51 protein-coding genes and 1 pseudogene are annotated in these 56,839 nt (G+C 68.2%); 33 read left to right on the top strand and 19 right to left on the bottom strand.

The window, feature by feature from the left end; translation table 11 throughout:
* Positions 1 to 173: 173 nt before the first annotated feature.
* On the top strand, positions 174 to 950 hold the full coding sequence (locus ACWEKS_RS04775; RefSeq protein WP_452338824.1) for a GntR family transcriptional regulator: 777 nt from the start codon (positions 174 to 176) through the stop codon (positions 948 to 950).
* A gap of 79 nt (positions 951 to 1,029) precedes the next feature.
* On the opposite strand, the pseudogene ACWEKS_RS04770 reads toward ACWEKS_RS04775, so the two are convergent.
* Positions 1,030 to 1,323, bottom strand: a pseudogene (locus tag ACWEKS_RS04770) (hypothetical protein).
* Between the two features lie 135 nt (positions 1,324 to 1,458).
* On the bottom strand, positions 1,459 to 1,650 hold the full coding sequence (locus ACWEKS_RS04765) for a hypothetical protein (RefSeq protein WP_452338823.1): 192 nt from the start codon (positions 1,648 to 1,650) through the stop codon (positions 1,459 to 1,461).
* Positions 1,651 to 2,146: 496 nt separating this feature from the next.
* Between ACWEKS_RS04765 and ACWEKS_RS04760 the strand changes: the two genes are divergently transcribed.
* Entirely contained in the window at positions 2,147 to 2,377 is a 231-nt protein-coding gene (locus tag ACWEKS_RS04760) for a DUF397 domain-containing protein (RefSeq protein ID WP_357002634.1), read from the top strand.
* 86 nt (positions 2,378 to 2,463) lie between these two features.
* Positions 2,464 to 3,351: a helix-turn-helix domain-containing protein gene (locus tag ACWEKS_RS04755; protein WP_452338822.1), complete on the top strand. Its 888-nt coding sequence runs from the start codon at positions 2,464 to 2,466 to the stop codon at positions 3,349 to 3,351.
* A gap of 123 nt (positions 3,352 to 3,474) precedes the next feature.
* Here the strand turns inward: ACWEKS_RS04755 and ACWEKS_RS04750 are convergent, their stop codons facing one another.
* The 3 genes from ACWEKS_RS04750 to ACWEKS_RS04740 form a co-directional block, all read right to left on the bottom strand.
* Positions 3,475 to 3,723 carry a hypothetical protein gene (locus tag ACWEKS_RS04750; protein ID WP_354849849.1) on the bottom strand — a complete coding sequence of 83 codons (249 nt, stop codon included), beginning with the start codon at positions 3,721 to 3,723 and terminating at the stop codon, positions 3,475 to 3,477.
* 333 nt (positions 3,724 to 4,056) lie between these two features.
* Positions 4,057 to 4,302 carry a hypothetical protein gene (locus ACWEKS_RS04745; protein WP_452338821.1) on the bottom strand — a complete coding sequence of 82 codons (246 nt, stop codon included), beginning with the start codon at positions 4,300 to 4,302 and terminating at the stop codon, positions 4,057 to 4,059.
* 70 nt (positions 4,303 to 4,372) lie between these two features.
* The gene (locus ACWEKS_RS04740; protein ID WP_452338820.1) at positions 4,373 to 4,960 is read right to left on the bottom strand and encodes a hypothetical protein; all 588 of its coding nucleotides are present in this window, start codon (positions 4,958 to 4,960) and stop codon (positions 4,373 to 4,375) included.
* 145 nt (positions 4,961 to 5,105) lie between these two features.
* Between ACWEKS_RS04740 and ACWEKS_RS04735 the strand changes: the two genes are divergently transcribed.
* Together ACWEKS_RS04735 and ACWEKS_RS04730 are read left to right on the top strand one after the other, a co-directional pair.
* Positions 5,106 to 5,939, top strand: coding sequence for an acyl-CoA thioesterase domain-containing protein (locus ACWEKS_RS04735; protein WP_354849857.1), 834 nt, complete (start codon positions 5,106 to 5,108; stop codon positions 5,937 to 5,939).
* A 182-nt stretch (positions 5,940 to 6,121) separates the two neighbouring features.
* Positions 6,122 to 7,501, top strand: coding sequence for a lipase family protein (locus tag ACWEKS_RS04730; protein WP_452339031.1), 1,380 nt, complete (start codon positions 6,122 to 6,124; stop codon positions 7,499 to 7,501).
* 16 nt (positions 7,502 to 7,517) lie between these two features.
* Here ACWEKS_RS04730 and ACWEKS_RS04725 read toward each other — a convergent pair whose 3' ends face one another.
* Positions 7,518 to 9,068, bottom strand: a complete 1,551-nt coding sequence (locus tag ACWEKS_RS04725) for an acyl-CoA carboxylase subunit beta (RefSeq protein WP_452338819.1) — start codon at positions 9,066 to 9,068, stop codon at positions 7,518 to 7,520.
* A 182-nt stretch (positions 9,069 to 9,250) separates the two neighbouring features.
* Between ACWEKS_RS04725 and ACWEKS_RS04720 the strand changes: the two genes are divergently transcribed.
* The 4 genes from ACWEKS_RS04720 (at position 9,251) to ACWEKS_RS04705 (ending at position 12,515) form a co-directional block, all read left to right on the top strand.
* Positions 9,251 to 10,618, top strand: a complete 1,368-nt coding sequence (locus tag ACWEKS_RS04720) for an ABC1 kinase family protein (RefSeq protein WP_452339030.1) — start codon at positions 9,251 to 9,253, stop codon at positions 10,616 to 10,618.
* 114 nt (positions 10,619 to 10,732) lie between these two features.
* Positions 10,733 to 10,990 carry a hypothetical protein gene (locus ACWEKS_RS04715; protein ID WP_452338818.1) on the top strand — a complete coding sequence of 86 codons (258 nt, stop codon included), beginning with the start codon at positions 10,733 to 10,735 and terminating at the stop codon, positions 10,988 to 10,990.
* 91 nt (positions 10,991 to 11,081) lie between these two features.
* Entirely contained in the window at positions 11,082 to 11,432 is a 351-nt protein-coding gene (locus tag ACWEKS_RS04710) for a hypothetical protein (RefSeq protein WP_379384847.1), read from the top strand.
* Positions 11,433 to 12,083: 651 nt separating this feature from the next.
* On the top strand, positions 12,084 to 12,515 hold the full coding sequence (locus tag ACWEKS_RS04705) for a hypothetical protein (protein ID WP_452338817.1): 432 nt from the start codon (positions 12,084 to 12,086) through the stop codon (positions 12,513 to 12,515).
* Between the two features lie 54 nt (positions 12,516 to 12,569).
* On the opposite strand, the gene ACWEKS_RS04700 is transcribed toward ACWEKS_RS04705, so the two are convergent.
* The 5 genes from ACWEKS_RS04700 to ACWEKS_RS04680 all read right to left on the bottom strand — a co-directional run bounded on the left by ACWEKS_RS04700 (position 12,570) and on the right by ACWEKS_RS04680 (position 22,220).
* Entirely contained in the window at positions 12,570 to 15,581 is a 3,012-nt protein-coding gene (locus tag ACWEKS_RS04700; protein WP_452338816.1) for an alpha-mannosidase, read from the bottom strand.
* Between the two features lie 110 nt (positions 15,582 to 15,691).
* Positions 15,692 to 16,573: a DUF4231 domain-containing protein gene (locus ACWEKS_RS04695; RefSeq protein ID WP_452338815.1), complete on the bottom strand. Its 882-nt coding sequence runs from the start codon at positions 16,571 to 16,573 to the stop codon at positions 15,692 to 15,694.
* Complete coding sequence (locus ACWEKS_RS04690) at positions 16,570 to 20,859, bottom strand: nSTAND1 domain-containing NTPase (RefSeq protein ID WP_452338814.1); 4,290 nt, start codon at positions 20,857 to 20,859, stop codon at positions 16,570 to 16,572. The genes ACWEKS_RS04695 and ACWEKS_RS04690 overlap by 4 nt, the downstream gene beginning before the upstream one ends.
* 103 nt (positions 20,860 to 20,962) lie before the next feature.
* Positions 20,963 to 21,628, bottom strand: coding sequence for a respiratory nitrate reductase subunit gamma (locus tag ACWEKS_RS04685; protein ID WP_452338813.1), 666 nt, complete (start codon positions 21,626 to 21,628; stop codon positions 20,963 to 20,965).
* A 112-nt stretch (positions 21,629 to 21,740) separates the two neighbouring features.
* Complete coding sequence (locus ACWEKS_RS04680; protein WP_452338812.1) at positions 21,741 to 22,220, bottom strand: pyridoxamine 5'-phosphate oxidase family protein; 480 nt, start codon at positions 22,218 to 22,220, stop codon at positions 21,741 to 21,743.
* 124 nt (positions 22,221 to 22,344) lie between these two features.
* Here ACWEKS_RS04680 and ACWEKS_RS04675 point away from each other — a divergent pair, with 124 nt between their 5' ends.
* Positions 22,345 to 24,294 (top strand): GMC family oxidoreductase N-terminal domain-containing protein, encoded by a 1,950-nt coding sequence (locus ACWEKS_RS04675; RefSeq protein WP_452338811.1) that lies wholly within the window; start codon positions 22,345 to 22,347, stop codon positions 24,292 to 24,294.
* 46 nt (positions 24,295 to 24,340) lie between these two features.
* On the opposite strand, the gene ACWEKS_RS04670 is transcribed toward ACWEKS_RS04675, so the two are convergent.
* Complete coding sequence (locus tag ACWEKS_RS04670; RefSeq protein WP_452338810.1) at positions 24,341 to 24,949, bottom strand: TetR family transcriptional regulator; 609 nt, start codon at positions 24,947 to 24,949, stop codon at positions 24,341 to 24,343.
* A 108-nt stretch (positions 24,950 to 25,057) separates the two neighbouring features.
* Between ACWEKS_RS04670 and ACWEKS_RS04665 the strand changes: the two genes are divergently transcribed.
* The 17 genes from ACWEKS_RS04665 (at position 25,058) to ACWEKS_RS04585 (ending at position 39,513) form a co-directional block, all read left to right on the top strand.
* The gene (locus tag ACWEKS_RS04665; protein WP_452338809.1) at positions 25,058 to 26,296 is read left to right on the top strand and encodes an alkane 1-monooxygenase; all 1,239 of its coding nucleotides are present in this window, start codon (positions 25,058 to 25,060) and stop codon (positions 26,294 to 26,296) included.
* Positions 26,296 to 26,481, top strand: a complete 186-nt coding sequence (locus ACWEKS_RS04660; RefSeq protein ID WP_452338808.1) for a rubredoxin — start codon at positions 26,296 to 26,298, stop codon at positions 26,479 to 26,481. Before ACWEKS_RS04665 ends, ACWEKS_RS04660 begins: the two co-directional genes overlap by 1 nt.
* Positions 26,478 to 26,660, top strand: a complete 183-nt coding sequence (locus ACWEKS_RS04655; RefSeq protein WP_452338807.1) for a rubredoxin — start codon at positions 26,478 to 26,480, stop codon at positions 26,658 to 26,660. The genes ACWEKS_RS04660 and ACWEKS_RS04655 overlap by 4 nt, the downstream gene beginning before the upstream one ends.
* Positions 26,657 to 27,946 (top strand): NAD(P)/FAD-dependent oxidoreductase, encoded by a 1,290-nt coding sequence (locus ACWEKS_RS04650; RefSeq protein ID WP_452338806.1) that lies wholly within the window; start codon positions 26,657 to 26,659, stop codon positions 27,944 to 27,946. Before ACWEKS_RS04655 ends, ACWEKS_RS04650 begins: the two co-directional genes overlap by 4 nt.
* Positions 27,947 to 28,245: 299 nt before the next feature.
* Positions 28,246 to 29,076: an MlaE family ABC transporter permease gene (locus tag ACWEKS_RS04645; protein WP_452338805.1), complete on the top strand. Its 831-nt coding sequence runs from the start codon at positions 28,246 to 28,248 to the stop codon at positions 29,074 to 29,076.
* A complete protein-coding gene (locus ACWEKS_RS04640; RefSeq protein ID WP_379384822.1) occupies positions 29,076 to 29,945 on the top strand; it encodes an MlaE family ABC transporter permease in 870 nt (289 codons plus the stop codon). Before ACWEKS_RS04645 ends, ACWEKS_RS04640 begins: the two co-directional genes overlap by 1 nt.
* A gap of 3 nt (positions 29,946 to 29,948) precedes the next feature.
* Positions 29,949 to 30,977 carry an MlaD family protein gene (locus ACWEKS_RS04635; RefSeq protein WP_452338804.1) on the top strand — a complete coding sequence of 343 codons (1,029 nt, stop codon included), beginning with the start codon at positions 29,949 to 29,951 and terminating at the stop codon, positions 30,975 to 30,977.
* Positions 30,974 to 31,981: an MCE family protein gene (locus ACWEKS_RS04630; protein WP_452338803.1), complete on the top strand. Its 1,008-nt coding sequence runs from the start codon at positions 30,974 to 30,976 to the stop codon at positions 31,979 to 31,981. The genes ACWEKS_RS04635 and ACWEKS_RS04630 overlap by 4 nt, the downstream gene beginning before the upstream one ends.
* The gene (locus ACWEKS_RS04625; protein ID WP_452338802.1) at positions 31,981 to 32,994 is read left to right on the top strand and encodes an MlaD family protein; all 1,014 of its coding nucleotides are present in this window, start codon (positions 31,981 to 31,983) and stop codon (positions 32,992 to 32,994) included. The genes ACWEKS_RS04630 and ACWEKS_RS04625 overlap by 1 nt, the downstream gene beginning before the upstream one ends.
* Entirely contained in the window at positions 32,995 to 33,924 is a 930-nt protein-coding gene (locus ACWEKS_RS04620) for an MCE family protein (protein WP_452338801.1), read from the top strand.
* Complete coding sequence (locus tag ACWEKS_RS04615) at positions 33,921 to 34,946, top strand: MlaD family protein (protein ID WP_452338800.1); 1,026 nt, start codon at positions 33,921 to 33,923, stop codon at positions 34,944 to 34,946. Before ACWEKS_RS04620 ends, ACWEKS_RS04615 begins: the two co-directional genes overlap by 4 nt.
* Entirely contained in the window at positions 34,947 to 35,897 is a 951-nt protein-coding gene (locus ACWEKS_RS04610; protein WP_452338799.1) for an MlaD family protein, read from the top strand.
* Between the two features lie 14 nt (positions 35,898 to 35,911).
* On the top strand, positions 35,912 to 36,637 hold the full coding sequence (locus ACWEKS_RS04605; RefSeq protein WP_452338798.1) for a hypothetical protein: 726 nt from the start codon (positions 35,912 to 35,914) through the stop codon (positions 36,635 to 36,637).
* A complete protein-coding gene (locus tag ACWEKS_RS04600; RefSeq protein WP_452339029.1) occupies positions 36,577 to 37,281 on the top strand; it encodes a TetR/AcrR family transcriptional regulator in 705 nt (234 codons plus the stop codon). Before ACWEKS_RS04605 ends, ACWEKS_RS04600 begins: the two co-directional genes overlap by 61 nt.
* Positions 37,278 to 37,916: a TetR/AcrR family transcriptional regulator gene (locus ACWEKS_RS04595; RefSeq protein WP_452338797.1), complete on the top strand. Its 639-nt coding sequence runs from the start codon at positions 37,278 to 37,280 to the stop codon at positions 37,914 to 37,916. Before ACWEKS_RS04600 ends, ACWEKS_RS04595 begins: the two co-directional genes overlap by 4 nt.
* A 118-nt stretch (positions 37,917 to 38,034) precedes the next feature.
* Entirely contained in the window at positions 38,035 to 38,649 is a 615-nt protein-coding gene (locus ACWEKS_RS04590; protein ID WP_452338796.1) for a methyltransferase domain-containing protein, read from the top strand.
* A gap of 111 nt (positions 38,650 to 38,760) precedes the next feature.
* A complete protein-coding gene (locus ACWEKS_RS04585; protein ID WP_452338795.1) occupies positions 38,761 to 39,513 on the top strand; it encodes an SDR family NAD(P)-dependent oxidoreductase in 753 nt (250 codons plus the stop codon).
* A gap of 102 nt (positions 39,514 to 39,615) precedes the next feature.
* Here ACWEKS_RS04585 and ACWEKS_RS04580 read toward each other — a convergent pair whose 3' ends face one another.
* A complete protein-coding gene (locus tag ACWEKS_RS04580) occupies positions 39,616 to 41,202 on the bottom strand; it encodes an ArnT family glycosyltransferase (protein ID WP_452338794.1) in 1,587 nt (528 codons plus the stop codon).
* A 265-nt stretch (positions 41,203 to 41,467) separates the two neighbouring features.
* On the opposite strand from ACWEKS_RS04580, the gene ACWEKS_RS04575 reads away from it, so the two are divergent.
* A complete protein-coding gene (locus tag ACWEKS_RS04575) occupies positions 41,468 to 42,481 on the top strand; it encodes a zinc-binding alcohol dehydrogenase family protein (RefSeq protein ID WP_452339028.1) in 1,014 nt (337 codons plus the stop codon).
* Here ACWEKS_RS04575 and ACWEKS_RS04570 read toward each other — a convergent pair.
* On the bottom strand, positions 42,465 to 43,322 hold the full coding sequence (locus ACWEKS_RS04570; RefSeq protein ID WP_379385373.1) for a cyclopropane mycolic acid synthase family methyltransferase: 858 nt from the start codon (positions 43,320 to 43,322) through the stop codon (positions 42,465 to 42,467). The two genes, ACWEKS_RS04575 and ACWEKS_RS04570, sit on opposite strands and share 17 nt — an antisense overlap.
* Positions 43,323 to 43,543: 221 nt before the next feature.
* Here ACWEKS_RS04570 and ACWEKS_RS04565 point away from each other — a divergent pair, with 221 nt between their 5' ends.
* Together ACWEKS_RS04565 and ACWEKS_RS04560 are read left to right on the top strand one after the other, a co-directional pair.
* Positions 43,544 to 44,449: an expansin EXLX1 family cellulose-binding protein gene (locus ACWEKS_RS04565; protein WP_452338793.1), complete on the top strand. Its 906-nt coding sequence runs from the start codon at positions 43,544 to 43,546 to the stop codon at positions 44,447 to 44,449.
* Positions 44,450 to 44,533: 84 nt separating this feature from the next.
* Positions 44,534 to 45,457 carry an alpha/beta fold hydrolase gene (locus tag ACWEKS_RS04560; protein WP_452338792.1) on the top strand — a complete coding sequence of 308 codons (924 nt, stop codon included), beginning with the start codon at positions 44,534 to 44,536 and terminating at the stop codon, positions 45,455 to 45,457.
* A 16-nt stretch (positions 45,458 to 45,473) separates the two neighbouring features.
* Here the strand turns inward: ACWEKS_RS04560 and ACWEKS_RS04555 are convergent, their stop codons facing one another.
* A complete protein-coding gene (locus ACWEKS_RS04555) occupies positions 45,474 to 46,874 on the bottom strand; it encodes a WS/DGAT/MGAT family O-acyltransferase (RefSeq protein WP_452338791.1) in 1,401 nt (466 codons plus the stop codon).
* Between the two features lie 268 nt (positions 46,875 to 47,142).
* Between ACWEKS_RS04555 and ACWEKS_RS04550 the strand changes: the two genes are divergently transcribed.
* Positions 47,143 to 47,793 carry a cutinase family protein gene (locus ACWEKS_RS04550; protein ID WP_452338790.1) on the top strand — a complete coding sequence of 217 codons (651 nt, stop codon included), beginning with the start codon at positions 47,143 to 47,145 and terminating at the stop codon, positions 47,791 to 47,793.
* Between the two features lie 209 nt (positions 47,794 to 48,002).
* Here ACWEKS_RS04550 and ACWEKS_RS04545 read toward each other — a convergent pair whose 3' ends face one another.
* Positions 48,003 to 50,072: an SDR family oxidoreductase gene (locus ACWEKS_RS04545; protein ID WP_452338789.1), complete on the bottom strand. Its 2,070-nt coding sequence runs from the start codon at positions 50,070 to 50,072 to the stop codon at positions 48,003 to 48,005.
* Positions 50,073 to 50,632: 560 nt separating this feature from the next.
* Here ACWEKS_RS04545 and ACWEKS_RS04540 point away from each other — a divergent pair.
* Together ACWEKS_RS04540 and ACWEKS_RS04535 are read left to right on the top strand one after the other, a co-directional pair.
* Positions 50,633 to 53,362, top strand: coding sequence for a LuxR C-terminal-related transcriptional regulator (locus tag ACWEKS_RS04540; protein ID WP_452338788.1), 2,730 nt, complete (start codon positions 50,633 to 50,635; stop codon positions 53,360 to 53,362).
* A gap of 267 nt (positions 53,363 to 53,629) precedes the next feature.
* Positions 53,630 to 54,226, top strand: coding sequence for an alpha/beta fold hydrolase (locus ACWEKS_RS04535; RefSeq protein ID WP_452338787.1), 597 nt, complete (start codon positions 53,630 to 53,632; stop codon positions 54,224 to 54,226).
* Positions 54,227 to 54,291: 65 nt separating this feature from the next.
* Here the strand turns inward: ACWEKS_RS04535 and ACWEKS_RS04530 are convergent, their stop codons facing one another.
* From ACWEKS_RS04530 to ACWEKS_RS04520, 3 genes are all read right to left on the bottom strand, one after another.
* A complete protein-coding gene (locus ACWEKS_RS04530; RefSeq protein WP_452338786.1) occupies positions 54,292 to 54,549 on the bottom strand; it encodes a hypothetical protein in 258 nt (85 codons plus the stop codon).
* Positions 54,550 to 54,966: 417 nt separating this feature from the next.
* Complete coding sequence (locus ACWEKS_RS04525; RefSeq protein ID WP_452338785.1) at positions 54,967 to 55,881, bottom strand: ADP-ribosylglycohydrolase family protein; 915 nt, start codon at positions 55,879 to 55,881, stop codon at positions 54,967 to 54,969.
* A 116-nt stretch (positions 55,882 to 55,997) separates the two neighbouring features.
* A partial coding sequence (locus ACWEKS_RS04520) for a DNA-directed RNA polymerase subunit beta (RefSeq protein ID WP_452338784.1) occupies positions 55,998 to 56,839 on the bottom strand: 842 nt, incomplete at its 5' end.

Raw genomic sequence — 56,839 nt, 5'->3', positions numbered from 1 at the left:
CTCGGAGCCTAGGGCGGAAAACCGCATGAATCGGAACCCCATGCCGTATGGATTTCGTAAAGATACTGAACGGTCCGGTGCTTTCTCTTGCGAGTCTCGAGACTTGTGCAGTTGATCGAACAACCACCTAGACTGTCTGGGACGTAGTCCAGGATTTATGGAGAGGTGACACGATGGGAGACCGGACGGTCGTCGCCGACGTTGCCGACGAGTTGGCACGCCGCGTGGCATCCGGGGAGTACGAGCCCGGTGGTCTGATGCCGTCCGTCCGCCAGGTCGCCGACGAATTCGACCTGAATCGTGCGACGGCGCAATTGATTCTGGGCCGCCTCGAATCCTACGGATTCGTGGACGCCTACCGCGGCAAGGGGTTCGTCATCCGGGATGTGCGCGCCGAGGGCGGCGTCGACGTGTACCGCCGGCTGTTCCGACTGTCCATGCCGGATCCGGAGATCGCGGCCGACATGTTCGGCAATATCGTCGACGAGGAACGCGGCATCGCGCTCGAGGTGCTGCTCGCCTACACCGGCGGCGAGCGCGCCCTCGATCCGGCGGTCCTCAAGGACGAGATCGACGAACTGGAAACCCTTGCGCGCGGCGCGGACCCGGATCCGCACCGCATGCTGAGCATCGAGCTCGGGCTGCTGCGCCGGCTGCTCACCGCGCTCGGGCACACGGTGCAGCGCGCGGTGCTCAACTCCATCGGCGAGATGGTGCTGGAGGTGCCGGAGGCGGTCGAAGCCTACTTCGCGGTCTCGCCGGATCTACACGTGCTGGTGTGGCGGGCGCTGGTCGCGGTGTGGGAGTCCGACAGCGGGCCGAGTCAGGCGCAGCTGGCGCTGTTCGAGGATCTGTTCGGCATGTACCACCGGAAGGTGGTGGCGCGCTTCGAGGAACTGGTCGGCGCGGCCGGGGCCGAGTCGGCCGGCGAGGTGGCCGCGACGGCCTGAAGGGGCTGGACCGACCCGATCGTGCCCTTTTCAAATCCGACGGGTCGGTTTCGTCTCAGACAACCCCGCTTGGCAGAAATTATTGCCCGATCACGGCGTTCATGATGGTGCCCGCGCTCGTCGCGACAATGCCGCCGATGAGCGCGCCCGCGACCTGCTTGGGCGCCTGCACCCCGCCGCCGCTCCACTTCTCCCAGGCGAAGCGGCCACCCGCTTAGGTGATGGCCAGCACCCTGGAGAGCAGCACGAACCAGGTGAAATACCGGACCAGGCGCAGCAGCTTGTCGGCCACCGGCGGCGTCTCGGGAGTCGGATCGAAGATCTGCGCGTGCTGAAGCTGCGTCAGCAACTCGTGGGCGGCAGTAAGAAACATCGCGGCGCTCTTCCACGTGATGGCATGTCCATCTCCGGGGTACTCGCCGGAGACGGTGCCGCGCAAGGGAAGTCGCGCTCTGATCGGTCATCGGGCATAGACGCGCGAATGCAATAGTGCGGGCGCCCGGCGCACTCAGTCCACGTCGTTGTCCGCGGACAGATACGCTATGGCCGCCAGATACTGCCGGCACGCGAAGTGCTGATCGTGCGCGCGCAGAATAGTGCGGGCCTGACGATAGGTGAGGGTGCGTGGTTCGACCGCACAATCACCGGGACTCTCGTTGCGAGCTGCGACCTCGGTGGAACGGGCGAGCATCTGCGTCATGGGATGCCTCTGGCCGATTAGGGGGTTGATCCACCGAGTTTAGGAGCACGGATCGTGCAGATGCAAGCACATCTGCACGCTCGAATCCGGTGTCTCCCTGGGTGCGACCCGGTTTCCCCGCGGATGCGACCCGGTATCTCTGCGGGTGCGAGCCGATGTCGCCACGGGTCTCGAATCCGCTGCCCCCGCAGGATAATCCACTGCCCTCGCAGAATGTCCGCGTCACGTGACTTTTCGGACCCATGGTTCCCGGAGTAATCGGACGAACGGGACCAACTAGCCGGGATTGTCTGAAATCCTTCGCAACTTCGCTTGGCTTTTCGGTGAACCAAGATCAAACCTGTTGTGTTGCAAAGGATGTGCCGCTCCGAGCCATCGATAGCGAGCAATCTGCGTGCTATCGTCGTGCTTGCGGTTGCAACTGTAAGTACACCTGACCGAACATTTGCAAGTACTGGGACCACCGTCTGCGGGCGGTACTGGCAAGGAGTCTGAAATGACGGACATCTCGGCAACCCCGATCGATCGCTCGAACCTGTTGTGGCGCAAGAGCACCTTCAGCAATCCCAGTGGAAACTGCGTGGAGATGGCTCCGATGGCCGATGGGCAAGTGGCCGTGCGCAACTCCCGAGACCCCGAGGGCTCGCTGATCGTGTACACGCGGCCCGAGATCGACGCGTTCCTGCGCGGCGCGAAGAGTGGAGAATTCGACGACCTCGCGCGCTGAGCGGTAGCATTGGCAATCGGCGCGGTGGTTCGCGACAAGCGGTTGTGAGTCCACTGCCGGCAAACCCGAGCATCGGAGTGGACCCCATGATCGCAGAACCCGTTGCCCACGATCGGGCGGATTCCGCTGTCGCCGAACGTGGCCCGACTGCACTGCGTATCGCGGTCGGCAGCCAGCTACGGAAGCTGAGGGAACTCAGCGGTATTACGCGCGAGGCCGCGGGTGACCATATCCGCGGTTCACACGCGAAGATCAGTCGTCTGGAACTGGGGCGGACCGGATTCAAGGAGCGCGATATCCGAGATCTGTTGGCGCTGTACGGCGTTGACGATCCCGGTGAGCGCGAGCAGTTCCTCGAGCTGGTTCGCAAGGCCAATCAGCCGGGATGGTGGCATCGCTACAGCGACCTGCTTCCGCCCTGGTTCGAAACCTATCTCGGCCTCGAGCACGCGGCGAAATCCATTCGTACCTATGAGGGTCAGCTGGTCCCGGGTCTGCTGCAGACCCCGGACTACGCTCGCTCGATCGTCGCCCTCGGACACGATGCGGATGGAGAGCGCCGCGTCTCGCTGCGCCGGCGCCGCCAGGAGCTACTCACCCGCGACGGCGCGCCGAGTTTCTGGGCCGTGCTGGACGAGGCGGTGCTGCACCGCCCGGTCGGCGGTCCCGGCGTGCTGCGCGGCCAGATCGAGCACCTCATCGAGATGTCCCAATTGCCCAATGTGACCATCCAGGTGCTGCCCTACGCGGCGGGTGGCCATGCGGCTGCCGGAAGTTCGTTCACCATGCTCCGCTTCGCCGAGACCGAACTCCCCGACATCGTCTATCTCGAGCAGTTGACCAGCGCGCTGTACCTGGATCGCCGCCAGGATCTGGAGCTCTACCGTCAGGTCATGGATCAGCTCAGCGTGCAGGCGGAGCCGCCGGAGCGCTCCCGCAAAGAGCTGGCGCGGATTGCTGCGGAGCTCGACTGAGCTCCGGGCTGGTCCCCAGCCGCGGACGGAAGGTCCGTACACATGGATAAGGGGCCCCTCGCGGGGCCCCTATCAGCGTGCCGTGGACCTGACGAGTCGGCCTGCGGCACGGCCGGATTCGGATTACTGCCTGATGAAACTGGAGGCGATGCGCCAGAACGCCTCTGGTTGCATGCAGTGCAGATCCCAATCGTTCACCATGGCGTGCGCCGTGGTGACGATCCGCTCGATGTCGAAATCATACCGAGTGGCCGCTCCAGTGGATTCGACCTGGCGGATGACGAAAGCGGTTGCCGTCTCACGTGAATAGGTTTGCTCCGGCTGACTTCTGTCGGCAAACCCGAGTCGGCTGAGGTTGATTGGCTGATTCATTCGAACGCCCCTGACGCCAGGCCGACGGCTAACGGTGGGCGAAGAATCGCCGGTGATTCACCGCTCGGCTCTCTGGTTGTCCCCTTATTGGTGCCTTGCACGATGAGTCTATGACCGTGCATTGCGCAGATGCAAGTACATCTGCAACATCGAATTTGCAGCGCCAGAGTAGTTTTCGGTGTGCTATGAGTTTGCGAAACGAGGGTTGGCAAAAGGTTGCAATCGGCCCCGAGCAGGGCTTTTCCAGTACTTCCGATCGAAAGTTCCGGCGAGAATGGACTGTTCCGATTTATCCAGGAATTAGCGGAAGATCAAACTCGGCCCTCGAGGTGCTCAAACTCTTCCCGGACGGGCGGAGTCTCGCCGCATCGCGGCTTTGAGCCGGCGATGTTCGATGATCATCAGGCCGATTCCGAAACGCAGACACACCGCGCCGGCGAGCCCGCACAGCGCGCTCCAGGTGAGTGCGCCGTAGCCGGCAGTCGTCAAAGTCAAAGCGATCGCGACGATTCCGGCCGCGGCCAGAATCGGTCCCGGGAGATTATGGGTGTCGTCGTAGGCGGGCGGAGTGACAGGCATCAACACTGTCCTTTCTCCGGGGGTATTGCAGAACCGATAACAACCGGATACCCGAGCAGGCTCGGGCGAATCACACCGCTGTAGACCCGTGTTCACACCGGCCGTCGGTGATGCCCAGATCGTCCAGCAGGCCGAGGAACGCGCGCGCATAGGGCGAGGCCGCGGTTTCGGCCCGCACCCGCCCCCAATCGACCTGGGCGCGCAATTCCCGCGCGATGTGCAGCAGCCGGGTGAAATCCAGCCGCTGTGGATCGGACACGGTGAGCTCGTCCACCAGGAAGTCCGCGACGGTCACCACGGGCACGGCGATCGGCCCGATGGGCAGCCGCTCCGCCCGGGCCAGCAGTTCATCGGTGACGGGACGGTAGTTGGGGCGGAACACCAGATCGACGCGAATATCGCGGTCGTACAGCGTGGTCCGCTCGGCGTCCGGGGCCGGCAGCGGCGGCCGCAGTCCCGCGGCGGCCAGCAGACGCTGCCCGCGGGCCGCGTCCGCGGGCAGCAGCAGCACATCGACCTCGGAGTGCGGGCCGGTGACCGGCCCGCCGCGCGCGTAGACCGCGCAGTCGCCGGTGAGCGCACAGGGAATGTCGTTGTCCTGCAGGACCTGCACGGTGAGCGTCAGGGTGCCGAGCAGCCGGTCGATGGTGCGGACCATAGCGATGGCGTACCCGTGGTCGGGCGGGCTAATCCGGAACCGCCGCCGGCCCGGCCAGCGGGCCCTGAATTGATACGGGTTTCACACGTGTGTTAGGTCTGAAAAGAAGTGGATCGATCAACCTGAGTGGACGGGAGCCGGTGCCGTGGTGGATGTGCCCGCGTATTTCGACGAGGTGGACGGCGGTTTCTTCCCGACGCCGTTCGCGGCCAGCCAGTGGTCCTCGGCGCAGGTGGTCGGCCCGGCCCTCACCGGCCTGCTGGCCCGCGAGCTCGAACGCGCGCACGCCACCGACGGGTTCGTGCCGGTGCGGCTGACCGTGGACCTGTTCAGCGCGGCGCGCTTCGAGCACACCACCACCCCGACCGTGCGGGTGCGCGACGGCCGCCGGATCCGGGTCGCGGATGTGAGCGTGGTGCAGGGCGGCACGGTGGCCGCGCGCGCCACCGCGGTGCTGCTGCAGCCCGCCGAGCAGCCGCCGGGGGAGCTGTGGCACCGGGAGCGGGAGCCGCAGCCGCCGTCACTGGAGATCGCGCCGCCCTCGCCGCTGCCGCAGACCCCGCTGTTCAACAGCGGGGAGGACTCGCCGGTGTGGAGCTCGATGCCCACCGAGCACGAGAACAACCTCCGGAAACGCACCTGGCAGAACCCGATCCGGGTGGTGACCGGCGAGGAGCTGACCCCGTTCGTGCGGGTCGGGGTGGTGGCCGAGGCCACCAGCATGATGACCAACTGGGGCGACAAGGGCATCGGGTTCATCAATACCGATATGACGCTGGGCCTTTCCCGCCAGCCCGAGGGCACCGAGATCGGCGTGCAGGCCGACAGCCATTTCAGCGAGCGCGGCCTGGCGGTCGGCGTCGCGACGCTGTTCGACCGGATCGGCTCCTTCGGCAGCTGCATGGTCACCTCGGTGTCCAATGCCGGTCGCCAGATCAGCAATGCGCAGCTGGACATGGTGATGCGCCGGAGGATGTGAAACACGACCCTCCGGGCACGGGCCGGTCTCGATGTGGCGTCGAACCGACAAGTCCGGAGTGCGGATCAGACTGTCCCCGTAGGCTCGGGCGCGCGAGAGACCCGGGGCCGACCCGTTCGAAGACAGTTCTGATCCGTGGGGGTGTTGTGCTGCGTCGCCTGCGAAATATCGCCGGTGCCTTGATGATCGGATGGTGCACGATCGTCGCTTACGGTGCCGCACCGGGATTCGCGCAAACACCCGACACCGGAGCACCCGCGATCCCACCCGCTCCGCCCGGAATCCCCCTGCCCGCACTGCCCGACATCCAGCACTGGATCGACGAGGTGATCCCCGCGCCGCCCCTGGCACCGGCCCCGGCGGACTCGCCGCTGGTCGACACCGCCCAGCTGCCACCGGATTTGGCGGCGTTGCGGGCCGCGGCCATGCCCGCCGCCATCGGTGACTCCTTCGTCGACGACTGGCCCGACGGGCTCGACGGCGCCGACCCGGGCGGCATCGTCGCGGTCCGCGACGTAACCGCCACGGCCGCACCCACACTGATCGTGCCCGTGCGGCAGGTGCTGCAGCTGAAGTACCGCACCAACGACTCTCACGACGAGCCCTCCTACGGCATCGCCAGTCTGGTGCTGCCGGTGGGCGATTGGACCGGGCCGGGGGAGCGGCCGGTGGTGGTCAACAACCTGCCCATCGACGCGCTGGGCCGCGACTGCAACCCCAGTTACACGCTCGCACACGGCTTCTCCCGGGCCTCCAACTTCACCGGGTACATCCTGCCCACCACCCAGCTGGCGCTGCTGCGCGGCTACGCGGTGCTGATCACCGACCACGAGGGCCCGCGCATGGCCTACGCCGAGCCCATCGTGGCCGGGCATGCCATCCTCGACGCCATTCGCGCGGTCCGCAATCAGCTGCCGGATGAGCTGGGCGACAGCAGGTTCGGCATGATCGGCTACTCCGGCGGGGCCATCGCCACCAATGGCGCGGTGAAGCTCATGTCCGAGTACGCGCCCGAGCTGGCCGACGTGGTGGTCGGCGCGGCCCTGGGCGGGGTGCCCGCGGACTTCAGCCTGCTGGCCCACTCCATGAACGCCAATCTGGCCTCGGGGGTGTTCCTGAGCGCGGTCTTCGGGATCGGCCGCGAGCGGCCCGAAATCCTGGCCCGCATGAACCATCTGGGGCAGTGGGCGGCGGTGTCGGCGCTCAACAGCCAGTGCAGTGAGGTCTTCGCGGTGCCGGGCGTGCTGCAGCTGCCCATCGACGTCGCGGCGAACATCCCGGACCCGCTGGACAGCGATCTGGCGCACGAGATCTACAGCATCACCCGCATGGACGGTAGGAAATCCCCTGTGCCGCTGTTCATCTACAACGGCGAGCAGGAGTTCTGGGTACCCGCCGTGGGCGCGAAGAACCTCTACCAGGAACAGTGCGCACTCGGCGTGCCGGCGGTCTACCGCAGCGTTTTCGGCGAACACTTCATCGCCGCGGCCACCGGCTATCCGGAATCGCTGAACTGGCTGGACCAGCGCCTGCAGGGTGTGCCCGCGCCCAACGAATGTTGACCGCGGGCAACGGTTCTCAGATCGGGAACAGGTTGTGCTTGCGCGGGTTGTGCTTGCGGACGGTGTCCTTCTCGCGCAGCAGGCGCAGCGCCTTGCGGATCTCGAGGCGGGTGGCCGACGGCTCGATGACCGCGTCGATGTAACCGCGCTCGGCCGCCACCCACGGGTTGTCGATGAGCGCGTTGTAGAAGTCCACCATCTGCCGGCGCACGGTCTCGCGCTGCTCGGGCGGGGTGGCGGCGAGGGTTTTCTTACCGGTGACGGTGACCATGCCGTCCGCGCCGATGACCGCGATGCGGGCGGTCGGCCACGCCAGGTTGATGTCGACGCCGAGCTGCTTGCAGCCCATGACCGCGTACCCGCCGCCGTACGCCTTGCGGGTCACGATGGTGACGATCGGCACCGTGGCCTCGATGAGCGCGCGGAACATACGGCCGCCACGCTTGATGACGCCGTTGCGCTCCTCCTCGAGACCCGGCAGCACGCCGGGGGTGTCGACCACATAGACCAGCGGGATGTTGAAGGCATCGCACAGCCGGATGAAGTACGCGCCCTTGTCCGAGCATGCCGCGTCCAGTGCACCGCCCAGCACCATCGGCTGATTGGCGATGACACCGACCGGCCGCCCGTCCACGCGGGCGAATCCGGTGATGAGGTTCTGCGCGGCGGCCTCGCCGATCTCGAGGAACCCGCCGTCGTCGAAGATGCGCAGCAGCACCTCGTGCATGTCGTAGCCCTGGCGATCCGAATCCGGGATGATCCGGTCCAGTTCGCGATCGGAGTCGGTGAGCTCGGGCTCCAGGCCGGGGTTGATGATCGGCGGCTGCTCGAGGCAGCTGCTCGGCAGGTAGCTCAGGTATTCGCGCGCCCACTGCAGGGCGTCGGCCTCGGTCTTCGCCACGTGGTGCAGCAGTCCGTTGCGGGCCTGGACGGCCGCGCCGCCCAGCTCCTCGGCGGAGATCTCCTCGCCGGTGATGCCCTTGATGACCTCGGGCCCGGTCACGAACATGTACGAGTCGTCGGTGGCGACCAGCACGTCCATGTTCACCGGCCCGTACACCGAACCGGCCGCGCACTTGCCGAACATGACCGCGACCATCGGCACGTAGCCGGACAGGTCCTCCTGCAGCCGGCACATGGTGGCATACCAGGCGAGTGCGGTGACGCCCTCCTGGATGCGCGCGCCGCCGGAGTCGTTGATCACGACCACCGGGCAGGCGTTGTTGTACGCGAATTCCATGGCGAGCCGGACGCGGCGGCCGAAGGTCTCGCCGACCGAGCCGCCCTGTACTCCGGAGTCGTGGGAGATCACCACGACCGGGCGTCCGTCGACGGTGCCGCGGCCGGTGACCACGCCGTCGCCGTAGAGGGCATTGGGCTGGCCGGGCGAGCGCATGAGCGCGCCCATTTCGACGAAGCTGCCCGGGTCCAGCAGCATCGTGACGCGTTCTCGGGCGCTGGCGACGCCTTTGGCAAGACGCTTCTGGATGCCCTTCTCGCCGGTGGGTTCTTCGGCGATCTCCAGGAGCTTGCGCAGTTCTGCCAGCTTTTCCGCTGTACCCGTCATTACCTCTGTCTTGCCTTTCCGCCAACAGTCAGAGTGGGCCCGATCGCGCCCGTGTCGAGCCGGATCGCGACTCGACCGACTACGGTACCGTGCGGTGTGGACCCGAAACTACTGAACGTGTCGGTAACGTGTGCCGCGGTGTTAGCAATGTCAGCGATACACTGCGGCGCGTGAGTTCACCTATGACTGTGCGAGCCGGGATGCCCGAGGTGATCCGGCCCGACCTCGACACCTTCGGGTTCTCGGAATGGCGGCGAACCGCCGTGGTCGGTGTGGTACTGGGCGGCTCGGTCGTGGGCAGCGTGCTGCGCGGCGGCCTGCGTCCCGCCGAGCGCAAGCGTGCCGCGGCCGAGGGCCTGGTGAACGGTTTCGAGACGCTCGGCCCGATGTTCGTGAAGCTGGGCCAGCTCATCGCGTCCTCTCCGGGCGCGTTCCCGCGCGAGCTGGCCGATGCCTGCCTGCGCTGCCTCGACGACGTCCCGCCCTTTCCGGCTGCGGACGCCCGCGCCATCATCGAGGCCGATCTGGGCAAGCCGATCTCGGAGCTGTTCCGCGAGTTCGACGACGAGCCGCTGTCGGCGGCCTCCATCGCACAGGTGCACGCGTGCGTGCTGGCCGATGGCCGGCCCGCCGTGGTGAAGGTGCAGCGGCCCGAGATCGCCCGGCGCATGATCGTGGATCTGCGCGCGGCCATGCGGCTGGCCCGCAGCCTGGAGAAGCGGTCGGAGAACGCCCGCGTCGCCAATGCGCAGGCGGTGGTGCGGGATCTGTACGAGGCCACCGTCGCCGAGCTGAACTTCCTCATCGAGGCCGACAACCAGACCCGCGCCCGCGACCATCTGACGGCCTTCGGCGACAACACCAATGTGGCCGTGCCCGAGGTGTATTGGGAGTACTGCGCACCCCGGGTGCTGTGCATGGAACGCATGCGCGGCATGCCCCTGGACCGCTTCGACGATATCCGCGCGGCGCACCCGGAGCCGGAGCTGCTGATCCGCCGCCTGGTGAAGGCCTGGATGGAATCGGTCGCGGTGCACGGTCTCTTCCATGGTGACGTGCACGCCGGCAACCTGTGGCTGCTCGACGACGGCCGGGTCGCCATGCTCGATTTCGGCATCGTCGGCCGGATGGAGTCCGAGTGGCGCGAGTTCGTGCGCGCCCTGTTCTATGCCAGCTCCATCGACAACGACTTCCGTCCGGTCGCCCGCGCCCTGCGCGCGCTGGATCTGGTCGCCGACGACAGCGGTGACGACGCCACCATCGGCCGCCAGCTCGCCGTGGCCCTGGGCCCGGTGCTCTCGGGCAGCCTCGACAAGCTCGACCTCGGCGTGGTCTCGGCCCGCCTGCTGGAATTCGGCAAGCGCCGCGGCACGTCGGGCCCGCAGCAGCTGGTCATGATGGGCAAGCAGCTCGGCTACTTCGAGCGCTACGCGGTGGCCCTGGCCCCGGGCTGGAAGCTCGGCCGCGACCTGTACCTGTTCCGCAATATCTTCCCCGCGGAGGTGGCCGCCAAGGCCGCCGAGGACGGCGTCACCCTCCCCGCCGACTGACAGCGGCCCCCGCGGGCGTGGTCAGCGCGCTGTCGGTGGCTCGTCAGCGGCGGGCGTCATTGTTCTTCTCGTGCCGGAAACACCAGCTCCGGCACCGGAACAAGGAGAACAACGATGTCGAACAACAACGTCCTCGCCGAGATGATCGCGGGCCGGCTGGACGAGGCCCGGACCCGGGCCGAGCAGAGCGTGCGGGCCGCGTCGGTGGCCCGGGCACGCGCCGGGCAGCAGCCGTTCCCGCGGCTCAGCAGGGCCGAGGTGAAAGAGGTGCGCGCGGAGGCGCGGGCGCAGGCGAAGCGGATGGTCGCGGAGCTGACCGGAAAGACGTGCGAGCCGGCCGCGACGGCGTACGGCCGCGGTGTGAAAGCCTGAGAGAAGAGCCAGGAAACGCTCAGGCTACGACCAGTATCGCCCGGCACTGTGGATGACGGAAACAGTGTCGGGCGAGCGCGTGAGGTGCGGAATGGTCGAAATCGAGGTCACCGGAACCACTGTGACGGTGCGGGTCACCGGCGCTCACCGGCTGCTCGCGCTGCGTGATCACGTGAGCTTCGACCTGTCGCAGGTCACCGCCCTCGCGCCCGCGCCGGTGGATCTGCGCCCGCCGTGGGTGCGGGCGCCGGGCACGTTCTTCCCGGGCGTGATCGCCGCCGGCATCTTCCGGGGCAAGGGCCGGAAAGAGTTCTGGGATACGCGTTTCGACGGTCAGGGTGTGCTGATCGATCTGGCGGGGTCGGAGATCACCCGCCTGGTCGTGGATGTCGCTGATCCGCAGCTCGCATTGCGGCAGCTCTCCTCGGCGATTGCGGCCTGATCGGGCGAGTGCGGCCGGATTCGATCTCGGCGGCTGCATTCCCGGGGCCGATGCCGCTCGTGCCGAAAGCCTTTCTCGCGTGGCGGAAGCCTTGCGCGTGGCTACGGCACGAGGCGAGCGGGAGTGGACGGGTGGACGGACGCGGGAATGTGTCAGGCAGTCGGGCAGAGGAATCCACCGGCGGGTGGCGGGACCGGAACGATCCTTTCCGGAGCCGGTGCCGCCGGGACATTGCCGGCGGGAACCGACGAGTGGGGAGCCCCTACCCCTGCTCCGGGATCGGGCGTCCCGATGTCACCCGAACCCCACGCCGCGGAGGGGTTCATGGTGAATACGGCTGCACAAACGAATGCACTGACGAGCAGGCCGATGGCTTTCTTTCGTGTCATGGAATGCGACGGTACAACCAGCTCAATGCAATTCGTGGGAGGCTACGTCGCCTCGGAATGTCGCCGACCTGCTGATCATGTGTTCAAGATTGTGAATTCGGCTGCGGCGCAAAAAGACTGATCGGTCGGAATAGATCGTTTTCAGACTTATCGTTAATCGGTCCGTACCAGCGCACGTTTCGATGACGAACTGGCGTGTCTGCGGGAGATTTGCCCGATTCTATTGTTGAATACCCGGGTTGTCCGACCGGGAGGAAGCCGAATGACCGCTGGGCCGGGTTCGAGGATTGCCATCGCAGGGTCGCTCACGCTGGCCCTTTCCGCTGCACTGACCGCCACCGCGCACCCCGGCGTCGCCGCGGGAGCGTGCGGGGCGAGCCTCGGGGACTATCGCGGTGAGTTCACCGCGGCGGAGGACTCGACGAATGTGCTGAGTTTCGACGGCACGGGCGGCATTGCTCTCCGCAGTGCCCGGCTCGGGAACGGTGCGGGCATCTACACGGTCATTCCGTCCGGTGGATTCACGGCCACTCTGCGTTTGACCGACAGTGGCGAGGATGTCGCGCGGCCGGGCAATCAGACGGCGATGGTGAAGAGTACGGCCTTCATCTGCCCGGGGCCCGGGGCCATGGTCGGGAATTTCAGTTCGCTCGATCAGAGCAGTCGGCGATTCAACTATGTGCGGTCGGCCTGAATAAGTCATGCCCGCTGTGGGACACGGGTTTTCGGAATTCGGAACGAAATGGCGTCACCGGCGGCCGAATCGGAGGGTCACCAACTGAAAAGGCCGCAGTCGCAATCGAATTCCCCGGCCCTCCGGCGTCGCGGTCGTCTCGCCGGGCAGCGGTCGCTCCAACAGGTCGCAGCAGTGGCAGCCGGTGGTCGCGAACTCGGGGGTCAGCAGCGTCGAGGCGCGGCCGCCGCCCGCTTCGTAGACGCGCACGATCACATCGCCGGATCCGTCGTCGGCGAGTTTGACGGCGCTGGTCACCACATCGTCGTTGTCGATGGCGACCAGCGGCGCGACCGGCTCGGCGACGCCGGGTGTGAAGGGCGGCAGGTTGATTCGGTATCCCGCCCGGACCGCATCGGTGATCGAGGCGCCCGGGACCAGGGCGTGCCGGAAATGGTGGGTGCCCTGGTCGGTATGGGGGTCGGGGAATCGTGGCGCACGCAGCAGGGAGGCGCGCACGGTGACGGTGGCGCCCCCGTCCGGCCGGACCGTGCGGGTGAGGTCGTGGCCGTAGGTGGAGTCGTTGACCAGGGCCACGCCCCAGCCGGGTTCCGCCAGGTGGATGAAGCGGTGATTACACGCCTCGAACTTGGCGTACTCCCAGCTGGTATTGGTGTGGGTGGGTCGGAAGAGGTGACCGAACTGGGTTTCCGACGCGTAGCGGTCGGCGTGAATGTCCAGGGGGAACGCGAGTTTGAGGAATTTCTCCGTCTCGTGCCAGTCGACGGAGGTGGCGATCTCCAGGGCCGGGTCGTGCGATCGCAGGGTGAGGGTCTGCTCGACGGTCGAGGACCCGAAGGACCGCCCGAGGCGAACCACGACCGCTGCCGGTGAATCCGTCTCCGCCGTAAGGAAGTCGATGCCGGCCAGGTCGGTGACGCTGTTGCGGTAGAAGCGATCGACATCCCAGGCGTCCCACGAGTTGGGGTAGTCCTGGTGCAGCTGTAGCAGATTCGCCATCGCACCGGGCGGCAGGGTCTCGCGGTCGTGCTCGATGTCGTACAGCGACACCAGCAGACCGCGCGCGTCCACCTCGGCTCGCACCAGGCCGTTCGCCAGCACGAACCCGCCGCCGGTCCGCTCGGCCACGGTGCAGTCCCGGCCCGGCTCCTCGGGCGCCGCGCCACCGGCGGGAATCCCGCGCCAGGCGTGCGGCGCCGGATTGAAGACGTTCGGCCCCGACCGTTCACCGCCCAGGGCCCACTGTGCGCGTTCGATGATCGCCGACAGCTCGGCGGCGACCTCGGTGTAGGTGCGCTCGGCCTCGCGATGCACCCAGGCGATCGAGGAGCCCGGCAGAATGTCGTGGAACTGGTGCAGCAGCACGGTCTTCCAGAGCCGGTCCAGCTCGGCGGCCGGGTACTCGAACCCGGTCCGCACGGCCGCGGTGGCGGCCCACAGTTCGGCCTCGCGCAGCAGATGCTCACTGCGCCGATTGCCCTGCTTGGTCCTGGCCTGGCTGGTCAGGGTCGCGCGATGCAGCTCCAGGTACAGCTCGCCCACCCACACCGCCGGGTTCGGGTATTCGGCCTCGGCCGCGGCGAAGAAGTCGGCGGGCCGGTCCCACCGGACCGTGGGCGCGCCCTCGAGATCGCGCATCCGGGCGGCCTTGGCGACCATCTCGCGGGTGGTTCCGCCGCCGCCGTCACCCCACCCGGTCGGTGCGAGCGACCGGGTCGCCCGCCCCTTCTCCTTGAAATTCCGTGCCGCATGGGCGATTTCGCGGCCCTGCATCGAGCAGTTGTAGGTGTCGACGGGCGGGAAGTGGGTGAAGATGCGGGACCCGTCGATGCCCTCCCACAGGAAGGTGTGGTGCGGGAACCGGTTGGTCTGGCTCCACGAGATCTTCTGTGTCAGCAACCATCTGGAGCCCGCCGCCTTGATGATCTGCGGCAGCCCGGCCGCGAAGCCGAAGGTGTCGGGCAGCCAGGCCTCCTCGTTCTCGATGCCGAACTCCGCGAGGAAGAACCGTTTGCCGTGCACGAACTGCCGCGCCATGGCCTCGGAGCCCGGCATGTTGGTATCCGACTCCACCCACATGCCGCCGGCCGGCACGAACCGCCCCTCGGCCACCGCCGCCTTGACCCGCGCGTAGATCTCGGGCCGGTGCTGTTTGAGGAAGTCGTATTGCGCCGCTTGGGACATCGTGAAGATGAAGTCGGGGTCGTCGTCGAGCAGAGCGGTCATGGAGGCGGCGGTCCGCGCGACCTTGCGCACCGTCTCGCGCAGCGGCCATAACCAGGCCGTGTCGATGTGCGCGTGCCCGACCGCGGAGATGCGGTGTGCCGAGGGGATGGAGGGCTGGGCCAGCGCCTCGGCCAGGCGGGCGCGGGCGGCGCTCGCGCCCGCGTTCACGTGCTGAAGGTCGATGGCGTCGAGTGCGCGCTCGATGGCCCGCACGATGTCGTAGCGCCGCGCGGGATCCTCCGGCATCTCGTGCATGAGTTCTCCGAGCACCTCGAGGTCCTGCACCAGCTGCCAGACCTCCTCGTCGAACACCGCGAGATCCAGGCGGCCCAAACGGTATTGGGGTTCGGTCCCGGCGGTTTCCCGATCGCCGAGCGCGGTCGGCCCGAAGAACGGGATGACCGGGTTGGACGCCGCCTCCACATGCAGCAGCACCTGCTCGCCCCCGGCCGCGGGCGCCGCCACGCGTACCCACCGATTCCGCGGATGCAGCCCCTTCACCGGCGTCCCGTCGGCGCGATACACCAGGCCCTCGCATTGAAATCCGGTCATGCCCTGGTCGAATCCGAGATCGATGATCGCCTCGACGGTCCGGCCGGCCCAGCTCGGCGGCACCGTCCCTTCGACGGTGAGCCAGCTGGTGCCCCACGGCGCACCCCAGCGGGCGCCCGGCCCGGTCGGCGTGCGGGGCGCGGTCAGCCCCTCGGCGACCGGCACCGGTTCGCCCGGCGCCGCCCAGATCGAGGCCCGCAGCGGCACCGACTCCGGATAGACGGCGGGGACGATGCGGTCGAGCACTCGCCCGAGCCTGTCTTCGATCAACCGGCGGTCATCGTGCATGTCGGTGGCTCCCTCGGGCGTGGGTCGGGACCGGCAACCGTGTCGAGCCCGACTCTAGCGGCCCGGGGTCCGCGGGCCGGGACGATCGCACTGTTGGCGCGGGCCGATTCTCAACGCGCGCTGTCCTGTTCGGACCACTTGGCCATCCAGGCGGTGTTCTCGGTGGCGATGACGGATTCGCAGGCGGCGACGAAGGCGGGCCAGTCGGTGATCACACTTGTGGCGCGGTCGTCGGCGAGGCTCTGGAGGTGATGGGCGGCGGCCAGGTAGGTCATGGCCAGGTAGTCGTAGCGCTGGGCGGTCAGGTAGGCGGCGATATTGGCGGTGGCCGTGGTGAGGACCGCGACCCAGGGCGCCAGGGCGGTGGGTCCGCTGCCCGGGGTGATGGCGGCGGCCGCCGCCATCAGCGCGGTCGCCATGCCCAGGGCTATCGTCACCCGGCGCCAGCGTGCCGTGCGCTGTGTGTACCGGCGGGCCATCGGCCGGTAGTAGTCGTCGATCTGTCCCCGAATCCGTTGCCGGACATATGTTTCCGGCATCATGGCGGCCGGCGGCGGGGTCCCCGGCGTCGCATCGGAGTCGACGTAGGGCAGCAGATCCGTCGCGGCGGTGACGATTTCGGCGGCCTTGTGACGCAGGGCGTCGATGCCGATCACGGCGCCGGCGCGGAATTCGTAGATCAGCCGCTTGATGCCCTCCGACGTCGCGCGCGCCCGCGTCCATGCCCGGACGGTATCGGGGGTGAGGAACTGGATGCCGACGAAGGCGGCGAGGGCCAGGCACACCGCGCCGAGGGCCGCGGCGCAGGTTCGTGCCGGGCCGCCAGAATGCAGCACGGTCGCGGTGGTGGTCGTGCACAACGCTCCGAGGGTGCCGGCCGCGAACGCGGTGATCCGCGCCCGATCGAGACGGTGTTTCAGCCGCCCGGCGGTCTGTGACCAGCGCAGCCGTTCGGCCCATAGTTCGGCGACGACCTCGTCGTCCGTGCTCATGTGCCCGCGTCCGGTGCGACCGGCAGGTTCTGGCAGGCCTTGCGGTAGGGGATGCTCGGTGACACCCATTCGTTCCACTCCTTGTGGCTCATATTCGCGCTGAGCTTGTCGCACAACCGGTCCGGCCAGACGGCGGGACCGGGCCACACGTTGATGGTTCCGTTCTTGTCGCTGCCGGTCACCAGTTGGCGGCCGCCGGGGGCGACGGCCAGTGCGGTGACGGTGTCGGAAGGGCCGGCGATCGGCTGTCCGATGGGCAAGCCGGAGGCGGCATCCCAGATCCGAATCGTCTTGCCCGTGGCCGCGATCAGATATCGGCCGTCCGAACTGAATGAGATGGCCTCGATCGCCCGGGCGGGATCTTGCATCGGGCCGCCGATCGCCTGTCGGGAATCGACATCGAACAGGCGAATGGAGTCGGAGGTCGCTGCAGCGAGTCGGCGGCTGTCGGGGCTGAACGCGAGCAGCCTCGGCGAATCGGTGTCGAAAAATGGCTCGCCGACCTGACGGTGGGAGTTCACATCCCACATCCGGAGTTGGGCGAGTCCGCCATTGGTGACCAGGTGTCGGCCGTCGCGGCTGAACGCGACGGCGTTGACCGCCGAATGTTCGTCGATCGGAGCGCCGATGCGGTGTCCGGTGCTCGGATCCCACAGGTCGACACTGAAATCCAGCCCGAGCGACGGCGATGTGGGGTCGTACGCCCGGGCACCCTCGGTGAGGAAGTTCTTCGGCATCACGCCGCCGACCGTGGCGAGTGCAGTTCCGTCTGGGCTCAGCACCGCCGTGCTGGCCGACTTCTGCGCGTCGATCTCCCATTTGTACAGTGGTGCGCCGGTGTTAGCGTCGAAGGTCGCGAGCGCGTAGACGAAGTCCAGGTCATCGATGCTCGTGACGACGCGATCCGACGGGGCTTTGAATCCGATTTCGTAGGCGATGATCCGGTTGCCGTCCGGGTTGAAGAACGCGTTGTAGGGAATCATCGGGTCTGTGGGAATGCTCGTTCGGAGGGTCCCGGTGCCGACGTCCCACAGGCGAATGATGCCGGGAACACTCGTATCCCGATCGTTCCGAGAGCCGGCCGACACGAGGCGAGTGCCGTCCGCGCTGTAGTGGATGGACGTCACCGAGTCGTCGTTCGTGGCCAAGGTCGTGCCGATGGTGGCGACGGCATCGGCGTTCCATGCCCGGACGGTTTCATCGCCGCCCGACAGCACCTCGTGCCCATCGGCGCTGAAACCAACGCCGCGGACACTTCTGTGATGCCCGATCAGAGGATGGCCGATCGGCTGCCGGGACGCGGCATCCCACACGCGGATCGCTCCGTCGAGGCTGCCGGACACCACACGGCGTCCGTCCGCACTGAATGCGACGGCTCCCACGCTGTCACCCTGACCGCTGAGGGCCGACCCGACCGGCTGCAGGGTTGTCGCGTCCCAGAAGTGAACGAGTCGGTCGGTGCTGCCGGACACGATCAAGCTGCCGCTCGGATCGACCGCGACGGCGAGGGCGGCGTCGTACTGCTGATCGGGTGTTCGCGCGACCGCGCTGCCCGTTTCCACGTTCCAGAGTTGCAAACCGGAATCCTCGGTGGCGGCAAGGTGGGTTCCGTCGGGTAGGAAGGCCATCTGCAAGGGCGCTCCAGTCGCCTCGACAACGCGGAGCTGTTGTCCGGCAACGACATCCCATATCTGAATCGTGCCGGGGTATATGCCTGCGGCGAGCCGAAGCCCATCGCGACTCAATGCGACCGACAGGACCGCGTATTTTCCAATCCGAAATGGACCGGCGAGATGTGAGCCGTTCCGGGCGTCCCACACCTGCACTGTTCCGTCGCTGCCCGCCGAGGCTAGGCGGGTTCCATCCGCGCTGAACGCCAGGCTGTTCACCGCACTGTTGTTGTGCGCGGTGAATGCTGCCCCCGTGGCCTGGCCGGTGCTGCCATCGCGCAGCTGCACGGTTCCCGCACTCGCTGACGCCGCATGCTGCCCGTCGGGGCTGACGGCGAATGCCGTGACGGAATTCTGTGCGGGCGTGTCGAATATCTTCACCTCGTCGGCCGTGACTGACAGCGCGTCGAGGACCGCGCCGTCGTCGGGCTGCGAGCCGATCTGGCGTGCCGCGAGGATCTCCTCGATGGCTCGGGTGTCGCCGCCGGGCCGCGCCCCGGCGAGCATGGCCTGCCCCTCGGAGACCAGGCGCAGCGCGGTCGCTTCGTGGAGCCGCTGATCGGCCTCGTTCTGCGCCAATGTGGCTCGGACGCCGAAGAATACGGCGACCAGGGCCGCGATGACGGTGAGCGCCAGCACCGCCCGCAGGATGTGTGACCGCCGGCGTAGTCCGGCGGCGTAGGCGCGCGCGTCGTTCAGTTCCTTTTCGTGGCGGCGCTGTTCGGCTGCGGTCTCGGCGTCCTGCCGCTGCCGGGAGGCGGTGAGGAACTCGCGCGCGGAGGCCAGTCGATCGGCGAAATTCGGTGTCGCGGAGACTTTTTCGGCCTCGTGGAGCCGGGCGCCCGCCATCAGCCAGGCGTCGTCGCGTCCGCTGCTCTCCCATTCGGCGGCGGCGCGGTCGAGGCCGTCGGCGGTGCGCAGATCGGTGGCCTCCTCGCGCAGCCATTGGGCGAGCGCGGGCCACTCGCTGAGCAGGCTTTCCAGCGCCACCTCGACGGTGGTCTCGCCGCCGCGTTCGTCCTGGACCACCAGCCGATGGTCGACGAACGCGGCGATGAGCGGGCGGCTGGTGGCGGGCAGGTCGCTCAGGCGGGCGATGCGGCGCAGCGGCTGGTCGTGGTCCGGGGCGATGGTGGACAGCCAGGGCACGAAGGCGGCGCGCAACTCGGCCAGTTGCCGCGGTCGCATCGAGTCGTCCTGGGTGAGAATCGAATCGATCTCCGATTCGACCACGTGCGCCATCCCGCCCATCGCCTGGTAGTCGGCGACGGTCAGTTCTCCGGCGGCGGCGTAGTCGAGGTACAGCCGCCACAGTGTCAGGGACAGCAGCGGCAGGGGATTCGCGCTGTCCGCACAGTCGGCGAGCAGCCGTTCCACGAGATCCTCGCGCACCACGAGCGGATTGCCGGCCGCGGTCGCGCGCTCCGCCGGACCTTGCACGACCTCGGCGAACCGCGCGGGCTGCAGGGGCCGTAATTCGTCGAACACCACGCTCTTCACGGCCGCCAGCGCGGGCGAGGTCTGCAGCGGCTCGTAGCGGTCGGCCCGAATGGTCAGTGCGGCAATGAGATCCAGGCCGTCGGCCACGAGCCGGGCGAGAATCGACTGGAACACCCCGGCCTCGGGTCCGGCCTCACCGCCGAACAGTTCCTCGGCCTGATCCACCGGGAGCACGAGGGTTGGCGGCGCGGTGTTGTTCGACTCGGGCAGGCCGTCCGTCGCGGCCGCCTGCGCCTCCCTCAGCCAGGCGGTGACCCGCCCCGGATCGGACGCGCATGCCGCCTTGATCGCACCGAGGGTGGGGCGGGTGAGCCCCAGCCGCTGCCGCACCTCGAACAGTGCTGCGGCCAGGCCGATCGGACCCGTCACCGCGGCACGTTCGGGCCGGACGATGTCGAGCACCAGGAAATGCCGGTCGTCGCGGCGCAACCGGGGGAGTAGTCCGGCCCGCAGGAACGACGACTTGCCGGCGCCTGACGGGCCGAGGATGACGAACAGATTCTCGACGCGAGCGGCCCGCATGCCGCGCAGCATGTCCAGGCCGCGCACGATCTGGGCGTCCCGGCCGAAGTACACGGCCGCGTCGATCGCTTCGAACGGCTCCCATCCGCGATAGGGCGCGCGCCCGGGATCATTCGGCGGCGGCCACTCGAAGTATTCGGCCCCGATACCTGCTTCGCGCAATCCGCGCCGCAGCCGCCGCAGGCCCTCGCTCGCGAATTCGACGGGCGGACCCCCGGGTACCGGGATCGCTGTCATGGGGCCGGGGCCGAACAGATCGCTCTGCTGCCACTCCCGAGTGGACTCGCGGCTCACGAACGGTTCCAGACGCACGGCGAAAATTCGTTTGTTGAGGTTCTCCGCCGTCCGGACCTCGGTGCGGCATTCCGCCGACGAATCCCAGGTCTCCGAGATCAGGCAGATCACGGCCTCGCACCGGGAAGTGGCCCGGACCAGCGCATCCTTCCAGCGGACCCCGGGCGCGATACCCGTGTCGGGATCCAGGTCGAGGAAGATCTCGCCGACCAGAGCCGGGTCCTGCTCGACGAGCCAGGCCTTCAGCGCGATAGCCTGCCGGTTGTCCCGGCTGGAATGGCTGAGGAAAATGCGCGCCATTGCCCGAGTGTTGCCAACCCCGGCGGCCGCGTCCTGAGTACCGCAATACTCGAATTACTCAGGGAATAGGAGCAGCCTCCCGGAAATCGCGGTCCCGGGAGGATCAGACCGACGGCGCGGACCGGTAAGGGGCGGCGGCGACCTGGCGGACGACGCGCACCACGGGGACGGTGAGGATGCCGGCCAGGCGGGTGTAGGGCCAGACCGCGATGATCAGCACCACGATGAGTCCGCGCGCCTGGTACAGGATCGGGGCGTGGTCCATGACCGCAGGTTCCGGATGCAGGGCGATCAGCGAGCGCGCCCAGGTGAAAAGCGTTTCGGCGGTGCGGTATCGGCCGTCGGTGGACCCGCCGTCGAACGTCACCAGCACGGCCGACATGAGCGCCGCCGCCAGCAGCGGCAGCGTGATGCGGTCCACCGGGGTCACCCGCTGCCGGACATCGGCATCGATCAGCGGCGGAATCAGGATGAGCGCCACCCCCGCGATGGTCACCGGCACGGCCACGATCTGAATGGCCGCCAGCACCAGCTGGATACCGTGGCCGGGTCGCGAATGCGGTCCGGACGCAAGCATTTCCACTACCCGCACCAGGAACACGATCGGGAAGCCGACGCGCACCGCTGCGATCCCGGCCCGCTGCGCTCGATCGATGTGCGGCCCATACAGATACCCGCGGAACCCATCGCGCCGATACCGCCAGACATGCCCGATCGCGCACGACAGCATGGCGGCATAAGGCAGCGCCACCCACAACGCGATCATCATGCCCTCACCTCACGGAGTCGGTATCCGCACTACTCGCCGAGCAACTTTCGCACGCCCGACGCCTGCGGAGAAGTGTCGAATCGTGCCAACCCGGCGAACCGGCTCGGCCCCACTACTGCCAGAGATGAGACATCATGTGCGGGTACCGAACCGGTCGATAGTCGGTGAAGGTGAGATCCCGAACATGGCTGAAATCCGACCACAGCAGTCGGCCGCCTTTGAGGCGCACGGGAATTCGCACCCGATTCCGTACCTGCCGCAGTTCCTCGTCGGTGGCGAGGCGCTTCGCGCCTACCGCGCCGTAGAGGCGGACCCCGGGCGGGGCCGCGAAGCGCGCCGTCAGCAGGGACCGGAACCAGAACAGCGGACTGCTGTCCACGGCCAGCACGCACACCCGGGAATCGGCGTCCAGGTTGCGGGCCAGCGCCTCGGTGTACTGGTCGAAATAGAACCCGGTTCCGGTGTCGCCCAGGAAGACCGTGCCGATCGGCGTGACATGCGGCGAACCGTCCGCATTCACCGAGGCGATCGCGCAGTGTCCGGCGCGGGATACGGTGTCGCGGATGCGATCCCAGTTCTGGTCGAGTGTCACGTGTGGTCCTGACCGGTTCGGACGGATGGGGCGATTCGAGGGTAGCCGGATTCCGGCGAGACAAGTGAGGGCGGTGTGCCGCATTTGCCGGGACAGCGGCGGGGGTGTGGCGCATGATGGCGGCATGGCTTCAGACGCGGCGCGGCGTGCCGTACTCGGAATGGTGTGTGACAGCTTCGCGCCGGGGGACGGGGGTGATCTGCCGGCGGCCTCCGAGCTGGGGGTGGTCGACACCGTCACCGAACTACTCGGGCGCAATCCGCGCGAGGCGGAACGCCGGCAGTTCGAACTGCTGATGCGCGTATGGGATTCACGGCTGTTCGGGTTGCTCAACGGCGCGGGCTGGCGGAAGTTCTCGCGGCTGAGCGCCGAGGACCGGGAGCGGTGGCTGCTGGGGATGGCCAATTCGCGGCTCGAGCAGAAGCGGGCGCTGTTCCAGGCATTGAAGGGGGCGGCGGTCACCTCCTACTACTTGACGCCCGGGCCCACCGGGATCAATCCGGTGTGGGATCGGATCGGCATTCCGCCCGCCTTCGGGCCGGTCGAGGGCGCGCAGCGCGGGCTCAGCCCGCAGCGTCCGGATGCCGACACCACCGTCGTGTGCGATGTGGTCGTCATCGGGTCGGGTGCGGGCGGCGGCACGGCCGCGGCGGTGCTGGCCCGGGCCGGGCTCGACGTGGTGGTGCTGGAACGCGGTGAGTACTACGACGATCCGGATTTCGGCATCGGCGAGAAGGAAGGCTTCCTGAAGCTGTACGCCCCCGGCCCGGCCGCCACCGCCGAAGGTCAGCTCGGGCTGGTCGCGGGGACCGCGCTGGGCGGCGGCACGGTGGTCAACTGGACCACCTCCTTCCGCACCCCGGACGATGTCCGCGCGGAATGGGCCCGGCTGGGCGCACGGCAGTTCGCCGAGCAGGAGTACACCGACGCCCTCGAGGCCGTGGTGTCGCGCCTCGGGGTGAACCTCGATCACTCACCCGCCTCACACCGCGACGAGATTCTCGAGCGCGGCCTGCGCAAGCTGGACTGGCACGTCGAGCCGCTGCCGCGCAATGTGACCCACTGCGATGCCGGAATCGAATGCGGGCGTTGCGGTTTCGGCTGCCGGATCGGCGCGAAGCAGTCGGTGGTCAAGACCTGGCTGGCGGATGCGGCCGCGGCGGGCGCGCGCCTGTTCGTGGGCACCGATGTGCGGCGCATCGTGGTTGCCAATGGCAGCGCCACCGGCGTGGAAGCCGTGACGGCCGAGGGTCGTTCGGTCTGGGTGCGGGCCCGCGCGGTGGTGGTCGCCGCCGGGGCCATCCAGACCCCCGCCCTGTTGCGCCGTTCCGGCCTGGGCAACCGCAATATCGGCGACTTCCTCCGATTGCACCCGGCCACAGCGGTTTTCGGGGTCTTCGACGAGGATATCCGCCCCTGGGAGGGCGGCATGCAGACCCGCTACTCCAAGCAGGACGGCGACCTCGACGGGAACGGATACGGCGTCATCTACGAGACCGGCCCCATGACCCCGGGCATGTCGGTCGGCTTCCAGGCCTGGACCGGCGCGGTCGCCCATCGCGACCGCATGCTGAAGCTCGCCAATACCGTGGCCGTCGGCGTGATCACCCGCGACCGCGACCACGGCTCGGTCGAGACCGACCGCCGGGGTGAGGCGGTGGTGCGCTACCGCATCTCCGCCCGCGATGCCGCCCACATGCACACCGGAATCGTCAATGCCGCACGCATTCTGGAGGCGGCCGGGGCGGAGCGGATCTTCTCCGGCCATCAGGCCGGAGTCGGCTACGCGCCCGGCGCGAGCGGTTCGCACGAGGAGTTCGCCGCGCAGGCCGCCGCGGCCGGGTACGCGCCGGGCCGGTGCTCGATGGGCGCGCTGCACATCATGGGCTCGGCCCGCATGGGCGGCTCACCCGCGGATTCGGCCACCAATCCCGACGGTGTCACCTGGGACGTCCCGAATATCGTGGTGGCCGACGGCTCCTGCTTCCCGACCGCCTCCGGCGTGAACCCGATGGTCAGCATCGAGGCCATCGCCCACATGAACGCCACCAGGCTCGCCGCGCGCCTGACCTGATTTCGTCCCGACCTGACGAGACGGCCCGATCCGCCTGCGCGGCAGGCTATTCCAGCGCCGCGCCGAAGGCGCCGACGATCACCCGATGGATCTGGCCGACGGCCCGGTCGATCGGGCCCGTCGGCTGGAACAGATGGCTCAGCGCGAGCCGGACCAAGACCTCCGACATCGAGGTCAGCTCGGCATCGCTCATATCCTCGAGCCCGTACTGCGTGCGAAGCGCGCCCGAGACCGCGGTGATCGCGCGGCCCAGAACCGGCTCGGTCTCGGTCATCAGCACCGGCAGCAGGGCGGTGTCGGTCTCCGACCGTCCGGCCAGTACCGCCTTGAGCAGGGTGTTGTCGGCGCCGGTCCGCAGCGTGTAGTCGACCGCCTGGGTCATGCCGGCCGCCACGTCCGCGGGATGCGCGGCCAGGCTCTCGGCGATGCCGACCAGGAAGACGTCGACCTCCTGCTGGATCACCACTTCGGCCAGCTCGTGCTTGTTGGCGAATTCCTTGTAGAGCACCGGCCGGCTCACGCCGACCTCCTTGGCCAGCCGCGACATGTTCACCGCGCCCCAGCCCTCGGTGATGACTATCCGCCGGCCCGCGTCGATGATCCGCTCGCGCAGCAACTGCCGCATCTCTGTCTGGAAGTTCGGCGCTTCAACCACGTCCTGATGGTACATGAGCTCAACTTTCGTCCCGTCGTTGACAGACTGGATCACAGTGTATCTAATGAATACAGTTCTTCGGAAAGTGTAAATGCAAGGAGTACGGCAATGACGACGTCTCGTTCTCGAGTTGGACGCAGCCGGCAGTCGGAGGCTTCGGCCCGCCCTCAGTGGCGTGACCGCAAGCGATATCTGTGGTTGTTCGGGCTCGTACCCCCGACCGCCCTGTTCGTGGCGATGGTGCTGGTGTGGGCATTCAACGAGCTCGGCTGGTCGGTCGTCGCCCCGGTCTGGTGGTGGATCGGCCCGCTGCTGGTGTACGGGCTGTTGCCGGTGCTGGACCGCTTCTTCGGCCCGGACGGCCAGAACCCGCCCGACGAGGTGATGGAGTACCTGGAGAACGACAAGTACTACCGGTACTGCGTCTACACCTACATTCCCTTCCAGCTGCTGAGCCTGACCGTCGCCTGCTACCTGTGGACCGCGAGCGACCTGTCCTGGCTGGGCATCGATGGCGGCCTCGGCGTGGTCTCCAAGATCGGCCTGGCGCTGAGCATGGGTGTCATGGGCGGCGTCGGCATCAACACCGCGCACGAACTCGGCCACAAGAAGGACGAATTGGAGCGCTGGCTGTCGAAGATCACGCTCGCCCAGACCTGCTACGGCCACTTCTACATCGAGCACAACCGCGGCCATCACGTGCGGGTGGCCACGCCCGAGGATCCGGCCAGCGCCCGCTTCGCCGAGACCTTCTGGTCCTTCCTGCCGCGCAGCGTGTGGGGCAGCCTGCGCTCGTCGTGGGAGCTGGAGGCCAAGCGACTGGAGCGACTGGGCAAGCGCCCGTGGACGATTCGCAACGACGTGCTCAACGCCTGGCTGATGTCGGTGGTGCTGTGGGGCGTGCTGGCCGCGGTCTTCGGCCCGGCGGTGCTGCCCTGGCTGGTGATCCAGGCGATCTACGGTTTCACCCTGCTCGAGACCGTCAACTACCTCGAGCACTACGGCCTCATGCGTCAGAAGACCGCCAGCGGTCGCTACGAGCGGTGCACCCCGGAGCACAGCTGGAACTCCGACCACATCGTCACGAATATCTTCCTGTACCACCTGCAGCGGCACAGCGATCATCACGCGAACCCCACCCGCCGCTATCAGACGCTGCGCAGTATGGACGGCGCGCCGAACCTGCCCAGCGGCTACGCCAGCATGATCTCGCTGGCTTACTTCCCGCCACTGTGGCGGCGGGTGATGGATCACCGGGTGCTCGAGCACTATTCGGGCGACATCACCAAGGTGAACATCCAGCCCCGCAAGCGTGCGCGCGTGCTGGCGAAGTACGGGGTGGCGTGATGTCCTCCTACCGTTGCCCGGTCTGCGATTACGTCTACGACGAGGCGAAAGGCGCTCCGCGGGAAGGCTTCCCGGCCGGCACCCTCTGGTCCGCCGTCCCCGACGACTGGTGCTGCCCCGACTGCGGGGTGCGCGAAAAGATCGATTTCGAACCTACTTCCACCTCGACGGGACACCACTCATGACCGACTGCAAACTCTTCCGCTGCCTGCAGTGCGGCTTCGAATACGACGAGGCCCTGGGCTGGCCCGAGGACGGCATCGCCGCCGGCACCCGCTGGGACGACATCCCCGACGACTGGTCCTGCCCGGATTGCGGCGCCGCCAAGAGCGATTTCGAGATGGTCGAGGTCAGCCGCGCGTGAGTGGCCGCATCGTCATCGTGGGTGCGGGCGTCGCGGGCGCCACCGCCGCCCGCACCCTGCGCACCGAGGGCTACACCGGTGAGATCGTGCTGCTCGGCGCGGAACCCGGCCACCCGTACCGCCGCCCCATGGTGTCGAAGGAACTCCTCGCCGGAACCGTCGAGGACCGCCGGACCCTGTTGCAGCCCACGGACTTCTGGCACACCCACCGGATCGACCTGCGCCCCGGCACCACGGTCGAATCCATCGACCCGGGCCCGGCGCTGGTGTGGCTGGCCGACGGCACGGCGATCGGCTACGACACCCTGCTACTGGCCACCGGAGCCCGGCCGCGCGCATTGTCGATGGCTGCCACGCCGGTCCGCCCCGATCTCGACCGCAGGGGTGTCGAGATCGGGGGACGGCGTCCCGGCACGGGCGAGCGGATCCACACCCTGCGCGGCCGGGCGGATGCGGAGGTCCTGCGGGAGGCGATCGCACAGGGCCGGTCGCTGCTGATCGTCGGGGCCGGGCTGATCGGGTGCGAGGTCGCGGCAACCGCACGGGGGCTGGGTGCGGAGGTCACGGTACTGGACGCGGCGGCTGTGCCGCTGGAGCGCGTCGCGCCACGGGCGATCGGCGATTATCTCCGGAAGTTGCACGCGGACAACGGGGTTGCGATCCACACCGACGTCCGGCTGACGCATCTCGCCCAGGACGGTGCGGAGGTGGTCGCCGTGGCCGCCGATGACAGCACCTGGACGGCGGCCGCGATGCTGGTCGCGATCGGATCTGTCCCGGACACTCGGCTCGCCGAGGCTGCCGGGCTCGCGGTGGGTGACGGGATTCGGGTGGACGAGCACTATCGGACATCCGCGCCCGGGGTCTATGCGGCCGGTGACGCGGTGGCCCGATTCGATCCCGTGTCGGGCGGGTATCGGCGCGAGGAGCATTGGAACAGCGCCCAGTCCCAGGGTGCGGCGGCGGCCCGATCGATGCTGGGATTGCCCGCCGCGGCTGCTGAGGTCCCCTGGGGCTGGTCGCTGCAGTACGGCCGGAACGTGCAGTTCGCGGGCGTAATCCACGCCGGTGACGAGCTGGTGGTGCGGGGCCGGGTCGAGGCCGGGGACGCGACGGTGCTCGCGCTGCGCGAGGGCCGCGCGACCGGTGCGGTGGCCATTGCCCGGCCGGCGGAGTTCCGGGCGGCAAAGGACCTGATCGGGCGGGGCGCGGTGCTGGATCCCGGTGCCTGCGTGGACGAATCCCGGCCGCTGGCCGAGGCGGTCGCACTGTCCGGACAGTCGTGAGGGCATGCGCCCGCACTTGAGCTAACCGCCCGCAAAATCCGAAATGCCGCTGGACCAGTCGAATGGTTCAGCGGCATTTCGCATTTGCCGACTCATTGCTGAAACCTGCTGGTAGGGCATGCTGTTCACGCGGCGCGCATATCTTTCCCCGGCCGGCGGGCCCCTGTCAAGCCCGCGAGTATTTCCGTGAAGACTGACACGTCAGTCCGAAATCTGTATTACTGTCTCGGTCAGTTCGAACCGGTCAGCAGAGGGACCGGTCGGCATCGACCAACAGTGGGGCTGTGGGGTGGTGAACATTGGTCGACAAGGCTGTTCGGGGGCCGGAACCGTTGGTACGGCAGGCAATCGAATTCGTTCTCTCGGGGCTGCGGACATTCGGACGCACCATTCAGCTGGCGACCGCGGCCTTCCGGTTCCTGGTCGTCGACATCGTCACACTGCGCCATCCGTGGCGTGACACGCTACAGCAGGGCTGGTTCATCGTCAGCGTGACGGCGATTCCCGCTGTGCTGGTGTCGGTTCCGTTCGGCGTCATCGTGGCGGTGCAGGTGGGGAGCCTGACCCAGCAGGTGGGGGCGAGCTCGGTGTCCGGCGCGGCCGGCGGCCTGGGCGTGATCCGGCAGGGCGCGCCCATGGTGACCGCGCTGCTGCTGGGCGGCGCGGCCGGGTCGGCCATCGCCTCGGATCTGGGTGCGCGCACCATTCGCGACGAAGTGGATGCCTTGCGCGTCATGGGAATCGACCCGGTGCGCCGGCTGGTCGCGCCGCGGCTGGCCGCCATGATCGCGCTCACGCCGCTGCTGTGCATGCTGATCATCTTCATGGGCGTGTTCACCGGCTATGTGATCGCCGTCGGTTTCCAGGGCGTGACGCCCGGCTCCTACCTGTCCGCGTTCGCGGCCTTCGCCAAGCTGACCGACCTGTGGGTGGCCATCGCGAAGTCGATCGTCTTCGGGGTGATCGTGCTGGTGGTGTCCTGTCAGCGCGGACTCGAGGCCACGGCCGGCCCGCGCGGGGTGGCCAATGCCGTGAACGCCGCGGTGGTGATCGGCGTGATCGCCGCCTTCGGCGTGAATCTGGTGATCACCCAGCTGGTTTCGATGTTCATCCCGACGCAGGTGGGCTGATGACACAGGTACCAGCCAGATACGCGCCGCTCGGGACGGCGGGCCGGGTCATCGGCGCGAGCGCGCAGGCGCCCCTGTCCGTCTTCGAATCCCTGGGCCACCAGGCGACTTTCGTCTACGAGGTGCTCGCCGCCATCCCGCACACGCTGCGGATCTACCGCCGCCAGACCATGCTCATCCTGTCCGACATCACCTGGGGCTCCGGGGCGATCATCGTCGGCGGCGGCACCGTTGCGGTGCTGGCGTTCCTGGGCATCGCGGTCGGCGGCTCCATCGGGGTGGAGGGTTTCACCGCGCTGAACATGGTCGGCATGGGCCCGCTCACGGGGTTCGTCTCCGCCTACGCCAATACCCGCGAGATGGCGCCCATGGTGGCGGCCATCGGCTTTGCGGCCCAGGCGGGTTGCCGCATGACGGCCGAGATCGGAGCCATGCGCATCTCCGAGGAGATCGACGCGCTGGAGGCCATCGGCATCCGGCCCATGCCCTTCGTGGTGACCACCCGCGTGATCGCGGGCGTGATCACCATCGTGCCGTTGCACCTGCTCACGCTGATCCTGTCGTACCTCTCGTGCGCGACCGTGGTGAACGTGCTGCACGGGCAGTCCTCGGGTACCTACTACCACTATTTCGACGCCTTCCTGCAGCCCGGCGATGTGCTGGCCTCACTGGTCAAGGCGACGATCTTCGTTGTCGTCATCATTCTCATCCACGGCTACCAGGGCTTCTACGCCTCGGGCGGCCCGGAGGGCGTGGGCCGGGCCTCGGGCCGGGCGATTCGCGCCAGTCTGGTGCTGGTGGTCATCCTGGACATGATCCTCACGATCGTGATCTGGGGCCTGGATGTCGGCATCCGGATCTCGGGGTGAAACATGGCCGTGTTCAAGGACTATTCCGGCCGTAGCGCCGGTCCCTGGATGCTGCGGGCGCGCGGCCTGGTGGTCGCCATCGTGCTCGTCACTGTGACGATTGTCGTGAGTTCCTATGCGCGGGGCGGTTTCTCGGACCGGTTCGAGGTCACCGTCGATGCCGCGACGCTGGGTGAGGGCCTGGCCCCGGGCGCGGAGGTGAAGTTCCGCGGCTACGCCATCGGCACCGTCGAGAAGGTCGAGACCGTCGGCTACGGGCATCAGCGCATCGATCTCGCGATCGAGCGCCGCCAGGCCGACGCCCTCACCGACGACGTCAGCGCACGCTTCACCTCGTCGAACGTATTCGGTTCCAGCGCCATCGAATTGGTGCCGGGCACCGACGGCAGGAAGCTGCGCGAGCACACGGTGCTGCAGATCGGGGCGAACGCCACCAATGCCACCGTGGCCGGGGTTTTCCGGCGCGCCGCGCGCCTCACCCAGGTGCTGGATTCGGCGGCGGTGCACCGGCTGTTCGACCTGCTGCTCGACAATGCCCCGAGCATGGGCCCGGTACTGCAGTCGTTCTTCGCGACCGCGAAGCTGCTGGCCGACGGTCAGCAGAACACCCTGGCCCACTACCTGCGCATCGGCGGGGACATGACCGGGGCGTTCCGGGACCTGACCCCCTCGGCCGGGCACGCCATCCTGGCCGTGCTCGAGCAGAGCGCCTACTTCGGCGATCCGGAGAACCAGGCGCGCACCAACAAGTCCACCAATGGCGTGAACGACGCGGTGCTGGTGGGGCTTTCGAATCTGCTGCAGCAGAACAACCCGGATCTGCAGAAGATCCTCGACAGCATTCTGGACCTGGCGGTGCCGATCAGTGTGTCGGTGGGGTCGGTGGCCCCGGCCTACAACCGGGTGCCGAATCTGCTGCAGGCCATGGACGGCGCCTTCCCGGTGGTGGACGGCCGGGTCCGGCTACAGCTCGAGCTGATTGCAAAAACTATGCCGTACCTGGCCGATTCGCTGGCGGGAGGGGCGAAATGAGCGACATCACCAAATCGGCCCTCAAGCTGACCGTCTTCCTGGTGGTCGTGGCCGCCTGCACCACCTTCATCGTGACGGCGCTGCGCACCCCGATTCCCGGTGACAAGGTCACCTACGATGCCGTGTTCACCGATGTCTCCGGGCTTTTCGCCGGTGACTCGGTGCGCATGTCCGGCGTCGCGGTCGGCAAGGTGGAGTCGGTGTCGCTGGACGGTACTCGGGCGCGGGTGCATTTCACGGTGGATCGGACGCGGCCGGTATACGACAACACCAAGGCCGCGGTCCGCTATCAGAACCTCATCGGACAGCGGTACGTCGAGCTGCTCACCGAGGGGCAGGGTGGAGCGAAACTGGCTGCCGGAGGCACGATTCCGGTGGAGCGGACGATCCCGAGCTTCGATGTGTCCAAGCTGTTCAACGGCTTCGAGCCGATGTTCGACACCTTGGATCCGGCGCAGCTCAACCAATTCGGCACCAACCTGCTGCGGGTCATCCAGGGCGACGGCTCGGGTATCGGGCCGGTGCTGGCGGATCTGGACACACTCACCAAGCACGCCCGCAACAGCGAGGCCGTGATCGTGCTGCTCATCCGGAATCTTGGGATGGTCGCCGATTCCCTCGGCGGCAAGTCCAAGGCGGTGGGCGATCTGGTGCAGCAGCTCTCGGGCATCCTGCACCAGTTCACGGCCAAGACCCGGACCATGCTGAGCGCCGTCGACACCGCGAAAGGCGTGCTGGTGCCGATGGTTCCGATCCTGGAGGAGGGTCGCGACGCCTACGACACCGGCTACGGACCGGTCGACGGGCTGTTGCGGCGGCTGGTGTCGCAGACCGATCAGCTCACCCAGATCCTCGCCCTCACGCCGCAATTGGTGACCGGACTGAACCAATCGGTGCCGGGTCAGGGCTACCAGCCGCGCATCACGTGCTCGCACGGTGAGGCCGCGCTCCCGGCCGTGGTCGGCGTCATCCTGTCCAACCAGAAACTGGTGGTGTGCAACTGATGAGAGCACTGATCGCCTATGCCGGCGAGCTGATTCGGGACGTACTCACCGGGCGCGGGGACCAGAACACCCAATTACGCTGGGGGATGGCCGGTGTCATGGTGTGCGTGATCGCGCTGGCCATCGCCGGGGCGCTGTATGTGATCCCGTTCGGGCAGCGCACCTACGTCGCCGACTTCAAGATCTCCGGTGGTGCGCGCTCGGGGGACGAGGTGCGGGTGGCCGGCATCAATGTCGGCAAGATCCGCGCCGTGGACCTGGTCGGCGACCACGTCGAGGTCAGCTTCACGGTGAATCACGAGGTGCGCGTGGGGGATCGGTCCGCGGTCGAGGTCAAGATGCTGACCCCGATCGGCGGCCACTACCTGGCGCTGTCTCCGGCCGGGGACAAGGAGCTCGCCGCGAAGCACATTCCGCCGGAGCGAACCGCCACCCCGTTCGAGCTGAGCGACATTCTCGACAAGGGCACCCCGATCTTCGGCAAGGTCGACGCCGCCACCATGCGCGGCACCATCGGGCAGCTGAATTCGGCGCTGGCGCAACAGCCCGACGCGCTGCGCGGGGTCATCGGCAATGCCAACGAGCTGACCGGGCTGCTCGCCGAGCGCACCGACCAGCTCAACAGCGCGCTCGAGGTGTCCGACGAGTACATCGGTGCCATTGCCGACGACAAGGCGCTGCTCGCGGATTTCGTGAAACAGCTGGGCGCCGTGGCCGACCAGCTGGGCAATCGCAAGGACGACATCGTGAGCATGTTCAATCTGCTCAAAAGGCTGCTGGTCATCCTGCACCGGCCGATCATGGCCTACGGCGACAGCATCGAGCCGTCGGTGACGCAATTCGAGCAGCTGGTCTCCAAGGTGACCGCGGACCCGGATCGGATCGACACCGTCATCAACGGGATGCGCGATGTCATCAACCGGCTCAACGGGATGCTGGGTACTCAGTTGAAAGTGGATCAGCCGGCCGCCGGAGTCCAGTTGTGCATTCCCTACGAAGGCAAGGCGTGCTGAATGAAATGGGGCAGAGCAGCACTCGCCGCCGGGGTCGCCGTCGCGGTGGTGGCCGCCGGGATGGCCGGGGTGTCGTGGGCGAATTCGAAACGCGATCCGAAACAGCGCGTGTGCGCGGAATTCACCGATACCGTCGGCCTCTACCAGGGCAATAGCGTGACCATGCTCGGCGTCGAGATCGGCACCGTCGCCAAGATCGAGGCCATGGGCGACCGCATGCGGGTCACCATGAGCGTCGATGATTCGGTGCAACTCCCGGCCGATATCCAGGCCGTCACCATGTCGAGTTCCATTGTGACGGACCGGCATGTGGAACTCACCAAGCCGTACACCGGCGGCACCCGATTCGACACCTCGCGATGCATTCCGCTGGAGCGGACCAGAACGCCGATCGGCATCAGCGAGGCGCTCGACGCCATGGGAAAGCTCGCCGGTGACCTGACCGGGGGCGGCGGTACCGGCGGCAAACCCGACACCTTGCTCGACGACACCCTCACCGCGGCGAACAATGCCATCGACGGCACCGGGCAGCAATGGAATCAATTGCTGCAGCGGCTGTCCGCGGTGATCGGCGATCCCACCCAGAAGGATGCCGTCTTCCGGCGGCTGGTCGACAATCTGGACCAGCTCACCACCATGTTCGTGACCAACTGGCCGGATATGGCGGAGGTGCTGAACAATCTGCGCGCCGGGCTCCAGCTGATCGGACAGTTCTCCGCCGAATTCTCCGGTGCGGTGGATATCGCGGTGGAGTTCCTCCCGGTGATCGCCCGCAATGTGGGCAAATACGATCAGCAGATCTTCGGCCTGCTGGATGCGGCACTGCCGCAGGCGCACACCTTCGTCCAGCAGCACGAGGGCGATATCACTTCGCTGCTGGCCGCCCTCCCGCCACTGGCCGCGCAACTCCCGCAAGTGGGTGCGAAATGAGGCGCGCACCGGTCCTGAGACGCACCGCGATCCGGCTGGCGCCGCTCATCACGGCGGCCACGCTGGTGCTGACCGGCTGCGGGGTGAAGGCCACCGACATCCCGATTCCGGGCACCTATCCCTCCGGCGACACCTACACCGTGCGAATCGAATTCGGCTCGGTGCTGAACCTGCCGGACCGCGCCAAGGTGATCGCCGACGGCGTCGAGGTCGGCATGCTCGATCACATCGATCTGATCGGCACCACCGCGGTGGCGACGGTGAAACTGCACACCGACGCCAAACTGCCGAAGAACACGACCGCGGAATTGCGGCAGTCCACGATTCTGGGCGATATCCACATCGCGCTGGAAGCGCCCCAGCACGCGGACACCTCGTTCCTCGCCAACGGTGATGTGATCCCGATGTCGCAGACCGTTCCCGCCACGAATGTGGAGGACATTCTGCGGGCACTGTCCAACATCATCACCGGTGGACGCTGGTCCGATATCCAGAAGCTGGTCACCGACGTGAACGCGGCGTTCCCGTCGGATCCGGCCGAGCTGGACCGGATCAATGCGGCGGGCCGTGCGGCGCTGCACGACATGGCCTCGCACACCGACGATCTGAATCGCATTCTCACCTCGGCCCAGCAGATCACCGCCAAACTGGAATCCGGCCGCGGGGCGGTGGACCAGATCCTCACGCTCGGGCCCGACCGGGCCGCCGGATTGTCGGATGTGCTGCTGGCGGTGGTCAACCTGATCATCAGCGGCGGCCCGCTGGCCAAGAACGCCGGCGACCTGCTGCTGCCGCACGTCGGCGACTTCCGCTCGATCGTGTCGATCCTCGCGCCGACCGCGGTCACGGCCGGATACGCCGACCTGACCCTGGCGGCCGACCTCGACACCTTCCACACCCTGCTGAAGGAGAAGATCATCCCCTTCCTCAGCGCCCCGGATGTGAAGGTGCAGCGGGTGTCCGCCGAGGTGCAGGCCGACCAGCTGATCACCACACTGCGCTCGATCGGGATGGTGCCCTAGATGAAACTCTCACTCTCCGGGCCGGTTTCGCTGGTCATGCTACTGGTGCTCACCCTGGTCTGCGGCAGCTACCTGGCCGTCGGCGTGCTGAATCTGGACCCGCGCCGCCGGCACAACACCGTCACCGTGCTGCTGGACAGCTCCGGCGGCCTGATGAAGACCTCCGAGGTGACGCTGCGCGGCCTGCCCATCGGCAAGGTCCGCGATATCGGCGCCACCGGCCGCGGATTGGCCGTCACCCTCGAATACGACTCGAAATACCGGATTCCCGTGGACAGCGTGGTGCAGATCGCCAACCTGTCGGCGGCGGGCGAGCAATTCCTCGACTTCCGGCCGAGCGGCACCCAGGGGCCGTTCCTGCACGACGGCAGTGTGGTGCCGAACCGGCAGGTCAAGATCGCGACCACGGTCGGTGACGCGCTCGCCGAGCTGGACGCGCTGACCGCGCAACTGGATCCGGCCAAGCTGCAGAACCTGGCCACCACGGTCGCCGCCGGCTTCGAGGGCCGCGACGCCGATGTCGCCAACCTGAGCAGGGCACTGGTCGGCACCGCGAACCTGGTGCGGGACAAGCGCGATGCCATCGCGCGGCTGTACGCGAACGTGCAGAACCTCGGCGACAAGTTCGACGGGCGCGCCCCCACTCTGAGTGCGGCCGCCGCGGACATCGACACCGCGCTGCCGGAGCTGCTGCACATCATCGCCGCGTTCCAGAACTACTCCTACATCGGCGAAAAGATCTACGACGATCCGATCGGGCCGCTGGTCACCAAGATCAATGACTGTCTGCAGCTGATCGGGCCCGACCTGAGCCATATCGCCACCGTCCTGAAACCCGCGACCAGCGCGATCAAACCGCTGCGCGTCGACGCCGGCTCGATCGTGGACCTGCTGTCCACGGTGTTCCCGGGCGACGGCGCCGCCCATGTGGCCATCGACATTCCTCGTTAGAGAGAAGGCAATTCGTGAGTGAGAACGAGAACACCGCGCACAACGACGAGACCGAGCAGACCAGCCCAACCGAGCAGACGGGAGCGACCGAGCAGACCGGCGCAACCGAGCAGACGGGAGCGACCGAGCAGACCGGCGCCGCCGAGCCGACCGGCGCGGCGGAACCGATCTCGATTCCGGTCCCAGCGCCCTCGAAAGCCGTGCCCGCCAAGAGCTTCGGCGAACGCGCCTACCCGGTGGTGACCGTCGCCGCCGCCGTGCTCGCGGTGGTGGCCGTGGTCCTCGGCGTGCTCTGGCACAACGCCTCCGGCGACTATCACGCGCTGAAGAACGGCCGGGCCGACCGCGACCGCGCCGCGCAGGTGGCCAAGGAATACACCCTGCGCTCGCTCACCTACGACTACCGCAACCTGCCCGCCTTCTTCGACGGCGTGGAGCGCGGCACCTCGGATGCGTTGCGCGACAGGTACACCCAGGTGCACGACACCCTGGCCAAGATCATGACCGACGCCCAGGTGGTGGCGACCGGCGATGTGGTCGGCAGCTCGGTGGAGGCCAAGGGCAACGACCAGTACACCGTCACCGTCTACGCCACCCAGAAGACCCAGAACGTGCAGCAGACCGACCCGGCGACCGTGCCGAACCTGCTGGTGCTGACCGTGGCCAAGAGCGGCGGCGACTGGAAGGTCACCGATTACGGCCCCAAGGACCTCGGCCAGAAGGGCGGGGCCGCGAAATAGCCTCGCGACGCATCGGGCGGCCGCCGCAGCCCGAACTCCCGTCGCGGCGTCGCCGGCAGATCATCGAGGCCGCCTTCGAGGTCTTCACCGCCAACGGCTACGAGGCCACCACCATCTCCGAGGTGGCCGCCCGGGCCGGTATCGGACAGGGCACCGTCTACCGCTACTTCGGCAGCAAGCGCGAAATCCTCGACCACGTCATCGATCTCGGCATCGAGAAGGTGACCGACGCCATGGAACTCGACACCGTCCTCGGCGCCGCGGGCGAGGTCGGCGAGCTGGTCACGGCGGTGCGAGCGGCCCTCGACCGGCTCTGGGGCCTGCTCGAACGGGAGCCGCAGGTGCTGCGGCTGCTGGTGGTGGAGGCCGGGGCCATCGATCCGGAGCTGGCGCACCGGCTGCTCGGGCTGGAGGCGCTGACCGCCTCGCTCATTGCGGGGGAACTGACACGCGGCAGGGAGGAAGGATGGATTCGTCCCGATATCGACCCGGACGTGCTGGGGCACACCATCCTCACCATGGTCGGGCCGTGGATCATGCGGGAACTGCTGGGCGCGGGCAATCCGGGCATCCGGGAGCGCAGCATGACCGCGGTGATCGACGTCCTCGACAAGACCCTGCGCCCCCGGAGCGCCCCGCCGTGACAGCCGGCCGGGCAGAGCGCGGCCGTCACCCGCGCGCCGCTCAGCGCCGGGCCGAATTGGTCGGCGCCGCCTACGAATTGGTGATCACGCGTGGCTTCCGCGGCATCGGTGTGGACGACATCGCCACGGCCGCCGGGGTCAGCCACGGCACCTTCTACAACTACTTCGCCAACAAGCGCGACATTCTCGACGCCGTCATCGACCACTGCTTCACCCTCATTCGCACCCGCCTGCTGGGGCCCGAGGGGGACGACATCCCCGCTACCCTCGACGCCTTCTGCGCGCGCTACGCCCGCGTCGTCGACCGCTGCTACGACCTGGTCGAGACCGAACGCGGGCTGGTGAATTTCTTTCTGCTGGAAGCCTCTTCGATCGACGATCGAGTCCTGGACCGCTGCCTGCACCATGCTCGCGCCTATGGGGCGCAATCGGTGGACGTCGTGCGGCGCGGGATCGCCCACGGGTACCTGGATCCGTCGCTCGATCCGGAGATCGCGGGGGAGGTCCTGCTCTCGATCCTGGTCTCGGCGCTGCTGGCGGCCCTACGCGCCGGATCCGACGGCCTCACCCAGGACCGTGTTCGCAACCAACTGGTCTCCTTCCTCCGGATTGCACTCGCCGGCGACCCGGAATGACCTCACTCGCGCGGCTGCCCAGGGCCGTCCGCGGACGGTGCTATGTTCGCCGGGTGGGGAGGAGATCAACCGTGGGCGTCGAGGTGACCGGGCTACACCACGATCCGGAGCGGGTGGCGTGAAGGCCCGGCTCGAGCGGGTGGCCCGCGAGCGGGCGGCGCGCATCGCCGAGCGGATCGCACCGTATCTGCCCCCGGCCGGGCGGGTGCTCGATGTCGGCTCCGGGACCGGCCACAATGCGGACCTGCTGCGCAAGATCACCGGGCTCGTCGTGATCGAAACCGATGTCGTGGACATGCATGTCGTGGGGCACGGGCCGGTGCTGTGCGCGGACGGCGTGCTGCCGTTTCCCCGTGACGCCTTCGAGACAGCGCTGGTCCTGCACGTCCTGCAGTTCCCCGCCGATCCCGCGGCCGTGCTCGGTGACACGGCCCGGGTGGCGTCGCGCGTGATCGTGCTCCAGTCCACCAGCGACGGCCGGCTGGGCCGCGCGTCGCTGGTGGTGCGCGGATTCTTCTTCGGCCGCTTGGCCTTTCAACTCTCCCGGCTGGTCGGCTGTGTGGATTCCGGCATGGCGGCCGGTATCGCCCTCCAGGTACGGCGCGTGCTGTCCCGCGACGATGTCCGGGCCGCAGCGCGGGCGGCCGGGTTACGGGAGATCGCCTTCGACCCGGATCGCTGGCCGGCGCCCTTCGGCGGGCGCGACCTGTTCGTCTTCGACCGGGCACGATGAGGCTGTCGGTCCTCGCTGCCGGCCTGAGCTACTGCTGCCGGCTGAGCTACTTTGGAGGCCGCTCGAGCGGGTGGCGGTCTCGTCGCTGCCCGGGGATGGAATGGAGACGGTATGGCGGGCAATGGTGCCGGGCGGTTCGAGGGCCGGGTCGCGGTGGTGACCGGGGCATCCTCCGGGTTGGGGCGGGCCGTGGCGCAATCGCTGCGTGACGGCGGGGCTCGGGTGTTCGGGGTGGGGCGCGACGAGGCACGGTTGCAGGCGGCACTCGAAGGGGGCGAAACAGGCTGGCTGGCAGCGGATCTCACTGATCCGGGCGCGTCCGCAACGGTGGTGCGGGCGTGTACGGAGCGATTCGGCGGGATCGACATTCTGGTCAATGCGGCAGGGGCGCACACCATGCGGCACACTGCCGAGGTCAGTGACGAGGAGTGGCAGTACGACCTGGCCGTCAACCTCAGTGCGCCGTTCTTCCTCTCCCGTGCCGCGCTCCCGCAGCTGCTCGAGCGCGGCGGCTGCATCGTCAACGTCGCCTCGATCGCCGGCCTCGAGGGCCAGGCCTACTCGGCCGGCTACTGCGCCGCCAAACATGGCCTCATCGGGCTCACCCGGGCCATGGCCCTCGAATTCGACAGCAGCGCAATCCGGATCAATGCCGTCTGCCCGGGCGGCATGACCACGCCCCTCCTGGAGAACTTCACGTTCCCCACGGACCCCGACTACACCCTCATCATGAAAACCGCGTCCGCTCGCGGTCTCATGGACCCGGCCCAGGTGTCCAACGTCATCACCTTCCTCTGCTCCGAGGAAGCCTCCGCGGTCCACGGCGCCATCTACACCGTGGACAACGGCAAGATGTCCCTCTGACCCCACCCCGCGACCGCGGAATCAGCCGCCGCGAGCCGTCCGGCGGCGAAACGAGTACGGCCGCGGCGGGTGACGCCGCGGCCGCACACCGGCTCGGGTAGCTCAGATTCCGCTGGGGAAGGTGAGGGTCATCAGGCCCGGCCAGACCCCGGACCAGGGTTGCAGGGGATCGTGGCAGACGTAGACGGTGACCAGGCGTTCCAGGCCGGGGAGGCCGTTGGGGTCGTCGAGGCGGGTGACCTGGGTGGTGGAGGCGAACTTGGCGAGGAATTCTTTGTCGCCCACGCCGTCCACGGAGAGGTAGACGATGGTGCGGGCCGAGTCCGGCGGCGGGCCGAAGTAGCCGAAGCCGCGGTTGGGGCTGTAGACCGGCGGCATGTTGTAGGCGCGGCCGAATTCCTCCAGGGCGCTGGCCTGCACGTACGCGGTCGCGACCACCGCGGCGTCGCGGCGCTCGGATTCGGGCAGTCCGGCGACCGCGTCGGCGACCGCCTTGGTGAAGGTTTCGTAGCCGGCCGGGCCGGTCAGCGACTCGCGCTGCCAGTACTGGGCCTGGTCGGTGATCGGGCGATCGATCCCGGTGAAGTCCCGGGCCCACGCCCAGCTGTACGGCACCGGGATCGCGCACATCCACGCCGTGAACAGGACGGCCGACAGCACCGCCACGGCGTTCACCGCCTTGCGCACCTGACGCCGCGCCTCGACCGTGCTCAGCGCGAACGCGCCCGCGCCGATCAGGGCCGGCCAGAAGCCCGCGACGTAGTACGAGCGGCCGTTCTCGACGAGGACGATCACCAGCAGCCCCACGCCCGCGATCAGGGCGAAACGGTAGGGCCGCAACGACTCCAGCCGCACCAGGCCCCACAGGCCCAGGATGCTCAGCAGGCCGCCGAGCAGGCCGCACTGGACGGCGATCTCCACCGCGCAGACCAGCGGTCCGGTGTGGGCGGCGTACTGCTCCTGGGCGATGATCGCGGTCATCTTGGATTCCACCCAGTCGTGATCCATCTGCCACAGGATGCCGGGAATCATCGAGACCGTGAGGATCAGCGTGCCGACGTACAGCGCCGGGCGGCGCAGCAACTCGCGCGGTCCGGCGATCAGCACGCCCAGACCCAGCAGCGCCCACACACCCGGCATCATCCACTTCGCCTGGAACGCCACCGCCGCTATCAGGCCGGCGACGATCAGCAGCCAGTCCTGCCGAGTCCGCACCCAGCGAATCAGCAGCCAGACGATGGCCGCCTGCAGGGGAATGTCGAAGGTCAGCGTGATCAGCTGCATCTGGTTGAACGCCAGCGGCGAGACCGCGTAGGCCGCCGCGGCGAGCACCTGATACCGCGCCCCCGCCCCCAGCTCCCGCGCGGTAGCGGCCGCCACCACCGCCGCGGCCGCCATCAGCAACAGCGCCGGAATCCGCAGCGCCAGTACCGAACCCGGCGCGATCACATCCATGAGGTGCGCGACGAACGGCGCCAGCGGCCCCTGGTCCGGATAGGCCCAGGCCAGCCGCCGACCGGCCGCCAGGAAGTACAGCTCATCGCCGAAGTAATTGACCCGTGCCGCGGGTACGCCGAGCACAATGGCGAAGCCCAGAGACACGGCGAGCACGCCGCGCCAGGCGAACGGCACCGGATCGGCTGCCGCTTCGGCGGCGTCCACCTCGGGCGCCGCGTCGATCGTTGACATCCATCCCTCCCGGACCACGAAAAAACGCCCGGCAACACCGAATTTTCGGCGAGGCCGGGCGTCGATCAGGCTGCAGAATAACTGGTTTCCGCCGGTTTGGTCGCCCCATTCTTTTCCGGGGCTTGCCCGGGCGCTACCGGTCGCGCACGATGCCCACGCCGAAACCCCGAATCAACCTCTGATGGCGGCCCTCGCGACGCCCTGGAACCAGGGCGGTTTCTCCCGGCCGCGAGCCCGGCGGGAGGAGACTGGGGGAATGGCGACGATGAGAGCGTGGCGGGTCGAGCGACCGGGCCCCGTCGATGAGCGGCCGGTGATCTTCGAACAGATGTCCGTACCCGAACCCGCCGCCGGGGAGTTGCTCGTTCGGGTGCTGGCATGCGGGGTGTGCCGGACCGATCTGCACGTCGCCGAGGGGGATCTACCGGTGCATCGGCCCGGGGTGGTCCCCGGACACGAGGTTGTTGGTGAGGTCGTGCAGGCGGGGGAGGGGGTGGACGGTGAGATCCGGGTGGGCGATCGGGTCGGGATCGCCTGGCTGCGGCACACGTGCGGAGTGTGCAGGTTCTGCCGAAGGGGCGAGGAGAACCTGTGCCCCGAGTCGCGCTACACCGGCTGGGACGCCGACGGCGGCTACGCCGAATTCGCTACCGTACCAGCGGATTACGCGCTGCCCCTGCCCGGCGGATACACCGATGCCGAGCTCGCACCGCTACTGTGTGCGGGCATCATCGGGTATCGGGCGTTGCGACGGGCGGCGCTGCCGCAGGGTGGACGTCTCGGTATCTACGGGTTCGGCGGGAGCGCCCATCTGGCGGCGCAGGTGGCGCTGGCGCAGGGCGCGGAAGTCCATGTGATGACCCGCGACAAGGAGGCCCGGGAGCTTGCGCTGGAGCTGGGCGCGGCCTCGGCGCAGGGTGCCGCCGACGCACCCCCCGAGCCACTCGATTCGGCGATTCTCTTTGCACCCGTGGGTGATCTGGTGCTGCCCGCCCTGGCGGCGCTGGATCGTGGCGGGGTGCTGTCGATCGCCGGAATCCACCTCAGCGACATTCCGCCGCTGAATTACCAGCGGCATCTGTTCCAGGAGCGGGAGATTCGATCCGTCACCGCCAATACCCGCCAGGACGCCAGGGATTTCCTCGCCTTCGCGGGCGGCCATCGCCTCGAGGTGACCGTCCATCCCTACCCGCTCGCGGCCGCCGATCAGGCTCTCCGGGATCTGGCCCACGGGCGATTCGCGGGCGCAGCGGTCCTGGTGCCTACTTCTGGAGGGTGAACTGCACGACGTCCAGGTGGCCCGCCCGGAAATAGTGCGCACTCCCGGTCAGGTACCGGATATACCGCTGGTAGACCTCCTCGGAGGTGATCCGGACCGCCTCGTCGTGATGCGACTCCAGCGCCGCCGCCCACAGGTCGAGGGTCTTGGCGTAGTGCGGCCGCAGCGACTGGATCCGCGAGGTCCGGAAGCCCACGGCCTCCGCCTCCCGCGGGACCGTATCGGGTTGCGGCAGTTGGCCTCCGGGGAAGATCTCCCGCTTGACGAAGATGTGGAACAGCGCATCCTCGCGGGTGACCGGGATCTCGGCGGACCGCAGCTCGGCCAGGGTGCGCCCGATGATGGTGTGCAGCAGCATGCGTCCGTCCGGCGGCAGCATCCGATGGCACCGGGTGAAGAATTCCGCGTACCGCTCCTTGCGGAAGTGCTCGAAGGCCCCGATGCTGACGATCCGATCGGCGGTGCCCTCGAATTCCTCCCAACCCTGCAGCCGCACTTCGGCTTCGGAGATGCCGAGTTCCCGCAGCCGCGTCTGGACCGACTCGAATTGATTGCGGCTCAGGGTCAGTCCGATCACCCGTACCCCGTAGGTCAGCACCGCCCGGATCATGGTCGACCCCCACCCGCAGCCGACGTCGAGCAGTGTCATCCCGGGCTCGAGTCCCAGCTTGCCCAGGGCCAGATCGATCTTGGCCAGTTGGGCCTCCTCCAGGTTCATGCCCGCGCGGTCGAAGTAGGCGCAGCTGTAGGTCATGGTCGGGTCGAGGAACAGCGCGTAGAAGGCGTCCGACAGGTCGTAGTGGGACTGCACCTGCCGGTAGAAGGGCGCGAGCTGGGCCATGGCGGCGGTCTCCTGAGGCGAGCGGGCATCCGGAGATGCGGGATACCCGGACATACGAAGCGCCGTGGCCTCCGGTTCTAACCCCAGGACACGCCGACAACACGCCGCCGTTTTCCTTCCGACTTTCCGATTCGAGCCCGGCGAAACGGCGTCGGCTGCTTTCCTGAGGTGAAGTGCAGCATCGCGTCAGCAAACACAATACGGAGGGTTGGGGACCGGCCATGCACCGCACCGGACACGAAGAGGTCCATTCTGGCAGGCCATGGTTGTGGACGATTCTGGTGGGAGCGGTGGTGGTGGGACTGGCCACGTGGTGGATGAGACCGCAGTCCCTCAGCTGTAGTACGGCCTCACCCGCCACAACCGTCCTCACGCTTCCCGCGGCTGCTGCACTGAGTTCGGTTACTCCACAGCAGATTCACATCGAGGAGTCGGAACCGGCCCCGGAACCGGGCGAGGCCCGGTTCTACGCCTTCGATCAGGGCGTAGCGGCGTGCTCGCTGCCCGGTCTGCCGCTGGACGGCTACTACGTCGGGGTCCCGACCGGTCAGTACGACGGTTCCGCCCCCTGCGGCTCCTACGTCGATATCGACGGCCCGCTCGGCAGCGTCCGCGCCCTGGTCGTGGACCGCTGCCCCGGTTGCGGCCCGGACCAATACGATTTGAGCCGTTCGGCTTTCGAGGTCATCGCCGAGGCCACCGACGGTGTCGCGCCGATCCGGATCAGCCAGGTGCGCGACCCTGATCCGGCGCCCGAGCTCTTCTACCGCGTGCAGCCGAGCTCCTCGCCCAGCTGGATCGGAATCCTGTTCTCCGGCACCGGAAATCCCATCCGTCAGGTCGCACTGCGCTCCGCCTCGGGCCGTGACTACCGGCCCCTGCGGCGCGGCAACGACAACTACTGGAGCCTCTCCGGTCTTGGTCCGGGCCCCTTCACGGCCGAGGTGATCGATATCTACGGTCACGCCGCCTTCGTTTCGGACGTCACCCTGGAGCCGGGGCAGGTGCGCCACACCGGAATTCGCCTCTACGAGATCCCCGCCGACCCGCCCGTCACCCCGCCCCCGCCGGCCGCTCCGGTGGTCGTGACCACGGTCGTCGCTGTCCCGGACGCCTGCGAGCCGTAACCCGCAGGTCCGTCCCCGGTGTGGCATCATAAAGTGGAACGTGTTCCATTTCGACCGCCGAGGCGGTGTGCCGGGAGGCCTTCGATGACGAACCCCAGCTCGGACCTGACCACGCCCGCCGCCGCGCCCCGCCGTGGCCGGCGGCTCTCGCCGCGCATCTCCCGGCTGACCGAGGTGCCGCAGGGCGCGATGGTGGAGCTGCCCGGCCGCGGCTCGACCTACGTGGTGGACCTGCCGGGTCCGGCCGCGGATTCGCCGACAGTGCTGCTGCTGCACGGCATGGTCACCACCGCCATGCTCAACTGGTTCCCGTGCCTGCGCGAACTCAACGAGCGCTACCGCGTGGTCCTGTTCGATCAGCGCTGGCACGGTCACGGAATCCGTTCCGAGCGTTTCGATCTCGACGATCTCGCCGATGACGTCGTCGCCGTCGCCGATGCGGTGGGCGTCGAACGCCCCATTCTCGCAGGCTATTCCATGGGTGGCGTGGTCGCCCAGCTGACCGCGCACCGGCACCCGGATCGCGTGGGCGGGCTGGTACTGGCCGCCACCACCTACAGGTTCCAGGAGAAGTGGCGCGAGCGGGCCTTCCACCGCGGCTGGTCGGCCACCGCCACGCTGTTCTCCGAATGGTCCTTCCGCCGCGCCGAACTGCGCCGCGACAAACTGCCCACGCTGCCCGAATCCTCGTGGCCGGTGGGCCGGATGGATCGCTGGGCCATGACGGAACTGCGGGCCACCAGCGGTTGGGCGCTCGCACAGGCGCTCGCGGTGCTGGGGCGTTTCGATGCGTCGGACTGGCTGCCGACGCTGAAAGTGCCGACGGCGGTGGTGATCACCACGCGGGATAGGGCGCTGCCCGTCTTCCGTCAGCTGGAGATGGCGAAGGCGATTCCGGGAGCGGAGATCTTCCTCGTCAAGGCCGGTCACGCGGCCTGCGCACTCGAGGCGGACGTCTTTGTCCCGGTGTTCCTCGAGGCCGTTCAATCGGTGGTGGATCGGGTGTAGCGAATTCGGGCCGGGCTCAGGCCTTTTCGCGCGCGGCCTTGAGCAGCGCGGTGATCACCTCGGGGACGGCGTCGGCGATGGTGCCCACATCCGGCACCAGTTCCCTGCAGGCGATGAATCCGAAGTCCAGGTGCCCGTTGTTGGAGATCACGGTGGCGGTGAGTCCCGCGCCGTGGAACACCGGCCCGAACGGGTACATCGACGCCACCCGGACCCCCAGGAAGTACATGGGGAAATTGGGCCCGGGCACATTCGACACCACCAGGTTGTGCACCACCGGGTGGTGCTCGGCCAGCTTGAGCGACGAGTACGCTCGGGCGGCCAGCTGGAAGGTGTTGGGCGGCGCGTACTTCGCCCAGTCCTGGAGGAAGTCGGCGCCGATCAGATTGTGTTCCTCCTTGGCTCCGCGATTGTCCTCGGCGATGGCCAGCACCCGCGCCACCGGATCCTCGATCTCGGTGTAGAGCCGCGCGAAGATGGTCGACACCTTGTTGGTGCCCTCCTCGTGGCGTGAGGTCTCGTGCGTGGACACCGGAACCGAGGCCATGAGCGAGGTTTCGGGCAGTTCGTCGTGCACCTCGAGGTAGCTGCGCAGCGCGCCGCCGACCACCGCCAGTACCACGTCGTTGACCTTCACCCCGAAGGCGGTCTTTATCTCCTTGATATCCGACAGCTCGGTCTGCACGAAGGAGATGGCGCGATGCTGGGTGATTGCCCGATTGAACGGCGTGCGCGGCGCGGTGAAGGGCAAGGGCATGCCGCGGCTTCCGTTGCCGCGCCGCCGCTGCACCAGACCGCCCAGAATGCCAACGGTCTTGGGCACCATGCCGACCATCCCGAGCCGGCCCGGGAGCTTCAGCAGCGCCTCCCCGGCCAGCTGCAGATCATTGGGTTCCGTTTCGGCCGGGCCGATCTCGGCGGGCGGGGTGTAGGACACTCCCGGCTGCATATCGCACAGGTGCATCATCATGTTGGTGCCGGTGATGCCGTCCACGATGGCGTGGTGATACTTCGAGATGACCGCCACCTTGCCGTGCGGCAGGCCCTCGACCACCCACATCTCCCACAGCGGCCGGCCCCGGTCGAGGGGGCGTCCGGCGATGTCGGCGGCGAGTTCGGCCAGTCCCCGGTCCCCGGCCCCGGCGGGCAGCGCGAGCCGGCGCACGTGGTAGTCCAGGTCGAAGTTCGAATCCCGCACCCAGACCGGATGATCGAGGTTCAGCGGCACCGCGTGCAGCCGCCGGGTCATGGCCGGGATGAGGTGTAGCCGTCGCCCGAGTTCGGCCTTGAAGGCCTCGTGCTGGTAGCTCACCCCGTCGGCGGCGGGATCGAGTATCAGCATTGCGCAGACGTGCAGGAGTTGGGTGTCTGTTTCGAGATAGAGGAAGCTCGCATCGAGCCCGGTAAGTCGTTCCATACCAACACACTATGAGAACTAGTTCCATTTTGCGCGTGGTTCGCGGTGTGGTCCGGATCCCGTCCGTGGCCGATTCGTAGCCCCGAAGTAGCACGTAGATAACAAGTTTCATGATGAAACGTTTGGGTACCAATCAGGTGTCTCTCCAGTGGAATTCATTGCCGCCCTCCTGGACCATTCTTACCTTGGGTCACATGGCCCGGTGATCGGTCTCTAGTCAATGACAAGAGTCACTGGGCTTCTCACAACGACGTGAGAGGTGAGAACAATGGGCGACCGGAAGGTATTACTGCCCGGAAAGTGGCGTACGGCTTGGGGTCTCGCGATCATGCTGACGATCGCGACCGTGTTCGTTCCACCATCGAGGGCCCACGCGGACGCGGGATGCGCCGCGGTGGACGTCGTAGTGGCAAGGGGCACAGGCGAACCCGGGTGGCTCGGCGACGAGATCGGCGATCCGCTCTACGGCATGCTGCAGGATCGGTTGCCCGTTTCGACGAGTTCGTATCGCGTGAACTACCCCGCCGACTACTCGTTCACCGTGGGCGCGGGAAGCGCGGATCTGGTGGGACACTTGACTGCTGCGGCCGCCGCCTGCCCGGGCCAGGAGTTCGTCCTGGTCGGCTACTCGCAGGGCGCGGCGGTCGTGCACGCGGCACTGGGCACCGGCGTGGTGTCCTGGTATCCGGGCCGGGTGCAGCTGCCGGGCTACCTCGGCGAGCGCGTCGTCGCGGTGCTGCTGTTCGGTGACCCCATGCGTGGCCTGGGCTGGAATGTGCCCGGCGCATACCAGTTCCGCACCGGGGACTGGTGCACCGGCGGCGATCCCATCTGCGGCTCCGGCATCGACGCCAACGCGCACGTTGCCTACGGCAGCGATCTGGTGGACGCGGCGAACTTCGCCGCGGACCGCATCTGACCCCGGGGAGGGGAAAGGGCCCGGCTCCCGGGCGGTCTCGTGGACTTGCTGACGAGACCCCGGAGCGGGGTCCGGGTATCCGCGGTTCGGGGGGCGTCAGGTGTCACGGCACTTGGGGCCTCGCCCACCACCGGACCGCGGATACCGAACAACGGCCGGCCCGGTGTGCTGTTCCACACCGGGCCGAACCGTGTTGGCGGACGGGCTGTTTACCAGTGCAGGCCCGGAATGCGGTTGGTGATGCGCGCGGCCGGGGCGGGCAGGCCCATGAGCGGCTGCACGATCGGGGCCAGCGCGAGCAGCGGGCTGCGCGATTCCGGCTTCTCCGTGGCGGTTTCGGCGTCCACCGTGGCGGTTTCGGCGTTCACCGGGGCGACCGGTGCGGGCTTGCGCGCCGCCTTGGACTCGCCGAACATCCGGAAGCCCTGGTGCAGGATGGCGCGCTTGACCGAGGGCATGACCGTGTCGACGACCTGGGCGAAGGTGCCGATGGGGGTGTCGATCCGGCTGGGCCGGTGCTCGAGCGCGCGCACCACGATGTCGGCCGCCTGATCCGGGCTGTGCACCGGGATGGACTTGTACAGGTCGGTCGGCGCGATCATGGCGGTGCGCACCAGCGGCATGCGCACCGAGGTGAACGTGATTCCGGCGTCGGCGTTCTCGACCGCCGCGATCTCGCTGAAGTTGTCCAGCGCCGACTTGCTGGCCACGTATGCCGCGAAGCGCGGCACCTTGGTCTGCACCGCGATCGAGGAGATGTTCACGAAGTGCCCGAAGCGGCGCTCCCGCATGGACGGCAGCAGCGCCAGGATGAGCCGCACCGCGCCGAAGTAGTTGACAGCCATGGTCCGTTCGAAGTCGTGCATGCGATCGGTGGAGTTGACCACCGAGCGGCGGATCGAGCGGCCCGCGTTGTTCACCACGTAGTCGACGTGCCCGTGATCGGCCAGCACCTGCTTGACCAGCAGCTCCACCGACTTCTCGTCGGTGATGTCGCAGACGTACGCCTGCGCCGCACCGCTTTGCGCGCGCACCTCGGCGGCCGTGGCGTTCAGGTCCTCCTCGGTGCGCGCGACCATGAGCACGGTCGCGCCGCGCTTGGCCACCGCGTGCGCGGTCGCCAGGCCGATGCCGCTGGACGCGCCGGTGATGAGCACGATGCGGCCCGCGAGGCGATCGCCCTCGATGCGGCGGGCGCGATCGGGATCCAGGTTGGCGCGCCAGTACTTCCACAGGGCGGCGGCATAGTCCTCGAACGCCGGCACCTCGATGCCGCTGCCACGCAGCTGCGCCCGGGTGGATTCGGAGACGAAGGTCGACTCGAAGGATGTGTGCGGGGCCACCTCGGCGGGAATGCCGAAGCGCTCCAGCAGGAAGTCCCGCACCGCGGGCACGCCCGGCAGCCCGCCGAGGGCGTGGAGCGCGGTGTGCGAGCCGGGCACGGTGCCGATGGCGGTCGGCGCGCCGGCGGCGCGGGCGAGCGCGTTGTAGATCTCGGTGAACGGCTGCGGTTCGGGGTTGGTGAGGTGGAAGGTGCGGCCGATGAGCCCGGGCTTGCCGATCAGCTCGACCATGGCGTCGACCACGTAGTCCACCGGCACGATATTGGTGGCGCCCAGGTCGGGGATCGGCATGGGCAGCTCCGAGGGCAGTGCCGCCAGCCCCGCGATGGCGGGGAAGAAGTAGTACGGCCCGTCGATCTTGTCCATCTCGCCGGTGCGGGAGTCGCCGGCCACGATGGCCGGGCGGTAGACCCGCCAGCGCAGGCCCGCGGCCTCGCGGACCATCTTCTCGGCCTCGAACTTGGTGCGGTGATAGGGAGAGTGCAGGCCCTGGCCGAGGTCGAAATCGTCCTCGAAGAACTTGCCCTTGTGATCGCCCGCGACCGCGACCGACGAGACGTGATGCAGCACCGCGCCGAGTTCCAGGGCCAGATCGATGACCGAGCGGGTGCCCTGCACATTGGCCGCGTAGGTGACCTCGGCGTCGGCGGTCATGTCGTAGACCGCGCCGAGGTGGATGATGTGATCGGCCCGGGGGGCCTCCGAGAAGCGGCTGCCGGCGCCCTCCGGCAGGCCCAGTCCCGGCGCGGCCAGGTCTCCGACCAGCGGGAACACCCGATCCTCGGCGCCCCAGCCCGCCGCCAGCTCGCGCAGTTTGGCCACCGAGGCCTCACGCGTCAGTGCGTGGACCACGGCCTCCGGGTCGCGCTCCAGCAGCGCGGCGACAACGCGCCGGCCCAGGAATCCGGTTCCGCCCGTGACGATGTAGGAAACCATCGTCCCCTCCTTAAAGTACGAACCTGTTGGTATCCAACGGTGTTCGTCCGACATGCGTCGGTGGATGCGGACGGTATGCGATTGGCCCCCTAGCAGAATGTTGGGCCGAGGTAGGAACACCTTCGTTCCTAACTAGTGAGTAACTTTACGGATTCCAGGTTGGGCGTTCAACCGGAATCGTTGTTTCGGCGCTGTGGGGATGGTCACCTCGAAGCTATTCGAGTTGATATGTGTAACAAAGGGTTTGATGTAACTTATCGGCCCCATGGCAATTCGCAGGCAACTGGTCAAATGTCCTGAGCGTGCGCTCACTTGTTGGATCTCTGGGGGTTTGCCCGGTCAGCGCCCGGTTCCGGCGGTAGGAATTGCCCGCCTCTGCCGCTTCACCCGCCGAACCATCGCCGCCCAGCCCGCCGTGCAATTCGCCGGCCGCACCCGGCTCGCACCTGCGCCCACTGAGTGGGCGGATCCGGCGGGTATTCCCCGAAATGCGCGGGGCCTGGAATGCCGCGTAGTCAGAATGATCGGGACGATGTGGTGCGGTGGGAGAGTGGTGGCGGATGTTGGTCGGTCGGGCGGTCGATATCGAGGTGATCTCCGCATTCGTCACTGGCGTTCCGGGCGATGACACCGCGCTGGTGCTCAGCGGCGAGGCCGGGGTCGGCAAGACCGCGCTGCTGGACGCGGCCGCCGAGATCGCGGCCTGGCACGGGACCCGGGTGCTGCGTGCGGCCGCCCTGGAATTCGAGGCGGGCCTGCGGTTCGGCGGCTTGAACCAACTACTGCAACCGATGGCCGGATACGTCGATCGGCTCGAGGCATCGCACCGGGATGCCATGCGCGTGATCATGGGGCTGGAGCCGGGGAGCCTGCCCACGACCCTGCTCGCCGGCGCGGCAACCCTTGCGCTGCTGCGGGTCTGGGCCGGAGTCGAGGGCGGTCCGGTGCTGCTGGTGATCGACGACGTGCAATGGCTGGACCTGGCCAGCACCATGGTGCTGATCTATGCTCTGCGCCGCCTCGGAGACACCGATATCCGGCTGCTGGCGGCGGTGCGCTCCGATGCCGGTGATGCGTTCACGCGCAGCGGGTTTCGGATCCGGGAGGTCGAGCCGCTGGACGATCACAGCGCCGAGGAGCTGCTGGAATCGGAGTTCCCCGCCCTCCCGGCCACGGTGCGGCGCCGGCTGCGCACCGATGCCCGGGGCAATCCGCTGGCCCTGCTGGAGTTGCCCATCGCCCTCGAAAATCGCAGTGCCACAGGGTGTTTGCCGGAGGTGCTGCCGTTGACCCGGCGCCTGCAGCGCGTGTTCGCCGCCCGGATCGAGGCCTTGCCGCCGGAGACCCGGCGCGCGCTGCTGGTCGTCGTGCTCGGGGGCGCGGACCAGGGTATGAGCCTCGCCGACGGCATCGCGCTCCCGCAGGGTGCGGGGGATCTGGCGGCGGCCGAGCGGGCGGGAATCGTGCGGGCGAATCCGCGGACCGGCCGCCTCGAATTCCGGCATCCGCTGATCCGGTCGGCCGTGGTGGAGCTGTCGACGAGCGGCGAACGCCGGGCCGTGCACCGCACCCTCGCCGACGCCTTCGCGGACTCGCCGCAGCGCGCGGCCTGGCACCTCGGCCAGGCCGCGACCGGCCCCGATGAGGATGTGGCCGGCCTGCTCGAGGCGGTCGCCCAGCGCATGTTGCACGACGGCGACAGTGTGCGGGCCACCGCGACCATGCTGCGCGCGGCGGAACTGAGCCCGGCCGCGGGCGACCGGGCCCGCCGGACCGCGCGGGCGGCCTACCTGGGCTCCCTCGTCACCGGCGATCTCTCCGACACCGGCCGCCTGCTACGTGGCGCCCGCGAATCCGCGACCGGCGGTCATTCGCTAGAGGCGGCGCTCGCCGCGGCCTTCCAACTGCTCAACAGCGAGGGTGATGTGGCGACCGCGAGCCGGCTGCTGCTGGCCGCGCTGCGCACTGCAGACGACACACCCGGCGACCCGGACACCGTGGTGGAGGCCCTGCACACCCTGCTGTACATCGGCTTCTACAGCGGCCGCCAGGAGCTGTGGCCCGAGATCCGGGCCGCGCTCGACCGCGCGCTGCCGGACCCGGCCGATGCCCTGTCACTGCTCGGCGGGCCGTTCGTCGATCCCGCGCACGCCGGGGCCAAGGCCCTGACGGATCTCGATGCGGCCCTGGACCAGCTGCGGTTCTCCGCCGATCCGGTGCACATCGTGCGCGTCGCGACCGCCGGTGCGTATCTGGATCGGGCCGGACGGGTCCGGGAACCGCTGCAACGGGTGATCGACGACGGCCGCGACGGCGGCGCGGTGGCGCGGGCCATCGACGCGTTGTTCCTGCTCGGGAACGACGACTTCTTCAGTGGCGCTTGGGATCACCTGATCGAGGTCACCGCGGAGGGGCTGCGGCTGTGCGCCCAGCTCGGCTATCTCACCACCGCCGGGCCCGGGAAGTTCCTGCGCGGCCTGGTCGCGGCCGCCCGCGGGGAGGTCGCGACCCTCGAACAGCTCAGCGAGCAGCTGCTCATGTGGGCGGCTCCGCGCAACCTGCTGGCGCTGGCCCACTACGCCTCCCATATCCGCTGCATGCACGCCCTCGCCACCTCGGCCTTCACCGATGCCTACCGGCACGCCGCCTCGATCAACCCGCCCGGCGCCTTCCTGCCGCACACACCCCACGCCCTGTGGCTGGTGCTCGACCTGACCGAAGCCGCGGCCCGCAGCGGACGCGTGGACGAGGCGCGGGCGCATGCGGGTGCGGCGAAAGCGGCCGGGCTGGACGAGCTTTCGCCACGACTGGCGATGATCACCACCGCCGCGCTGGCGGTCGCGCATCCCGAGGACGGCGGCGCGCTGTTCGAACAGGCACTGGCCACCCCCGGCGCCGAGCGGTGGGTGTTCGATCGTGCGCGCATCGAACTCCTTTACGGCGAGCAGCTCCGCCGCGACCGCGCCGCCGTCGCGGCCAGGACGCATCTCGACACGGCCGCGAGGATTTTCGCCGAACTCGGCGCCGAACCGTGGTGGCAGCGCACCCGCGCCGAGCTCAGCGCCGCCCGCGCGAATTCCACCGCGGGCGGACCGAATTCGCTGACCGCGCGCGAGCTGGCCGTCGCCGAACTCGCCGCCGCCGGGCTGACCAACAAGCAGATCGGCGAGCAGCTGTTCCTGTCCTCCAGAACGGTCTCCACCCACCTCCAGCGCGTCTTCCACAAACTCGGGATCACCCGCCGCGGTGCGCTGCGCGATGCGCTGCAACGCCATACGGACGTCATCTGACGGATTCCGGGCGCTCGCCCAGTTCCACGCCTCCTTCGCCGGTGACCTGTCCGCTGCCGACGCCGCCTTCACGGCCGATTCCCCGTGGGGTCTGGAGCGCTCGGCGCTGAGTCCCGACCGGCCGTAGTCGCCGAGATCATCCGCGCCGTAGCGCAATAGCGGGGCACCGGCGCCCGCTCGGCACGGCGGCGGGGGCCTTGCCAGTCGAATGCCAGTGTCGTCGTGCAGGCTCGATGGTCGGAACGACAACGAGAGGACTATTGAGCAGTGAGCACCATCGTGGTCTCGCACGGACTGCAAGCCCGGGCGGACAGCGTCTGGTTTCCCCCCTTCCGTGGCGAGCTGACCGGCCGGGGGCATCAGGTCGTCATCCCCAACCTGCCGAATTCGGATGCGCCGCAGCGTGATCCGTGGCGCGAGGCCTTGGCGGAGGCCGCCGCCGCGAGCCGGCCCGAGGACACCGTGCTGGTCGGCCACAGCATCGGCGCGGTCAATGTGCTGCGCGTGCTCGAGGCGCACGATCCGGCCGCGGGGGTCTTCGCCGGTGTCGTCCTGGTCTCGGCCTCGGTCCACGAGGTCGGCTACGACCTGCTCGCCGGCTTCTTCGCGGGTGACTTCGACTGGATGCGAATCCGCGCCGCCGCCAAGCAGTTCCGGGTGCTCCAGGCCATCGACGACCCGGTCAACGCGCCCGACCCGCTCGAGCACGTGGGCGTTCTGGTCCGCGAGCTCGGCGCGGTCGCCACCGTCCTCCCCGACGGCGGTCATCTCGGGGCCTACCCGGAAGACCACATCGAATTGCCCGAGGCGGTCCGTCTCGTCGAGGAATGTCTTGCCGCGCCCCGGGTGGTCGCCGCCGGCTAGCGCCCGTCAGCGGCGCCCGGCGCCGCAGGCCGATCCCCGGAACCCGTGTGCCGCGGGCGCGAACGTCACTCGTCCACGCAGCGGACGTCGCCGTCCACGGTCTGATCGACGACCGTGAACGGCGGGCACCGCCGCACATTGCCCCACTCACCCGCGATGCACGAGTCGTACTCGTGCGGGTCCTCGGTGGGAACCCGGGTACCGCTGTGGCACCCCTCCGTCACCGGTGCCGCCCCGGCCGAGCCCGTGCCCACGGCCACGATGGGAGCACTCAATGCGAGACCGGTGACAACAATCCCGACTGCCACTCGACGGCGATCCATCAACCCTCCTGATCTCCAGAACTGCCGGGGAACCCTTCGAACCGCACCCACGGGCGGTCCCCAGCATTTGATCGATACGGCGAGCAACGACCGCCCGCCACGAAACCACGATCAAGTATGACGATCGGTCTACCGCAGAGGGAATCCGACAAGCATCACACTTGCCGCGACCGGGGACTCGTCCCCGCGCCGGCATGAGCCCGGTCACACCGCGCCCGCCGGCGACTTCCGGATCGACGAACGCTCCCTGCGCCGGTCGGTGTGATCCGGATCTGCGGGCCTGTTCCCGACCGCTTGCACGCTGCTCCGCGAGAGGGCAGGGGCGATCTCCCCGGCCGCACGGTGGCCGGAATCGGCGGCGCCGTCGATGTAGCCGGCCCGGTGGGTGATGGTCTCGGATCCTGTGCCGCCCGACGTTTACCGTGCGGGTGTCGTCACCCAGGAGGGCAGGGGTTCTCGCGCCGACAGCCATTCGCGGGGCACCCCGCACAGGTCGCCGTCGGTGCCGATTCCGGTGTGGGCGGCGACGATTCCGCCGACGATCGCGGCCGTGGTGTCGGCGTCGCCGCCCGCTTCGACGCACGCGGTGATCGCGGCCGGGTAGTCCCGGAGGAAGGTTGCGGCGGTCCAGAGTGTGAACGGCACTGTGTCGTGGGCGGTGACCTGTGCGCCGTTGCCGAGGTCGTACGCCGCCTCGGCAACCGATCGGCCCAGCAGCTTCCGCGCCCGGCGCACCCCGTCGGCGGTACGCCCGTCCACCAGATACGGCTCGACAGCGTCGAGCAATTCGTATGGCGCACAGTGTTTTCCGCGTGTTGCCGCCGCGTGGCTCGCCGCGACGGCGACGGCCATCGCGCCGATGATCGCTTCCGGGTGCCGATGCGTCACCTCGGCCGAGAACGCGGCCTGCGCCGCCACCCGGTCCAGTTCCCCGGGGAACGCCGCCCCGAGCGGGGCTACCCGCATCGCCGCGCCATTGCCCCAGGACCCGCGCCCCTCGAACAGCGCGCCCGCCGCCTCGGCCCAGGGCCGGCCATCGCGAATCTGGTGCAGCAGAGCGACGGTACCGCCGCTGTAGCCCCGATAGGGCTCACACCGATCGGCGAACGCCGCCGCCAGCGCATCGCGGTCGATTCGGCCCCGCGCCCGGATCTCGTCGAACACTGTGCAGGCCATTTCGGTGTCATCGGTCCATTCCCACGGCGGGGCCGGTGGCCGACCGGCGATCAATTCGGGCACCGAACGCCCGGGCACGAAGAACTGCGCCCCCAACGCATCCCCGACGGACAGCCCTTCGAGACTGTCCCGGGCACTATTCGAATGAAAATACATACGGCGGACATCCTGCCAACCGCTTTGAGCCGTCGCAATATTGAGCCGTCACAATGCTGGAACCAGCGCGTGTGCCGCGTCCCGGGGAGCCGGGGCGCGGCACACGGCCGGGTGGATCAGCTGGTCAGGTCGGTGATGGCGGCGGATTCGTTGTGGGTGAGGGTGATTCCGAGATTGGTCGCCGCGCGGTCGAAGTCGTCGTCGGGTTGCTGGAGTTCGACGGCGGCGCCGGCGGAGAGGACTTCGACATTGAGGCAGAGGGATTGGAGTTCTTTGAGCAGGACCTTGAAGGATTCGGGGACGCCCGGTTCGGGGATGTTCTCGCCCTTGACGATCGCCTCGTACACCTTCACCCGGCCGACCACGTCGTCCGACTTGATGGTGAGGAGTTCCTGCAGGGTGTAGGCCGCGCCGTACGCCTGCATGGCCCAGCACTCCATCTCGCCGAAGCGCTGACCACCGAACTGCGCCTTACCACCGAGGGGCTGCTGGGTGATCATCGAGTACGGACCGGTCGAACGCGCGTGGATCTTGTCGTCGACCAGGTGGTGGAGTTTGAGGATGTACATGTAGCCGACGGCGATGGGATAGGGGAACGGCTCGCCGGTGCGGCCGTCGAAGAGGGTGGCCTTGCCGTCCTCGCCGACCATGACCTCCCCGTCGCGGTTGGGCAGGGTCGAACCGAGCAAACCGGTCAGCTCCTCGGTGCGGGCGCCGTCGAAGACCGGGGTGGCGAGGTTGGTATCCGGTTGTGCGGACAGCAGTTCCGCGGGCAGACGCTGCGCCCAGTCGGGGCGAATGCCGTCGGTGAGCCGAATGTTCCAGCCCGCCTTGCCGATCCACCCGAGATGGGTTTCGAGGATCTGGCCGATGTTCATACGACGCGGCACACCGTGGGTGTTCAGGATGATGTCGACCGGCGTGCCGTCGGGCAGGAACGGCATGTCCTCCTGCGGGA

This window comes from Nocardia sp. NPDC004711, from assembly GCF_053601595.1.
This window is presented reverse-complemented; position numbering and strand designations above follow the sequence as displayed.

Excerpts from the sequence above, each read along its gene's own strand:
- ACWEKS_RS04675 (WP_452338811.1), top strand. The coding sequence starts at position 22,345 with ATGGCTTCAGACGCGGCGCGGCGTGCCGTACTCGGAATGGTGTGTGAC.
- ACWEKS_RS04705 (WP_452338817.1), top strand. The coding sequence starts at position 12,084 with ATGACCGCTGGGCCGGGTTCGAGGATTGCCATCGCAGGGTCGCTCACG.
- ACWEKS_RS04545 (WP_452338789.1), bottom strand. The coding sequence starts at position 50,072 with ATGGTTTCCTACATCGTCACGGGCGGAACCGGATTCCTGGGCCGGCGC.
- ACWEKS_RS04530 (WP_452338786.1), bottom strand. The coding sequence starts at position 54,549 with ATGGATCGCCGTCGAGTGGCAGTCGGGATTGTTGTCACCGGTCTCGCA.
- ACWEKS_RS04585 (WP_452338795.1), top strand. The coding sequence starts at position 38,761 with ATGGCGGGCAATGGTGCCGGGCGGTTCGAGGGCCGGGTCGCGGTGGTG.
- ACWEKS_RS04655 (WP_452338807.1), top strand. The coding sequence starts at position 26,478 with ATGACCGACTGCAAACTCTTCCGCTGCCTGCAGTGCGGCTTCGAATAC.
- ACWEKS_RS04555 (WP_452338791.1), bottom strand. The coding sequence starts at position 46,874 with ATGGAACGACTTACCGGGCTCGATGCGAGCTTCCTCTATCTCGAAACA.
- ACWEKS_RS04615 (WP_452338800.1), top strand. The coding sequence starts at position 33,921 with ATGAGGCGCGCACCGGTCCTGAGACGCACCGCGATCCGGCTGGCGCCG.
- ACWEKS_RS04550 (WP_452338790.1), top strand. The coding sequence starts at position 47,143 with ATGGGCGACCGGAAGGTATTACTGCCCGGAAAGTGGCGTACGGCTTGG.
- ACWEKS_RS04715 (WP_452338818.1), top strand. The coding sequence starts at position 10,733 with ATGTCGAACAACAACGTCCTCGCCGAGATGATCGCGGGCCGGCTGGAC.
- ACWEKS_RS04760 (WP_357002634.1), top strand. The coding sequence starts at position 2,147 with ATGACGGACATCTCGGCAACCCCGATCGATCGCTCGAACCTGTTGTGG.
- ACWEKS_RS04700 (WP_452338816.1), bottom strand. The coding sequence starts at position 15,581 with ATGCACGATGACCGCCGGTTGATCGAAGACAGGCTCGGGCGAGTGCTC.
- ACWEKS_RS04660 (WP_452338808.1), top strand. The coding sequence starts at position 26,296 with ATGTCCTCCTACCGTTGCCCGGTCTGCGATTACGTCTACGACGAGGCG.
- ACWEKS_RS04575 (WP_452339028.1), top strand. The coding sequence starts at position 41,468 with ATGAGAGCGTGGCGGGTCGAGCGACCGGGCCCCGTCGATGAGCGGCCG.
- ACWEKS_RS04775 (WP_452338824.1), top strand. The coding sequence starts at position 174 with ATGGGAGACCGGACGGTCGTCGCCGACGTTGCCGACGAGTTGGCACGC.
- ACWEKS_RS04730 (WP_452339031.1), top strand. The coding sequence starts at position 6,122 with ATGATCGGATGGTGCACGATCGTCGCTTACGGTGCCGCACCGGGATTC.
- ACWEKS_RS04750 (WP_354849849.1), bottom strand. The coding sequence starts at position 3,723 with ATGAATCAGCCAATCAACCTCAGCCGACTCGGGTTTGCCGACAGAAGT.
- ACWEKS_RS04755 (WP_452338822.1), top strand. The coding sequence starts at position 2,464 with ATGATCGCAGAACCCGTTGCCCACGATCGGGCGGATTCCGCTGTCGCC.
- ACWEKS_RS04560 (WP_452338792.1), top strand. The coding sequence starts at position 44,534 with ATGACGAACCCCAGCTCGGACCTGACCACGCCCGCCGCCGCGCCCCGC.
- ACWEKS_RS04580 (WP_452338794.1), bottom strand. The coding sequence starts at position 41,202 with ATGTCAACGATCGACGCGGCGCCCGAGGTGGACGCCGCCGAAGCGGCA.
- ACWEKS_RS04710 (WP_379384847.1), top strand. The coding sequence starts at position 11,082 with ATGGTCGAAATCGAGGTCACCGGAACCACTGTGACGGTGCGGGTCACC.
- ACWEKS_RS04720 (WP_452339030.1), top strand. The coding sequence starts at position 9,251 with ATGACTGTGCGAGCCGGGATGCCCGAGGTGATCCGGCCCGACCTCGAC.
- ACWEKS_RS04625 (WP_452338802.1), top strand. The coding sequence starts at position 31,981 with ATGAGAGCACTGATCGCCTATGCCGGCGAGCTGATTCGGGACGTACTC.
- ACWEKS_RS04610 (WP_452338799.1), top strand. The coding sequence starts at position 34,947 with ATGAAACTCTCACTCTCCGGGCCGGTTTCGCTGGTCATGCTACTGGTG.
- ACWEKS_RS04725 (WP_452338819.1), bottom strand. The coding sequence starts at position 9,068 with ATGACGGGTACAGCGGAAAAGCTGGCAGAACTGCGCAAGCTCCTGGAG.
- ACWEKS_RS04635 (WP_452338804.1), top strand. The coding sequence starts at position 29,949 with ATGGCCGTGTTCAAGGACTATTCCGGCCGTAGCGCCGGTCCCTGGATG.
- ACWEKS_RS04540 (WP_452338788.1), top strand. The coding sequence starts at position 50,633 with ATGTTGGTCGGTCGGGCGGTCGATATCGAGGTGATCTCCGCATTCGTC.
- ACWEKS_RS04740 (WP_452338820.1), bottom strand. The coding sequence starts at position 4,960 with ATGGTCCGCACCATCGACCGGCTGCTCGGCACCCTGACGCTCACCGTG.
- ACWEKS_RS04690 (WP_452338814.1), bottom strand. The coding sequence starts at position 20,859 with ATGGCGCGCATTTTCCTCAGCCATTCCAGCCGGGACAACCGGCAGGCT.
- ACWEKS_RS04745 (WP_452338821.1), bottom strand. The coding sequence starts at position 4,302 with ATGCCTGTCACTCCGCCCGCCTACGACGACACCCATAATCTCCCGGGA.
- ACWEKS_RS04685 (WP_452338813.1), bottom strand. The coding sequence starts at position 21,628 with ATGATGATCGCGTTGTGGGTGGCGCTGCCTTATGCCGCCATGCTGTCG.
- ACWEKS_RS04765 (WP_452338823.1), bottom strand. The coding sequence starts at position 1,650 with ATGACGCAGATGCTCGCCCGTTCCACCGAGGTCGCAGCTCGCAACGAG.
- ACWEKS_RS04565 (WP_452338793.1), top strand. The coding sequence starts at position 43,544 with ATGCACCGCACCGGACACGAAGAGGTCCATTCTGGCAGGCCATGGTTG.
- ACWEKS_RS04620 (WP_452338801.1), top strand. The coding sequence starts at position 32,995 with ATGAAATGGGGCAGAGCAGCACTCGCCGCCGGGGTCGCCGTCGCGGTG.
- ACWEKS_RS04525 (WP_452338785.1), bottom strand. The coding sequence starts at position 55,881 with ATGTATTTTCATTCGAATAGTGCCCGGGACAGTCTCGAAGGGCTGTCC.
- ACWEKS_RS04695 (WP_452338815.1), bottom strand. The coding sequence starts at position 16,573 with ATGAGCACGGACGACGAGGTCGTCGCCGAACTATGGGCCGAACGGCTG.
- ACWEKS_RS04630 (WP_452338803.1), top strand. The coding sequence starts at position 30,974 with ATGAGCGACATCACCAAATCGGCCCTCAAGCTGACCGTCTTCCTGGTG.
- ACWEKS_RS04665 (WP_452338809.1), top strand. The coding sequence starts at position 25,058 with ATGACGACGTCTCGTTCTCGAGTTGGACGCAGCCGGCAGTCGGAGGCT.
- ACWEKS_RS04570 (WP_379385373.1), bottom strand. The coding sequence starts at position 43,322 with ATGGCCCAGCTCGCGCCCTTCTACCGGCAGGTGCAGTCCCACTACGAC.
- ACWEKS_RS04640 (WP_379384822.1), top strand. The coding sequence starts at position 29,076 with ATGACACAGGTACCAGCCAGATACGCGCCGCTCGGGACGGCGGGCCGG.